This is a genomic window from Bradyrhizobium sp. (genome assembly GCF_035570375.1).
Classification (GTDB): domain Bacteria; phylum Pseudomonadota; class Alphaproteobacteria; order Rhizobiales; family Xanthobacteraceae; genus Bradyrhizobium.
The window spans coordinates 1-57,671 of record NZ_DATMLW010000034.1; the positions used below are offsets into that span (position 1 = coordinate 1).

General features: G+C 61.7%; 51 protein-coding genes (1 of these 51 running past the window's edge). 27 read left to right on the forward strand and 24 right to left on the reverse strand.

All coding sequences use genetic code 11. The features are described 5' to 3' along the window. Positions 1 to 1,714: 1,714 nt before the first annotated feature. Together mtnA and VNX23_RS03965 are read right to left on the reverse strand one after the other, a co-directional pair. Positions 1,715 to 2,815 carry an S-methyl-5-thioribose-1-phosphate isomerase gene (gene mtnA, locus VNX23_RS03960; RefSeq protein ID WP_325627876.1) on the reverse strand — a complete coding sequence of 367 codons (1,101 nt, stop codon included), beginning with the start codon at positions 2,813 to 2,815 and terminating at the stop codon, positions 1,715 to 1,717. Beyond that, entirely contained in the window at positions 2,812 to 3,687 is an 876-nt protein-coding gene (locus tag VNX23_RS03965; protein WP_325627877.1) for an S-methyl-5'-thioadenosine phosphorylase, read from the reverse strand. Before VNX23_RS03965 ends, mtnA begins: the two co-directional genes overlap by 4 nt. A gap of 161 nt (positions 3,688 to 3,848) precedes the next feature. Between VNX23_RS03965 and VNX23_RS03970 the strand changes: the two genes are divergently transcribed. From VNX23_RS03970 to VNX23_RS03980, 3 genes are all read left to right on the forward strand, one after another. Next, on the forward strand, positions 3,849 to 4,502 hold the full coding sequence (locus tag VNX23_RS03970; protein WP_325627878.1) for a class II aldolase/adducin family protein: 654 nt from the start codon (positions 3,849 to 3,851) through the stop codon (positions 4,500 to 4,502). A gap of 196 nt (positions 4,503 to 4,698) precedes the next feature. Continuing rightward, positions 4,699 to 5,505, forward strand: a complete 807-nt coding sequence (locus tag VNX23_RS03975) for an outer membrane protein (RefSeq protein WP_325627879.1) — start codon at positions 4,699 to 4,701, stop codon at positions 5,503 to 5,505. A 195-nt stretch (positions 5,506 to 5,700) separates the two neighbouring features. Next, positions 5,701 to 6,669 (forward strand): hypothetical protein, encoded by a 969-nt coding sequence (locus VNX23_RS03980; RefSeq protein WP_325627880.1) that lies wholly within the window; start codon positions 5,701 to 5,703, stop codon positions 6,667 to 6,669. A gap of 29 nt (positions 6,670 to 6,698) precedes the next feature. Here VNX23_RS03980 and VNX23_RS03985 read toward each other — a convergent pair whose 3' ends face one another. The 4 genes from VNX23_RS03985 to VNX23_RS04000 all read right to left on the reverse strand — a co-directional run bounded on the left by VNX23_RS03985 (position 6,699) and on the right by VNX23_RS04000 (position 11,576). Next, entirely contained in the window at positions 6,699 to 7,496 is a 798-nt protein-coding gene (locus VNX23_RS03985) for an enoyl-CoA hydratase/isomerase family protein (RefSeq protein WP_325627881.1), read from the reverse strand. A gap of 105 nt (positions 7,497 to 7,601) precedes the next feature. Beyond that, a complete protein-coding gene (locus VNX23_RS03990) occupies positions 7,602 to 8,801 on the reverse strand; it encodes a pyridoxal-phosphate-dependent aminotransferase family protein (RefSeq protein ID WP_325627882.1) in 1,200 nt (399 codons plus the stop codon). Positions 8,802 to 9,009: 208 nt separating this feature from the next. Then, positions 9,010 to 10,293 carry an MFS transporter gene (locus VNX23_RS03995; RefSeq protein ID WP_325627883.1) on the reverse strand — a complete coding sequence of 428 codons (1,284 nt, stop codon included), beginning with the start codon at positions 10,291 to 10,293 and terminating at the stop codon, positions 9,010 to 9,012. A gap of 77 nt (positions 10,294 to 10,370) precedes the next feature. Then, positions 10,371 to 11,576: an alanine--glyoxylate aminotransferase family protein gene (locus tag VNX23_RS04000; RefSeq protein WP_325627884.1), complete on the reverse strand. Its 1,206-nt coding sequence runs from the start codon at positions 11,574 to 11,576 to the stop codon at positions 10,371 to 10,373. A 289-nt stretch (positions 11,577 to 11,865) separates the two neighbouring features. Here VNX23_RS04000 and VNX23_RS04005 point away from each other — a divergent pair, with 289 nt between their 5' ends. The 4 genes from VNX23_RS04005 to VNX23_RS04020 all read left to right on the forward strand — a co-directional run bounded on the left by VNX23_RS04005 (position 11,866) and on the right by VNX23_RS04020 (position 16,669). Continuing rightward, complete coding sequence (locus VNX23_RS04005) at positions 11,866 to 12,594, forward strand: GntR family transcriptional regulator (RefSeq protein ID WP_325627951.1); 729 nt, start codon at positions 11,866 to 11,868, stop codon at positions 12,592 to 12,594. Between the two features lie 127 nt (positions 12,595 to 12,721). Then, the gene (locus VNX23_RS04010) at positions 12,722 to 15,673 is read left to right on the forward strand and encodes an FAD-binding and (Fe-S)-binding domain-containing protein (protein WP_414642943.1); all 2,952 of its coding nucleotides are present in this window, start codon (positions 12,722 to 12,724) and stop codon (positions 15,671 to 15,673) included. A gap of 17 nt (positions 15,674 to 15,690) precedes the next feature. Beyond that, entirely contained in the window at positions 15,691 to 16,119 is a 429-nt protein-coding gene (locus tag VNX23_RS04015; protein WP_325627885.1) for a heme-binding protein, read from the forward strand. Positions 16,120 to 16,150: 31 nt separating this feature from the next. After that, on the forward strand, positions 16,151 to 16,669 hold the full coding sequence (locus VNX23_RS04020; RefSeq protein ID WP_325627886.1) for a hypothetical protein: 519 nt from the start codon (positions 16,151 to 16,153) through the stop codon (positions 16,667 to 16,669). Positions 16,670 to 16,724: 55 nt separating this feature from the next. Here VNX23_RS04020 and VNX23_RS04025 read toward each other — a convergent pair whose 3' ends face one another. From VNX23_RS04025 to VNX23_RS04055, 7 genes are all read right to left on the reverse strand, one after another. Beyond that, entirely contained in the window at positions 16,725 to 18,461 is a 1,737-nt protein-coding gene (locus tag VNX23_RS04025; protein ID WP_325627887.1) for a sensor histidine kinase, read from the reverse strand. A 141-nt stretch (positions 18,462 to 18,602) separates the two neighbouring features. Further along, positions 18,603 to 18,962 carry a hypothetical protein gene (locus VNX23_RS04030; protein ID WP_325627888.1) on the reverse strand — a complete coding sequence of 120 codons (360 nt, stop codon included), beginning with the start codon at positions 18,960 to 18,962 and terminating at the stop codon, positions 18,603 to 18,605. Between the two features lie 141 nt (positions 18,963 to 19,103). Next, a complete protein-coding gene (locus VNX23_RS04035) occupies positions 19,104 to 19,886 on the reverse strand; it encodes an enoyl-CoA hydratase/isomerase family protein (protein ID WP_325627889.1) in 783 nt (260 codons plus the stop codon). A gap of 74 nt (positions 19,887 to 19,960) precedes the next feature. Further along, complete coding sequence (locus tag VNX23_RS04040) at positions 19,961 to 22,072, reverse strand: molybdopterin oxidoreductase family protein (RefSeq protein WP_325627890.1); 2,112 nt, start codon at positions 22,070 to 22,072, stop codon at positions 19,961 to 19,963. Between the two features lie 72 nt (positions 22,073 to 22,144). Then, the gene (locus tag VNX23_RS04045; RefSeq protein ID WP_325627891.1) at positions 22,145 to 22,897 is read right to left on the reverse strand and encodes a 3-oxoacyl-ACP reductase family protein; all 753 of its coding nucleotides are present in this window, start codon (positions 22,895 to 22,897) and stop codon (positions 22,145 to 22,147) included. Positions 22,898 to 22,982: 85 nt separating this feature from the next. Further along, positions 22,983 to 24,356 (reverse strand): MmgE/PrpD family protein, encoded by a 1,374-nt coding sequence (locus VNX23_RS04050; protein ID WP_325627892.1) that lies wholly within the window; start codon positions 24,354 to 24,356, stop codon positions 22,983 to 22,985. A gap of 41 nt (positions 24,357 to 24,397) precedes the next feature. Beyond that, positions 24,398 to 25,465, reverse strand: coding sequence for an ABC transporter substrate-binding protein (locus VNX23_RS04055; RefSeq protein WP_325627893.1), 1,068 nt, complete (start codon positions 25,463 to 25,465; stop codon positions 24,398 to 24,400). A 180-nt stretch (positions 25,466 to 25,645) separates the two neighbouring features. Between VNX23_RS04055 and VNX23_RS04060 the strand changes: the two genes are divergently transcribed. The 10 genes from VNX23_RS04060 (at position 25,646) to VNX23_RS04105 (ending at position 34,329) form a co-directional block, all read left to right on the forward strand. Next, positions 25,646 to 26,656, forward strand: coding sequence for a tripartite tricarboxylate transporter substrate binding protein (locus VNX23_RS04060; RefSeq protein WP_325627894.1), 1,011 nt, complete (start codon positions 25,646 to 25,648; stop codon positions 26,654 to 26,656). 15 nt (positions 26,657 to 26,671) lie between these two features. Beyond that, positions 26,672 to 27,142: a (2Fe-2S)-binding protein gene (locus VNX23_RS04065; RefSeq protein WP_325627895.1), complete on the forward strand. Its 471-nt coding sequence runs from the start codon at positions 26,672 to 26,674 to the stop codon at positions 27,140 to 27,142. Next, positions 27,139 to 29,274: a xanthine dehydrogenase family protein molybdopterin-binding subunit gene (locus tag VNX23_RS04070; RefSeq protein ID WP_325627896.1), complete on the forward strand. Its 2,136-nt coding sequence runs from the start codon at positions 27,139 to 27,141 to the stop codon at positions 29,272 to 29,274. The genes VNX23_RS04065 and VNX23_RS04070 overlap by 4 nt, the downstream gene beginning before the upstream one ends. Next, on the forward strand, positions 29,271 to 29,978 hold the full coding sequence (locus tag VNX23_RS04075; protein WP_325627897.1) for a molybdate ABC transporter substrate-binding protein: 708 nt from the start codon (positions 29,271 to 29,273) through the stop codon (positions 29,976 to 29,978). Before VNX23_RS04070 ends, VNX23_RS04075 begins: the two co-directional genes overlap by 4 nt. Positions 29,979 to 30,006: 28 nt before the next feature. Continuing rightward, a complete protein-coding gene (locus VNX23_RS04080) occupies positions 30,007 to 31,011 on the forward strand; it encodes a TRAP transporter substrate-binding protein (RefSeq protein ID WP_325627898.1) in 1,005 nt (334 codons plus the stop codon). A gap of 176 nt (positions 31,012 to 31,187) precedes the next feature. After that, positions 31,188 to 31,715, forward strand: a complete 528-nt coding sequence (locus VNX23_RS04085) for a TRAP transporter small permease (RefSeq protein WP_325627899.1) — start codon at positions 31,188 to 31,190, stop codon at positions 31,713 to 31,715. 18 nt (positions 31,716 to 31,733) lie between these two features. Next, positions 31,734 to 33,023: a TRAP transporter large permease gene (locus tag VNX23_RS04090; RefSeq protein WP_325627900.1), complete on the forward strand. Its 1,290-nt coding sequence runs from the start codon at positions 31,734 to 31,736 to the stop codon at positions 33,021 to 33,023. Positions 33,024 to 33,265: 242 nt separating this feature from the next. Beyond that, complete coding sequence (locus tag VNX23_RS04095) at positions 33,266 to 33,625, forward strand: hypothetical protein (RefSeq protein ID WP_325627901.1); 360 nt, start codon at positions 33,266 to 33,268, stop codon at positions 33,623 to 33,625. Between the two features lie 237 nt (positions 33,626 to 33,862). Further along, positions 33,863 to 34,123, forward strand: a complete 261-nt coding sequence (locus VNX23_RS04100; RefSeq protein WP_325627902.1) for a hypothetical protein — start codon at positions 33,863 to 33,865, stop codon at positions 34,121 to 34,123. Further along, positions 34,120 to 34,329: a hypothetical protein gene (locus VNX23_RS04105; protein ID WP_325627903.1), complete on the forward strand. Its 210-nt coding sequence runs from the start codon at positions 34,120 to 34,122 to the stop codon at positions 34,327 to 34,329. The genes VNX23_RS04100 and VNX23_RS04105 overlap by 4 nt, the downstream gene beginning before the upstream one ends. Positions 34,330 to 34,351: 22 nt before the next feature. Here VNX23_RS04105 and VNX23_RS04110 read toward each other — a convergent pair whose 3' ends face one another. After that, positions 34,352 to 35,866: an NAD(P)/FAD-dependent oxidoreductase gene (locus VNX23_RS04110; RefSeq protein ID WP_325627904.1), complete on the reverse strand. Its 1,515-nt coding sequence runs from the start codon at positions 35,864 to 35,866 to the stop codon at positions 34,352 to 34,354. 255 nt (positions 35,867 to 36,121) lie between these two features. After that, positions 36,122 to 36,853, reverse strand: a complete 732-nt coding sequence (locus VNX23_RS04115) for a class I SAM-dependent methyltransferase (protein WP_325627905.1) — start codon at positions 36,851 to 36,853, stop codon at positions 36,122 to 36,124. 195 nt (positions 36,854 to 37,048) lie between these two features. Here VNX23_RS04115 and VNX23_RS04120 point away from each other — a divergent pair, with 195 nt between their 5' ends. Further along, a complete protein-coding gene (locus VNX23_RS04120) occupies positions 37,049 to 38,365 on the forward strand; it encodes a hypothetical protein (protein WP_325627906.1) in 1,317 nt (438 codons plus the stop codon). Between the two features lie 60 nt (positions 38,366 to 38,425). Here the strand turns inward: VNX23_RS04120 and VNX23_RS04125 are convergent, their stop codons facing one another. Both VNX23_RS04125 and VNX23_RS04130 read right to left on the reverse strand, forming a co-directional pair. Continuing rightward, positions 38,426 to 38,689 carry a hypothetical protein gene (locus tag VNX23_RS04125; RefSeq protein ID WP_325627907.1) on the reverse strand — a complete coding sequence of 88 codons (264 nt, stop codon included), beginning with the start codon at positions 38,687 to 38,689 and terminating at the stop codon, positions 38,426 to 38,428. A gap of 285 nt (positions 38,690 to 38,974) precedes the next feature. Then, positions 38,975 to 39,112: a hypothetical protein gene (locus VNX23_RS04130; protein ID WP_325627908.1), complete on the reverse strand. Its 138-nt coding sequence runs from the start codon at positions 39,110 to 39,112 to the stop codon at positions 38,975 to 38,977. A gap of 136 nt (positions 39,113 to 39,248) precedes the next feature. Here VNX23_RS04130 and VNX23_RS04135 point away from each other — a divergent pair, with 136 nt between their 5' ends. The 7 genes from VNX23_RS04135 to VNX23_RS04165 all read left to right on the forward strand — a co-directional run bounded on the left by VNX23_RS04135 (position 39,249) and on the right by VNX23_RS04165 (position 47,688). Beyond that, complete coding sequence (locus tag VNX23_RS04135) at positions 39,249 to 40,502, forward strand: lactonase family protein (protein ID WP_325627909.1); 1,254 nt, start codon at positions 39,249 to 39,251, stop codon at positions 40,500 to 40,502. Positions 40,503 to 40,562: 60 nt separating this feature from the next. Continuing rightward, positions 40,563 to 41,561, forward strand: a complete 999-nt coding sequence (locus VNX23_RS04140; protein ID WP_325627910.1) for an alpha/beta hydrolase — start codon at positions 40,563 to 40,565, stop codon at positions 41,559 to 41,561. Between the two features lie 130 nt (positions 41,562 to 41,691). Further along, a complete protein-coding gene (locus VNX23_RS04145; protein WP_325627911.1) occupies positions 41,692 to 42,468 on the forward strand; it encodes a cyclase family protein in 777 nt (258 codons plus the stop codon). A gap of 499 nt (positions 42,469 to 42,967) precedes the next feature. After that, complete coding sequence (locus VNX23_RS04150; protein WP_325627952.1) at positions 42,968 to 44,146, forward strand: ABC transporter substrate-binding protein; 1,179 nt, start codon at positions 42,968 to 42,970, stop codon at positions 44,144 to 44,146. Between the two features lie 94 nt (positions 44,147 to 44,240). Further along, entirely contained in the window at positions 44,241 to 45,116 is an 876-nt protein-coding gene (locus VNX23_RS04155) for a branched-chain amino acid ABC transporter permease (protein ID WP_325627912.1), read from the forward strand. Between the two features lie 3 nt (positions 45,117 to 45,119). Further along, a complete protein-coding gene (locus VNX23_RS04160) occupies positions 45,120 to 46,043 on the forward strand; it encodes a branched-chain amino acid ABC transporter permease (RefSeq protein WP_325627913.1) in 924 nt (307 codons plus the stop codon). Positions 46,044 to 46,206: 163 nt separating this feature from the next. Then, positions 46,207 to 47,688 carry an ATP-binding cassette domain-containing protein gene (locus tag VNX23_RS04165; RefSeq protein ID WP_325627953.1) on the forward strand — a complete coding sequence of 494 codons (1,482 nt, stop codon included), beginning with the start codon at positions 46,207 to 46,209 and terminating at the stop codon, positions 47,686 to 47,688. 24 nt (positions 47,689 to 47,712) lie between these two features. Here the strand turns inward: VNX23_RS04165 and VNX23_RS04170 are convergent, their stop codons facing one another. After that, positions 47,713 to 47,964: a hypothetical protein gene (locus VNX23_RS04170; RefSeq protein WP_325627914.1), complete on the reverse strand. Its 252-nt coding sequence runs from the start codon at positions 47,962 to 47,964 to the stop codon at positions 47,713 to 47,715. A gap of 96 nt (positions 47,965 to 48,060) precedes the next feature. Continuing rightward, positions 48,061 to 48,789, reverse strand: coding sequence for a Crp/Fnr family transcriptional regulator (locus VNX23_RS04175; protein WP_325627915.1), 729 nt, complete (start codon positions 48,787 to 48,789; stop codon positions 48,061 to 48,063). Between the two features lie 642 nt (positions 48,790 to 49,431). On the opposite strand from VNX23_RS04175, the gene VNX23_RS04180 reads away from it, so the two are divergent. Further along, positions 49,432 to 49,749, forward strand: a complete 318-nt coding sequence (locus tag VNX23_RS04180; protein WP_325627916.1) for a cytochrome c — start codon at positions 49,432 to 49,434, stop codon at positions 49,747 to 49,749. 9 nt (positions 49,750 to 49,758) lie between these two features. Here the strand turns inward: VNX23_RS04180 and VNX23_RS04185 are convergent, their stop codons facing one another. From VNX23_RS04185 to VNX23_RS04205, 5 genes are all read right to left on the reverse strand, one after another. Then, positions 49,759 to 50,862: an ABC-type transport auxiliary lipoprotein family protein gene (locus tag VNX23_RS04185; protein ID WP_325627917.1), complete on the reverse strand. Its 1,104-nt coding sequence runs from the start codon at positions 50,860 to 50,862 to the stop codon at positions 49,759 to 49,761. A gap of 5 nt (positions 50,863 to 50,867) precedes the next feature. Then, on the reverse strand, positions 50,868 to 51,647 hold the full coding sequence (locus VNX23_RS04190) for an ABC transporter ATP-binding protein (protein ID WP_325627918.1): 780 nt from the start codon (positions 51,645 to 51,647) through the stop codon (positions 50,868 to 50,870). Between the two features lie 3 nt (positions 51,648 to 51,650). After that, positions 51,651 to 52,787 (reverse strand): ABC transporter permease, encoded by a 1,137-nt coding sequence (locus VNX23_RS04195; protein ID WP_325627919.1) that lies wholly within the window; start codon positions 52,785 to 52,787, stop codon positions 51,651 to 51,653. 133 nt (positions 52,788 to 52,920) lie between these two features. Then, entirely contained in the window at positions 52,921 to 55,614 is a 2,694-nt protein-coding gene (locus VNX23_RS04200; RefSeq protein WP_325627920.1) for a bifunctional acetate--CoA ligase family protein/GNAT family N-acetyltransferase, read from the reverse strand. Between the two features lie 78 nt (positions 55,615 to 55,692). Then, positions 55,693 to 56,535, reverse strand: coding sequence for a universal stress protein (locus VNX23_RS04205; RefSeq protein ID WP_325627921.1), 843 nt, complete (start codon positions 56,533 to 56,535; stop codon positions 55,693 to 55,695). 275 nt (positions 56,536 to 56,810) lie between these two features. Between VNX23_RS04205 and VNX23_RS04210 the strand changes: the two genes are divergently transcribed. Continuing rightward, a protein-coding gene (locus VNX23_RS04210; RefSeq protein ID WP_325627922.1) for a zinc-dependent alcohol dehydrogenase family protein crosses the window boundary here: on the forward strand, positions 56,811 to 57,671 show its 5' portion. Its footprint extends 123 nt past the window's final position; the window shows 861 of its 984 coding nt (coding positions 1-861); the start codon lies at positions 56,811 to 56,813; the stop codon falls past the right edge of the window.

The window sequence follows — 57,671 nt, forward strand, 5'->3', positions numbered from 1 at the left end:
GCCATAGAAAAACAGGCTCGCGACCACCAGAAGATAGGCCTGAAACGGCCGGACCGGCGGCAGGTAATAGGTTGCGAAAACAACCGCAACAAACAAGCCGAACTGCCACGAAGTGAAGGTCATGCCATCCCCTGATCGCGATGGCGGACGGTAATATCCCCCGCCAGCCCGCACCCATTCGTTGGCCGTGTTTATTCGTCCCTGTAATTCGAACCCCGAAGCATTTTGGGTTGTTGATGCATAGAGAGGGCAACAATGCGGCCAATTGAGAACTTGCGCCGCTGCAACACACTTGAATTCTCCGGCTTCGATCAGTCGTGGTGGAGAGCAGCTCGGGTCGGCGATCGCCTACGTCTGTGGTCCCTCGCTAAAACAGGCGCCTCTGCCAAAAGAATCGGAAGTTTCCATTTCCGGCCAATTTGTTGACAAAGTTTCAGGCCCAATTTCGCGAATCCCATTGCAAAGCCAAGGGGCATTACATGTGGCTTGATCTGGCGGTTGCGTCGGGGCTGAGCCTTCCAGCGTTGATTTACGGCTCGCTTCTTTTTGTGCATTACATGCAATAGCGCGGGACTGAAGCCCCGCGCATCGCCCGCGCGACCGAAAGAACCTATCCTGCTGTGCCCCATTCTGGGGCGGCACTCTGCAAGAAAGTGCCGCTTCAAAGGGCAATCAACGCGCGTGTGGTGCAGTCGTACTCAACCTAAGAAATCGCGAAATCGAGCAAGTTCGATGATTTGCTGCGCGGGCAAAACGGCGCTTGGGAGAGATTGCCGAGGTGTGGTTTGTATCTCGTACATTTGATGCTGATGCGGGTTTCCTGGTAACCGCCACGAACTAGCGGAACGAGTCCGCCACCGTCACCATCACGCTCCAGTTGGGCAGCAGCTGTAAGTTTGCTGTAAGGACCGGCTTATAGATTTAGACTCGCATTCGTCCCCCCTCCTCCGGCCCCGCCAAACGGGACCGATTTCGTTCGGGGCAGACGAGCTTCAACCCGTCGGGCTTTGATCGTTGCTCGGGTGGATTGGTCGCGAGTGATAGATCGTCCTCAAACAATCACCTTCGCCGAAATGTGTTCCGCTGGAGTGCTCGGGGCGTTTATGACCGTGTTGCTGAGCGCATGTGCGCCGCCATCTACTTACACGCCGCCATCCCCACCGATGCAGGCTGCTGTTATCGCAGGGGTCAAAAAAGCTGCATCGGAAGCAAAGCTGGGTCCTCCGTTGGAGATGTCCGATGTGCGCCCAACTGATCACGGTCCCGGGCGCTATTTCGTCTGCGTCAGAGAGGCCAGTTCGACTTCGGAGCAGCACACTGTCTATTCAGTTTTCTACGACAATGACGAATACAAGGGTGCTCGAGTGTCGGTGATTGTGGATGCCTGCGAGGTTCAAGCATTTGCACCGATTTATACAGAGCCATCACCTTCCCCCTCTCCGAAGTCGACGCGAATTGGCAGAAATAAGTGAAATCAGGAAGCAGGGAACCGTGAGCGCCCTCCAAGCCCATGATTCCGGGCGCTACCTGCCAACAAATGGTTGGGCCATCAGAACCCCGGCCCAACCCGATGCGGTTTGATCATCGTGATGCCAGGACCGAGTCCGATTTCAATCTTGGCCCCCGAAAAGTTTGAGTTGCAGTGCATGGAAAACAACTGTCCTTGCAAAAGGAGGTCAGCCAAATTGCCTGGAAGTCTCGCCGCCCTGCCGTTTCAGTCTCCCGCCCGCTCCGGAAACGCAGAAGCCAGCGCTTCGCGGTCACTCTGCAGCACGCCGCGTTCGGTGATCAGCCCGCTCACGAGTCGCGCCGGCGTCACGTCGAAGCCGTAATTGGCGACCGGCGACCCCTCGGGCACGATCCGCACCGTCTCGATCCGCCCGTCCGCGGTGCGCCCGGTCATGGTGGCGACCTCCTCGGGGCTGCGCTGTTCGATCGGGATTTGCCGCAGACCATCATTGACGGAAAAATCGATCGTGGGTGACGGCAGCGCGACATAGAACGGCACGCCGTTGTCGCGCGCGGCGAGCGCCTTCAGATAGGTGCCGATCTTGTTGCAGACGTCGCCATTGGCCGTCACCCGGTCGGTGCCGACGATGACGAGATCGACCATGCCGTGCTGCATTAGATGGCCGCCGGTGTTGTCCGGGATCACCGTGTGCGGAACGCCGTGGTGCGCCAGTTCCCAGGCGGTCAGCGAAGCGCCCTGGTTGCGCGGCCGCGTCTCGTCGACCCAGACGTGGACTCCCACGCCTTGATCGTGCGCCGTATAGATCGGCGCCGTCGCCGTTCCCCAATCGACCGTTGCAAGCCAGCCCGCGTTGCAGTGGGTCAGCACGTTGACGCGCTCGCCCGGCTTCTTCCTGGCTGCGATCGTTGCGATCAGCTCGACCCCGTGCTGGCCGATGCCCTGGTTGATCGCGATGTCTTCCTCGGCGATTTCGCGGGCACGGACGTAAGCGGCCGCCGCACGCGCCGACGGCGGAAGCGTGGAAAGAGCCTTGCGCATCTCATCACACGCCCATTTCAGATTGATCGCCGTCGGCCGTGTCGCGCTCAGTGCATCGCAGGCGCGTGCCAGCGCCGCATCCGAAGCATCGGACCGCATCGCCAACGCCACACCGTAAGCGGCCGTGGCGCCTATCAGCGGCGCGCCCCGCACCAGCATCGAGCTGATGGCATCCGCCGCCTCGTCGCAACTGGTCATTCTTGCGATGACGAATTCGTGCGGCAGTCGTCGCTGGTCGATCGCACCGATCGACCAGCCATCCGGCTCGACCCATATCGTTCGGAAATGTCGACCGTCGACTTTCATGTGCGCAACACCCGTCCCGCCACCGCATCCAGCTTCTTCAGAAGGTCGCGATCCCGCGCGTCCGGCGCGGTGATCAGCGCTGTGTCAAGCGCGCGGTCAGACCCGATCGGGCACGGCTCGTGCTGCCTCGGAAAACCGCTGGCGAGACGCGCCACCAGACGGCGCGCCTTTTCGCCGTTCGCGTTGAGCACGTGAATGATGTCCTGCACCGTGACTGCGTCGTGATGGGGATGCCAGCAGTCGAAATCGGTCACCATCGCGACGCTCGCGTAGCAAATTTCGGCCTCGCGGGCGAGCTTGGCTTCCGGCATGTTGGTCATGCCGATCACCGAATAGCCCAGCGTCTTGTAGATCGTGCTCTCGGCGAGCGTGGAAAATTGCGGACCTTCCATGCAGAGATAGGTGCCGCCGCGGGAAAACGGGATTGCTTCGGCTTCTGCGGCTGCGGCGAGATGCACGTGCAATCGCGGCGAGACCGGATGGGCCATCGACACATGGGCGACGCAGCCCTTGCCGAAGAAGGAGCTCTCACGCCTGTAGGTGCAATCGACAAACTGATCGACCAGCACGAATGTGCCGGGCGGCAGCTCTTCCCTGAAGGAGCCGCAGGCCGAGAGTGAAATCAGATCGGTGACGCCGGCACGCTTGAGCACGTCGATATTGGCACGGTAGTTGATGTCGGAAGGTGACAGGCGGTGGCCACTGTCGTGCCGCGACAGGAACACGACCGGCAAGCCGGCGATAGTGCCCCGGCGCAAGGGCGCGGAGGGCTCGCCCCAGGGGCTGGCGATCACCTCCTCGCGGGCATGTTCAAGCCCGGGCAGATCGTAGATGCCCGATCCTCCGATAATGCCAAGCACGGCAGCTGTCATGAGCTTTTCCCGTCCGATTTCAATGCGAGGGCCGCTGCGCAACTCTCCAGGCCGGCCAATTGTCCCGACTATATTGCGGGGCCATAATCCACCTCTATTCGTCGAGTGCAAGGCCTTCTAATTTGAATCCTCACCAGCCTCATCTTGTTTAGGAAAAGCTGATGTCCACCACGAGCGACCGGGCGAAGCGGCAATCCATCATCGAGGCCTGCCGGCAGATGAACCAGCTCGGCATCAATCAGGGCACTTCGGGAAATATCAGCCTGCGCCACGCGGACGGCATGCTGATCACGCCGACCAGTACGCCTTATGAGACGATGAAGCCCGGTCAGATCGTATTCATGAAGCTGGAGGATGGCCCGCCACACGCCAAACAACGGCCGTCGAGCGAATGGCGCTTCCACCGCGATATCCTGAAAGCACGCGCGGAGGTGAACGCGGTAGTTCACGCACACCCGCCCTATGCGACGATACTGGCGATCATGGGCCTTGCGATTCCGCCGATCCACTACATGATCGCCTGCGCCGGCGGCGATACCATTCGCTGCGCGCCCTATGCGACCTTCGGAACGGAGGAACTGTCGCAACAGGCCGTCACTGCGCTGAAGGGAAGGTCGGCGTGCCTGCTGGCCCATCACGGCATGATCGCGGTCGGGCCGTCGCTGTCGAAAGCCATGTGGCTTGCGGTCGAGGTCGAAACGCTCGCGCGGCAATATTACGGCTGCCTCCAGATCGGGAAACCTCCGCTTCTGTCGAAGGAAGAGATCGAGAAGGTTCGCCTGCGCATGGCCGGCTACGGTCCTCCCGACGAGTGACCGGACGAACGCAAGCCCTGCCGGATCGCGTGGTGCGAACACTCTATCTTTTGCGTGAAGGCGTCACCGACGAATTTAATAAAATTTTCACTACAACTCGAGGCTGGGTATGCCAATGCCGCTCGCATGACGGACGGTAAACCCCTTGCGGCTAATCTTCCGGTCGATTTCCAAAAATCCAGCCGGAGAACTCTCGATGAAGCGCACATTGATTGGCATTGCCGCGATTACCAGCCTGCTCGCCACCGGCGCGCTCGCGGCCGATCTGCCGATGGGGCCCTATACCAGGGCGCCGGTCTTCGCCGAGCCCCTGTTCAACTGGACCGGCTTCTATGTCGGCGGCAACGTTGGCTATAGCTTCGGAAGGTCGAGCGACACTTCGACGCTGACTGGCAGCACAGGCGCGGCCTTGTTTGGCAGCGCAGGCACATCGAACCTGACTGGCGTCATTGGCGGCGCCCAGATCGGCTATAACTGGCAGATCCGGAATTTCGTGGTCGGGATCGAGGCCGATATCCAGGGCAGCAACGAGAAGGGCCAGCGCATTTTCACCTGCTCGTCCTGCGAGCCCCCGCCACCCGTTGCGCTGCTCACTCCGGCAGCCCTGGAGCAAAAGGTCGACTGGTTCGGAACCGTGCGCGGTCGCGCAGGCGTTGCCGTAAGCCCGATGTTCCTGCTCTACGCCACCGGCGGTCTCGCTTACGGCGAAGTCGATACCAAGGAGACGATCGGCACCCCGCCGGTGCTGTTCTCGGCCGCGACCACCACCAATGTCGGTTGGACGGCCGGCGCCGGCATCGAAGGCGCGATCGGCGGCGGCTGGACGGCCAGGCTCGAATATCTCTATGTCGATCTCGGCAAGGTGAACGGATCGTTCGTGACGACTATTCCTGCGCTTGGCGGCGGCGTCATTGTCAGCAACTACAATTCGCACATCACCGACAACATCGTGCGGCTCGGCATCAACTACAAATTCAATGGCCCGGTCGTGGCGAGATACTGAGGTTTAACTCGCTTCGGAAAAACGGAAAGCCCGGCCTCGCGCCGGGCTTTTTGTTTCCGAAGTCGTGAGAGGCCCGACACAGGAACTTCCGACAGGAAAGCAGTTTATGCACGCTGCACGTGTGCTATACATGGGTTGCGCGGGCGACATGTGTCTTCAGCGCCTGCGGCGAGAACGATCTGGGAGTGCGTGGGGTTGATCCGCAAAGTTTTCTTCGCCGCCACACTTGTTCTGACGTCCGCGCTTGTCTTGACGTCTTGCCCTGACGTGGCTCTCGCCGGCTCACCAGCGAGTGCCGGGCAAGGCGCAGGGCCAGCCGAAAGCGCCGCTCCCAAGAGTGAGGCCGCGGAAGCCTGGGACGCAGTCAAGAACACAACAAATCCGGCGCTGCTCGAAGCGTTCATCCAGCGCTATGGCACCACCTTTTTTGCCGAACTCGCAATGGCGCGGCTCAACGAACTCAAGGCGGCTGCCGCCAAGGCGCGCCCGTCGGCGCCTTCATTGCCACCGATGCCGAAGGACGGCGTCCGCGAACGCGTCGCGCTTTACGAAGAAGATCCCACAGATGCAAAGGGACGGCGATTTGATGGTTCGGTGATCTGGCGCACCGAAAAGATCAAAACCAATGGTAAGCCCGACGAACTCGCCGCACGCGCCGATGTCGAGATTCCGTCGCGTGGGTTGCGAATGACGATGTCGCTCAAACGCAATCTCGATCCATCTTTGCCGGCAAGCCACGTCGTCGAGCTGACGATCGCGGTGTCTGGCGACTTCGACGGCGGCGGGGTCGCCAACGTGCCGGGGATCCTGATGAAAGCGAACGAGCAGGCGCGAGGTTCGCCCTTGGCAGCACTTTCCGTCAAGGTCACCGACGGTTCTTTTCTCGTTGGGCTGTCATCTCAGCCCTCCGACCGCCAGCGTAACGTGCACATGCTGCTGGAGCGCCCGTGGTTCGATATACCGATCAACTATGTGAGCCAGCGGCGCGCCATCCTTGCCATCGAGAAGGGCGGAACTGGCGATCAGGTTTTCAAAATGGTCTTCACGGCGTGGGGCCAATATCCGGATTCAACGCAGCCCGAGACCGCTGCGTCGGAGGAATCGAAGCGTACTATGCCGGAGGAATGGAAGCGTACAATGACGCGCGGATCCAAAGCGCCGTAGCGTTCAGATCCATCTCCGGATGCAGCAAGTTACTTCCCCTTGAAATTCGGCGTGCGCTTGTTGAGGAAGGCGTCCATCCCCTCGCGGAAATCTTCGCTCATATAGGCCTTGAGGATCAGATCCTCGCCCTCGTCGCGGGAGAGCGTGCGGCGAATGCGGCGCACCGCCTCCTTCGTCACCTCGAGCGTGATCGGCGCGTGGCCGGCGACGAGCTTCGCGGTCTCGTCCGCACGGCGCTGCAGCGTCTCGACGTCGCTCACGACCTCATTGAGCAGCCCAAGCGCGAGCGCCTCGGGCGCTTCCACCAGCCGCGCCTTGAAGATCAGGTCCTTGGTGCGCGCCGGCCCGATCAGGGACACCAGGCGGCTGATGTTGGACATCGACAGGCAGTTGCCGAGCGTGCGCGCGATCGGAAAGCCGATCCGTGTCGAGGCGGTGCCGATCCGGATGTCGCAACAGGCGGCAATTCCCGCCCCGCCGCCGGTGCAGGCGCCGGCGATGGCGGCAATGGTCGGCACGCGCACCTGTTCCAGCGTGCCGAGCACGCGATCGATCCGCGCTTCGTAGTCAAGCGAGTCCTGCGCGGTCTTGAAGGCGCGGAATTGCGAGATGTCGGTGCCGGAGGCGAATGCCTTGTCGCCCGCGCCGGTGAGGATCATCGCCTTGATCGAGCGGTCGGCGTTGATGTTCTCGCAGATCGAGGCCATCTGCTCGTACATCGCAAAGGTCAGCGCATTGCGCGCCTGCGGGCGGTTGAAGGTCAGGTGCGCGATGCCGCCTTCGACGGCGTAGATGAGGTCTTCATTCGTTTGCACGGGGGCGTTCATCTCTCGCGCTCTTTCTTTATCTCGCGGGTTCAGTGTTGACGACCTTTGCAACGAGGCACGACCTTGGCGCGCCGGCGATGGCAACGCCGCTCGCTACGTCAGCATTCAGGCCACCGCGGCCTTCGGCATCGCCATCGCGTTGCGTCCCTTGAGGACCTCCATGGCGCTCATCACGCCGCCGCCGCGATGCGGAATTTTGCCGAGATCGAGCCCCATCTCCACCCCCGACAATGTTCCCATCAGCATGAGGTCGTTGAAGTGCCCGATATGGCCGATCCGGAACGCCCGGCCCTTCAGCTTGCCAAGGCCCGTTCCGAGCGACATGTCGAAGTTTTCCAGAACCACCTTGCGGAAGGCGTCGGCGTCGTGGCCGTCCGGCACCATGACCGCGGTGAGCGACGGCGAGTAGGCGTTCGGGTCGAGGCAGACGAGGTCGAGCCCCCAGGTCTTGGCCGCCGCGCGCGTCGCCGCGCCATGGCGCCTGTGGCGGGCAAAGACGTTCTCCAGCCCCTCCTCCTCCAGCATCGCGATGGCCTCGCGCAGCGCGAACAGAAGGTTGACGGCCGGCGTATAGGGGAAGGTGCCGAGCTTGTTGAATTCGAGCATGTCGTGCCAGTCCCAATACGAACGAAGCGACGAATTCGCCCTGGAGATGGCAAGCGCCCTGTCCGAGAGCGCGTTGAAGCTCAGGCCCGGCGGCAACATCATGCCCTTCTGCGATCCGCCGACGGCCACGTCGATGCCCCAGGCGTCGTGCTCGTACTCCATCGAGGCGAGGCCAGAGATGGTGTCGACCATCAGCAGCGCCGGGTGATTGGTGCGATTGAGCGCTTTGCGGACTTCCAGCGGATGGGTGACGCAGCCGGTCGAGGTCTCGTTGTGGATGACCATGACCGCCTTGATCTTGTGCGAGCGGTCGGCGGCGAGCCTGGACTCGATTTCAGCGACATCGGCGCCGCGGCGCCAGTCGGTCGGCATGAATTCGACATCGAGCTTGAATTTTTCCGCAATGCCTCGCCAGAGCACCGCGAACTGCCCGGTCTCGGCCAAAAGCACCTTGTCGCCGGGTGACAGCGTGTTGACGAGCGCCGCTTCCCAGGCGCCGGTCCCGGAGGACGGGAAGATGATCACCGGGTGCTTGGTGCGGAAAATGCGCTGCAGCCCGGTCATGACCGCATAGCCGAGCTCGGCGAATTCCGGCCCGCGATGATCGAGCGCCGGCATATCCATGGCGCGCAACACCCGGTCGGGGATGTTGGTCGGGCCGGGAATCTGTAGAAAATGCCTTCCGGTATGCAGCGTCATCGTCGTCCTTCCCGGCAGTGGGTTCCGCAAAGCGGTCGAATATCACCAATCGGGCGGCTTGTCCTGCGCCCAAGCCCCGTCGTCAATGGATAAGAGATGGTCCCCCACCCCAACCCTCCCCCCGCAAGCGGGGAGGGTATCGCGCGCAGGCGACGGGAGGGGGAAGGTTGTCGCTGGCTTCTTTTGACCGAATGTACCCAAAACCCCGTTATTCCGCGGCGACCGCCTGGCTGCCAGGCAACATCGGCTCGCCGGCCTCGAACGGGATCTCGGGGTGCATCAGGAAGGCGCAGAAGCCCCCGAGCACGAGCAGACCCATCGACATCAGGAACGGCAAATACCAGTTTCCGGTCACGTCGATCACGTAACCGGCAACCAGCGGCGAGACGATCGCTGCGAACGCGGAGCCCGTGTTCATCAGGCCTGAGGCCGTCCCCGAAAATTTCGGCGCAATGTCCATCGGCACCGACCACATCGGGCCGATCGTGATTTCAATGAAAAAGAAGCCGGAGGAAAGGCATAGCGCCACGACCGTGATGTCGTGGATGAAAATGATCGGAATAAGCGAGGCGAGCGCGCCGGCAAAACCGGTGACCGTGACGCTGAGCCGGGCAAGGCGGACGTTGCCGGTTCGCTTGAGAATGCCGTCAGAGAGGATTCCGCCGAGACTGTCGCCGACCACGCCGGCAAAGAATACGCCGGAGGCAAACAACGCCGAGTTCTTGATGTCGAGACTGAAATTGTTCTTGAAGAACAGCGGCAGCCAGTTCAGGTAAAGCCACAGGCTCCAGCCGTAACAGAAATAGGTCAGCGTCACCGGCCACATCCGGGCCAACAGCGGTCCCCACGGCACTTTGGGCCGCGCGCCGGGTGCGCGTGGCGGCAGCGACGCCAATTCTTCTGATGTGATCGAGGGATGGTCCTTGGGCTCGTTGCGAAAATACAGGACCCAGACCACGCCCCAGAGCAAGCTCACCAATCCAAGCACGATGAACGAGCCGCGCCAGGTCAGCCAGGCCATCAGCACCGCGATCAAGGGTGGCGTCACGGCGTTGCCAAGGCGAGCAAATGCGTGCGTGAGGCCTTGGGCAAAGCCTCTGCGGCCGGCAGGCGTCCAATATTGCATGGCGCGCGTCGCTGTCGGAAAGGTCGCTCCCTCGCCAAAGCCGAGCGCCACGCGCGCGATGAAGAGCGTCACCAGGCCCGTCACGAAGCCGGTCATGATGGTCGCCGACGCCCAGATCAGGCCGCACCAGAACAATGTCCTGCGCGGCCCGAAACGATCGCCGACCCAGCCGCCGATCACCTGGAACAGGAGATACGGATAGGCAAAGGCCGAGAACACGAGCCCAAGCTGGGTGTTTGAGAGATGGAGCTCCTTCTGGATTTCGCTCGCGGCGGTGCCGATATTCACCCGGTCGACATAGGTGATGAAATACATCACGCAGAGCAGGCCCAGCACGACGTGCGTGGCTTTGAACTGAAGCCGCATCTTGTTCATTCCTCCCAGGCAACCCTACTCAGATAGTTTGTCGACGCCGATCCGTCAGGACAAATGGCGCCGATCCGCTACGGCTTGACCATCTTCAGATGCGCCGAGTTCGATTGGCTAGGCTCTTCCAGCGTCTTCATCGCTGCATCGACCCCGCCGGCGCGGTGCGGAACGCCGGCCGCCGCCAGTCCCATCTCCACGCCCGACAGGGCGCCGAGCAAGGTGAGCTCGTTGCATTCGCCGAGATGACCGATGCGGAAAACTTTCCCGGCGAGCTTCGAGAGTCCCGAGCCGAGCGACATGTTGTAGTTATCCAGCACGGTTTTGCGGAACTTGTCGGCGTCATGGCCGGGCGGCATCACCACCGCGGTGAGCACCGGCGAATATTCGGCAGGCTCCAGGCACAGCACCTCCAGGCCCCATTGGGTGACCGCGGCGCGCGTTGCGGCGGCCAGACGCTTGTGGCGGGCGAACACGTTGTCTAACCCCTCCTCCAGCATCATCGCGATCGCCTCGCGCAGCCCGTAAAGCAGGTTTGTCGCCGGCGTGTACGGAAAAAAGCCGTTCGCATTCGGCTTGAGCATTTCTTCCCAATCCCAATAGGAGCGCGGCATTTTGTTGGTTTTTGCGGCTGCGCGCGCCTTTTCGGAAACCGCGTTGAAGCCAAGCCCCGGCGGCAGCATGAATCCCTTTTGCGAGCAGCTCACCGTCACGTCCACCTTCCACTCGTCGTGCCGATAATCGACCGAGCCGAGCGAGGAAATCGTATCGACCAGGAGCAGCGCGGGATGGCCGACCCTGTCCATCGCGGCGCGGATCTCGCCGATGCGGCTGGTGACCCCGGTCGACGTCTCGTTGTGCACGACCATCACCGCCTTGATGGCGTGGGCCTTGTCGGCCGCGAGCTTGGCCTCGATCGCGGCGGGGTCGGCGCCGTGGCGCCAGTCACCGGGCATGAAATCGACGTCGATGCCCCAGCGGCCGGCCATTTGCCGCCACAACGTGGCGAAATGCCCGGTCTCGACCATCAGCACCTTGTCCCCGGGCGATAGCGTATTGACGATCGCCGCTTCCCACGCGCCGGTGCCGGAGGACGGAAAAACGATCACGGGACCCTTGGTCTTGAACACCTTCTGGCAGCCCTCGAAAACCGCCTTGCCGAGTTCTGCGAACTCGGCGCTGCGGTGGTCGATGACCGGCATGTCCATGGCGCGAAGCACGCGGTCGGGCACCGGGCTCGGCCCCGGTATGTTCAGGAAATGGCGTCCCTGGTGCTTGGTCACGGATTCCTCCTCTGTCGGCGAAGGGTAGTGTTCCAGTTCTGACATTCGTACGGGTTGCTGCGCGCGCTTTTACGAATGTCAGAACCAAAGGAACACTACGAAGCTTATTGATTCTGGTGTGGTTTTTGGATTTGACATTCGCCATGTCAGAACTCGCGGCGAGACTTAAGCGAATGCCAAATCCACAGCAGCAATATTGCATTCATTTTTTCCCGCTTCAACCCATAAATTGTGTGCAATTTTTGTCGACGGCCCCGCTGCCAGCGCGTATGTTCCGGTCATGAAGCCGATGATTCCAAACGACACCACCTCACAGGCGCTCGCGAACGCCGCCGATGGCGCGCGAGAAGAGCAGTCGCTCCACGGCGAGATCCTGAGCAGGCTGCGCGACTACATCGTCGAAGGCAATATTCCCGACGGCGGCCGGGTTCCGGAACGGCAGCTTTGCGAAATGCTCGGGATATCGCGCACGCCGCTGCGCGAGGCGTTGAAGGTGTTGGCGTCCGAAGGCCTGGTGGAGCTGTTGCCCAACCGCGGCGCGCGCGTGCGGCGCTTGAGCGAGAAGGATCTCGGCGAACTGTTCGACGTGATGGGCGGGCTGGAAGGTCTTGCCGGCCGGCTTGCCTGCGAGAACATCACCGATGAGGAGATCGCCGAAATCGAGCGGCTGCACTATGAAATGTACGGCTTCTACCTGCACCGCGACATGCACGGCTACTTCCACGTCAACCAGCTCATCCACCAGAAAATCGTCGAGGCCTCGCGCAACACGACGCTGAAGGCGACCTACGCCAACCTCGCCGGCCGGATTCGCCGGGTGCGCTACTCCGCCAATTTCGCCCGCAAGCGCGAGCGCTGGGGAGAGGCGATGCGCGAACACGAGACCATCCTGGATGCGCTGCGCCGCCGCGCCGGCGACGAACTCAGCGACATCCTGTTCCGCCACCTGCGCAACAAGCGCACCGCGGCGGTGGAATTTCTCAACGCCGGCGGCGTGGCGGCTTCCGAACCGGCTTGATATCGTCCCGGCTCTGAATCGGATTTTACCTCATCCTAATTTTGCATTCAAATCGGAAAACGAGCTCGGCAGATTTGTATTTTAGCCAAATACAGGAACGACCGCATCCAGCGGTAGTGGAATTGGAATGACCGATACGGGCTCGACAAAACTGAAGGAGCGGCTGTCGCGCGAGATCACCGGCGAGGTCTTCCTCGATGCGTTCGACCGCGGCCGCTATGCAACCGACGCCTCGTTTTACCAGATCATGCCGGAAGCCGTCGTGGTGCCGCGCTCTATCCCCGAGGCGCTGCGCGCGCTCGCCATCGCCCGCGATACCGGCTGCAAGGTCACGCCGCGCGGCGGCGGCACCTCGCAATGCGGCCAGACCATCAATGACGGCATCGTCATCGACTTCTCGAAACACCTCAACCGCATCATCTCGCTCGATCCGGAGAAGCGGACCTGCCTCGTCGAACCCGGCATCGTGCTGGATGATCTCAACCGTCAACTCAAGCGGCACGGCTTGTGGTTTCCGGTCGACGTCTCCACCGCCTCGCGCGCCACCATCGGCGGCATGGCCGGCAACAATTCCTGCGGCGGGCGGTCGCTTCGTTACGGCACCATGCGCGACAACACCCTTTCGATGGACGCGGCTTTGGCCGACGGCACGAAGCTGCATTTCGGCGAGGTGTGGCGCGACCTTGAGGGCGTGGAGCCACCATCAGCCTCGGCACTGTTCCGCAACATGCTTGATCTCGGCGAGCGGGAGGCCGCCGAGATCGCCGAGCAGTTTCCGAAGGTGCAGCGCCGGGTCGGCGGCTACAATCTCGATGCGCTCGTTCCCCGCAACGCGCCGAACAACATGGCGCATCTTCTGGTCGGCTCCGAAGGCACGCTCGCCTTCACCACGCAGGTCGAACTGAAGCTGTGGCCGGTGATCCGCAACCGCGTGCTCGGTGTCTGCCACTTCGGCAGCTTCTACGAGGCGATGGATGCCGCCCAGCATCTGGTCAAGCTTAAGCCCATCGCGGTGGAACTGGTCGATCGCACCATGATCGCGCTGGGGCGCGACATCCCGATGTTCCGGCCGGTGATCGAGGCGACCGTGCGTGGTGATCCCGATGCGCTTCTGATCGTCGAATTCGCCGAGGAAGATCAGGTCGACAATCTACGAAAGCTCAAGCAGCTTTCGGAACTGATGGGCGATCTCGGCTTTGGCTGGAACAACCCGGTGCGCAAATGGGGTGGCGTGGTCGATGTCGTCGAAGCGGCGACGCAGACGGCGATTGCCGATTTCCGCACCTCCGGCCTCAACGTCATGATGTCGATGAAGCAGGAGGGCAAGCCGGTCTCCTTCGTCGAGGATTGCGCGGTGCCCTTGCCGCATCTTGCCGACTACACCGCACGGCTCAACGCCATCTTCGCCAAACATGGCACCCGCGGCACCATGTACGCGCATGCTTCCGAGGGCTGCCTGCATGTGCGCCCGGTGCTGAACCTGAAGCTCGACAAGGACGTCAAGGCGATGCGCGCGATCGCCGAGGAAGCCTTCGCGATGGTGCGGGAGTACAAGGGCTCGCATTCGGGCGAGCACGGCGACGGCATCGTTCGTTCGGAATTCCACCAGACCATGTTCGGCTCGCGCATCATCGAGGATTTTCGCCAGGTGAAGCGGCGCTTCGATCCCGATTCCGTGCTCAACCCCGGCAAGATCGTCGATGCCCCGCGCATGGATAACCGCTCGCTGTTCCGCTATCCGCCGGACTACGCCGTCGGCGAGATGAAGACGGCGCTCGACTGGTCCGCCTATCCCGGCGCGGGCGGCGGCTTTCAGGGTGCAGTCGAGATGTGCAACAACAACGGCGCCTGCCGCAAGCTCGAAGGCGGCGTGATGTGCCCGTCCTATCGCACGACCCGCAACGAAAAGGACGTCACGCGCGGCCGCGCCAATACGCTGCGGCTCGCGATCTCCGGCCAGTTGGGGCCGGGCGCACTTTCATCCGACGAAATGATGGACACGATGAAGCTCTGCGTGTCCTGCAAGGCCTGCCGCCATGAATGCCCGACCGGCGTCGACATGGCCAAGATGAAAATCGAGGTGCTTGCGGCGCGGCGCGCAAGGTTCGGACTTTCGCTGCGCGACGCCCTCGTCGGCTACTTGCCGCGCTATGCGCCGCTGTTTTCGCGCCTCGCTCCGCTTGCCAATTTGCGCAATCGGAGCAGGTTGCTCAAAACCCTGCTCGAGCGCGTGGCGGGCATCAGCGCGCAGCGCCTGTTGCCCGAATGGCGGCGCGATGTCTTTGCACCGGAGAGCGAGGTATTCGGCCCGACTGACGGGCGCGAGGTCGTGCTGTTCGCCGACACCTTCAACCGGACTTTCGAGCGCGAGAACCTGGATGCCGCGCTGCGCGTACTCGTCGCGGGCGGATACCGCGTCCACATTCCGAGGCCGGCCTTCCGCGGCAAGCCATTGTGCTGCGGCCGCACCTTCCTCTCGGCAGGCCTCGTCGATCATGCCCGCGCCGAGCTTGACCGGCTGGTCGCGGCTTTCGCGCCGTTCGCCGCGCGCGGCGTTCCCATTGTCGGGCTCGAGCCGAGCTGCCTGTTGACGCTTCGCGACGAGTTGCTCTCGCTGCGTTCCGACGAGACGACGAAAAACGTCAGTGCGCACGCGCTGATGTTCGAGGAGTTTTTGGTCCGCGAGGCATCCGCCGGCCGCCTGCAATTGTCGCTTGGCCCGATCGCGCCCAAGGCGGTCGTGCACGGCCACTGCCATCAGAAATCGTTTGGCGCGTTCAAGGTGGTCGAGCAGGCGCTTCGCTTGATTCCGGATCTGAAGGTCGAAGCCATCGAATCCAGCTGCTGCGGCATGGCCGGCGCGTTCGGTTATGGCGCCGACACCTATGAAGCGTCGATGGAGATGGCCGAATTATCGCTGCTGCCTGCGGTGCGGCGCGCAGAGGCCGAAACCCTGGTGATCGCCGACGGCACGTCGTGCCGGCACCAGATCAGGGACGGCACCGATCGCCCTGCCCTTCATGTCGCGCGTGTGCTCGCAATGAGCCTCGACAGTTCGCCTCAAATCCGCACAACCTGACGCAAAGGAACCTGCCCATGGCTAGCCTCACCCTCGACATCGCCCGCAAGATTCTCGATGCAGCCCTTGCCAAGGCGGTCGAGAAAAAATTCAAACCGCTCGTCATCACCATTCTCGACGCGCGCGGCGCGGTCAAAGTCACCGCCGCGCAGGACGGCACCAGCCTGATGCGGGCCGAAATCGCTCACGGCAAGGCTTGGGGTGCGCTCGCGATGGGCATGGGTTCGCGTGCGCTGTTCCAGCGGGCGCAGGAGCAGGCCTATTTCATCGACGCGGTGAACACGATCGCGCAGGGACGACTTATACCGGTGCCGGGCGGCGTTCTGATCCAGGACGGCGGCACTTTGCTGGGCGCGATCGGCGTTTCCGGCGACACCTCGGACAATGACGAGATCTGCGCCATCGCCGGCATCGAGGCGGCGGGGTTGAAGGCGAATCCGGGATAGGCGTCAGGCCGCTCTCAAGGCTGCAACCAATATGGCCAGACCACGCTTTTCCCCCTGGCTAAAACGCATCGTCGTAGGATGTGTCGCGATCGTTGGCGCCGGATTAGTTTCGTCGTTCGTCAGCGATTCCAAAGTTCGTTTCCTGCTGGCGAGCGTTGTCATTTCGCTCCTCGAAAACGACAAACCTCCACCGATGTTCGAAGCCGATCTAAAGGGCAGGTGGAATAAGTGGGACGAAGCCAGCCGAAAACTCAGTGATCATGTGCAGGAACAGTTCCCCGCGGGCACGCCCGAAGCGGAGTTGAAATCCAGGTTGGAGAAACAGGGATTCAAACCTTTAGCCTCACCCCGCCGCGATTGTGTGCCGGCCGGACAGGCGATGCCCGCGGGACAAACCTACACGCCCTGCCCGACGTCTGATCCAAGCAAAATCCTTGTCTATCGCTGGGGTGGTGTGGTCTGCACTGAGACGGTCGCGGTTCGCTGGACAACTGATAGCGTCAATGCCGTCACCCAGGTGAGCGCCCGATATGATGCGGCTTGTCTGTGAGGCAACGCGGGCGAATTGCGACCCTCACGCGACCCAGAAGTGAACGGAGACAATCCTACCCCGGCGCCACCAGCGGAAGCGTCAGGCTGATGGTCGTGCCGCGTCCCGGCGCCGAGACGATCGCAATCCTGCCGCCGAGCTGCTGCGTCACCAGATTGTAGACAATGTAGAGGCCCAGACCGGTGCTGCCCTGCGAACGTCTGGTCGTGAAGAACGGATCGAACACGTGGCGCTGGACTCCCTCCGGAATGCCGCTGCCGTCATCCGAAAAGGTGACCTCGACCTGGTCGGTGCCCAGGCGCTGGGCCTTGATCGTCATGTGTCCGCCGGGCGCATTGGCGAAGCCGTGGGTGACGGCGTTGAAAATGAGGTTGGTCAGCACCTGCCCGTAGGGACCGGGGAAGCTGTCCATCACGATATCAGGCGGCACTGCCATCGCGAGCGAAGATTGCGATTTGGTCAAGCGCGAGCGCACGCTTGCTACCACCTGCTCGGTCGCGAGTTTGAGGTCGAAGAGGCGCCGGTCATCGGTGGAGCGGTCGACTGCCACCTGTTTGAACGATTGGATCAGTCCTCCGGCGCGCTGCAGGTTCGCCACCAATTGTTCTGCTGCACCCTGGCATCCGTCGGCGAACTCGGAAAGCTGGGCGCGCCGCAGCCGGTCCGAGGCAATCTGTTCCTTGAAGTGCGCGCTGCGCTGCGCCAGCGTCGATGCGACCGTCAGGCTGGTGCCGATCGGGCTCGATATTTCGTGCGCGACGCCCGCAACCAGGCCGCCGAGCGCGGCGAGCCGTTCGGTCTCGATGAGAAAACGTTGGGTTTCGCTGGCGTGCAAAGCGGCCTCGGCCACCCTCCGCTTGTCGCGGATTTCGGCAAACAGGGCCGCAAGCAGCGATGCGCCGATCGTCACCATCAGGATGCTGACCTGGGCCGCGAGCACGCGCTCCTCATTGGAGAGGCTGCCGAAATAACCGATGCCGAAGGTCGTCGTCCAAACGATCGAAAGGCTTACGATGAACGCGGCTGCGGCTGCGAAAACCGGACGGCAACGCGCAGCGACCCACAACAGCGGCGCGAACAGCACGGCCACGGGTCCCACGGTTGCCAAAAGCTCGGAGCGCAGGAAAATCGCAAATCCGCTCACAAGCGCCAGTGCAGCGACCGCCAAACCGCCTTCGACCAGTTCGCTCCAGGGCGGACGATCGCGCGAGGCCGATGCAAGCTCGATCAACAGCGGCGCAACGGCGAGGATTCCGAGGCCATCGGAGGCGAACCAGTGCTCCCAGGTCGTCAGGATCGGCGCGGTCGAATTGTGAAACAGGATAAACCCAACGGTCCCGAAGACCCCTGAAACAGCGGTGGCGATGACGGCCGCCCCTGCCAATCCAATGACATTATGCGGCCGGTTCAGCCTGAAATCCGGGCCAAAGTTGCGCTCAATCAGCCAGGCCGCGAGCACGGCCTCGCCGGCATTGCACAACCCGAAAAGGACCGCGCTCCAGACAGTGCGGTCGCCAAAGAGATTAGCCGCGATCGTCGCAGCCACAGTGCCGAAAACGACCGGCCAACGCGCGCGGGGACCCAACGCAATCAGGGCGCCGGCGGAAACACCCGCCGCAGGCCAGAAAACCGCAACACCTTCGGGCTTGGTCAGGAGCTCGAGACTGAGCCGGGCGGCGACGAAATAGGTGATGCCGATCGCAACCGCGAGCCCAATCGAGCCGCCCCACCGGGTCAGGTCTATGCCGGTGGCCAGCCCATGCCGAACCTGTATTCCCAGATTCTGGTGCATGCCGTGCCCCTCCGCCAGCACCCTTTAATACCACAAAACCTCCGCAAATGACGGTATTTCCGTGATCGGGGGCCAAGCGATCAATGCGATCAGAGCCACCACCCTGGTCAAACCATGACATGCCGCGCGGGCTTCAACTCGTCACTCGGTTTCGAAATCGGCCAAGGCGGCGAAAACGCGCAGATGCTGGTGCATCGGCCCGGAACGACGGGACCATTTGAATCGCACCTTGATTTGCCCGTTGTGCCAATCTGTCGCAGTTGATCGCGCCCCCAAATCACCGGCAGAATCCTGCGCGTTCCGCACCCTCTGTTGGCGACGATGCTTCGCATCGCGCCGATGACGGTGACAAAAAGCCCGGTCGCCGGGAAGAGCGTGGAATAAGTTGTTAAAGCCATCGCGCAGGGAATGCCGGCGTGCTTCGGCGTCCCTGTGGTGACTTTGCTCGTGTGCTTTTTTGTTTTTGCACGCGAGGCCATGGGTGCGGCGTGCATCCGGCATTCCCTGCGCCCTCTGATTTCAGAGGGACAGTGTCTGGCAAGACTCGGACGCTTTTTGTGCCGCGAGAATGCAGGCGTGCATCCAAGATTTGGCTGTTTGAAAACTAAATCGAAAAATTGCCACGTCGCGGCAGCTCAAGAGCTACTTCCCCGGCCACGAGGGCTTTCGCTTCTCGGCGAACGCTTTCAGTCCTTCTTTGGCGTCTTCGGTCATGGCCAGCAACGCGATCTGGCTTTCGGTGTAGGCGATGCTTTCGTCAAAGGACATCGAGGCGATCGCGCGCATCGCATATTTGCCGCGCCGGATCGCGGTCGGTGACTTGTCGGTGATGCGGCCGATCAGCCATTCGAGTTTGGCGTCGAGCTCGGCCTGCGGAACAACGTAGTTGAGCAGCCCCGCCGCTTGCGCGATTTTGGCGTCGAACGGCTCGCCAGTGAGCGCCCATTCGTTGACGATGCGGCGCGGCGCCATCGCCTGCAACAGGCTCATCACCTGCATCGGAAATACGCCGACCTTTACCTCCGGCAATCCGAACATCACATGGTCGGCCGCGATCGCCATATCGGTCATGCACAACAGACCCATGCCGCCGGCCATGCAGACGCCGTTGACGCGCGCGATCGCGGGCTTGGTCGCGTTCTGCGACAGCCGCAACAGATCGGCGTAATCGACATTGGGCCTGGAAAAATCCGCCGCGAACGCGCCGCCGGTGTTCTGCAGGTCGGCACCGGCGCAAAACGCCTTCTCGCCGGCCCCGGTCAGCACGACCATACGCACATCCTTGTCGTCATGCGCGGTTCTGTAACCCCTGGCGATGCCGGCGATGACGTCGCCGTTGATGGCGTTGCGCTTCTCCGGCCGGTTGATGATGATCCAGAGCGCCGGGCCGCGCTTCTCAAGGATGACACTGCTGGTCTCGGTCATGGCTATACCCGCCTGTTCTTGTCAGAACGGACAATAGAGATGACCAGCGAAAGTGGGAAGGGTGGCGAAAGACGTCAGGGCGCCGGAATCGAAGCTTGCGTCGCCTTCCTCGCCCAGACCTTGTTGTCATGGAAAGCCGCGCCGCCGTATGGCGGCACAGCTTCCGCGCCGGTGAGCATGTTGATGCCGCGCCCGCCGACATGGGCCTTGTTCGGGTGCACCGATTCCGCGATCAGCACGCCGCGTCGCACGCCGTCGAACAGCTTTGCGGTCAGTGTGGTTTCGCCGCGCGTGTTGCCGAGCGTGACGGCGTCGCCATCGGCGACGCCGAGCGCGGCGGCATCGTCGGGATGGATCATCACACTCGGCGCACCTTCGCGCGCTTGCGACGAAGGCGTCTCGTTGAAGCTGGTGTTGAGATAGCTGCGCGAGGGGCTGGTGGCGAGCCGGAACGGATGAGCTTCATCGGCTTCCTCGATCGCCGCAAAATGATCGGGCAGCGAAGGCATCTGATCCCACGGTCCCATCAGGCCGGCATTGCCGAGGGGAACATGGGCCCAGTCGGCCTTGAAATGAAACTTGCCGTCGGCGTGGGCAAAACCGTCCAGATAATGCGAGGTGCGGAAATCCGGCTGGATGTCGCGCCAGAGATCCGCCTCCAGCGCCTCGATGCTGCCATGCCCGCTCTTTCGAAGCGTGGCGTCGATCAACTCGCGCGCCGACATCTCGAAGCCGGGATGACTGATGTTCAGGCGGCGGGCGAGCGCCCGCAACAGCTCGTGGTTGGAGCGGCATTCGCCGGGCGGCTCGATCAGCTTGGGGCCGACCGAAATGTGCTGGTGACCGCCGCCGTAATAAAGATCGTCGTGTTCCATGAACATCGTGGCGGGAAGAACGAGATCGGCCATCTGCGCCGTTTCGGTCATGAACTGTTCGTGCACCGCGACGAACACGTCCGGCCTGGCAAAACCCTGCCGCACCAGCGCCTGCTCCGGCGCGACCGTCATCGGGTTGGTGTTCTGGATCAGCATGGCCTTGACCGGCGGCCCGTTCCTCAACGCGGCCGCATCACCAGTGAGGATGCGCCCGATCTTCGACTGGTCGAGCACGCGGGTCGAACGGTCGATCGCGTCATGGCCTTCGATGATGGATTCGTCGAATTTCCAGATCGCGTAATTGTTGAAGAAGGCGCCGCCGCCTTCGTACTGCCAAGCACCGGTCACGGCCGGGATGCACAGCGCCGCGTGCATCTGCGCCGCGCCGTTGCGGCTGCGGGTGAAGCCGTAGCCGAGGCGGAAGAACGCGCGCCTGGTTTGACCGACGGTACGGGCAAAGGCTTCGATCTCCTCGACCGGCACGCCGCAAATCGCCGAGGCCCATTCGGGTGTGCGGGTTCGAAGATGAGCTTCGAGCTCGGCGGGGCAATCGGTGTAGCGCGCAAGGTACTCGCGATCGGCAAAACCTTCGCGGAACAGCACATGCATCACGGCGCAGGCAAACGCCCCGTCGGTGCCCGGCCGCAGGATGATCTTGATGTCGGCCTGCTTGACCGTGTCGTTGTTGTAGACGTCGACGGCAGCGATTTTGGCGCCACGCTCCTTCCGCGCGCGCATCGCATGGGTCATCACATTGACCTGGGTATTCACGGGGTTGGTGCCCCAGATCACGACCAGGTCGGAGACGCCCATCTCGCGCGGATCGACGCCTGCGACCTTGCCGGTTCCGGCGGCAAAGCCGACCCGCGCGATGGTGGAGCAAATCGTCGAATAGAAGCGCGAATACTTCTTCACATGCGCAAGACGGTTGAGGCCATCGCGCATCACCAGCCCCATGGTGCCGGCATAATAATAGGGCCAGATCGACTGGGCGCCGAACTCGCGCTCGGCCGCATTGAACCGGTGCGCGATCTCGTCCAGCGCATCGTCCCAGGAAATCCGCGCGAACTTGCCCGAGCCCTTCTCTCCGACACGGAACATCGGAAAGGCGAGCCGATCCGGATGATGAATGCGCTCGGCGTAGCGGGCGACCTTGGCGCAGATCACGCCTGCCGTGTAGGTCTGCTGCTTCGAACCGCGCAAGCGGCCGATGCTGGTATTGTCAATCACCTCGACATCGAGCGCGCACGCCGACGGGCAGTCGTGCGGACAGGTGGAGTGACGGATGTCGATCCGGACGTTCTGGTTCATGGCCCAATGGTTAGCACCAAACGCGCGGAGAGCCAGCCCAATTATCCGACATGCTTGTGCTTAAGCCATGCGCTACCCGCCGAGATAGGCCCCGCCACTACTGTGGATCGCCTGCCCGTTGATGTAACGGGCGGCCGGTCCACACAGGAACCGCACCGCGGCGGCCACATCGTCGGGCCGGCCGCGTTCACCCGATATGGTGTGGTGCAGCAGATGGTGGGCAGGTTCCGGCTGACCTTTCGGGCGGGGCGTACCGATCAGGCCGGGCACCACGCAATTGACGGTGATGCCGTCGGCGGCAAGGTCATGGGCGAGTGCCCGGGTGAATCCGACGATGCCGGCCTTTGCCGTCACCACATGCGCGCGGTCTCTCGCGCCAGTATGGGCGCTCAGGCCGCCGATATTGACGATGGTGCCCGCGCCGCTCTTCTTCAAGTACGGAAGAGCGGCCTTCACGCAATGGAAGGCCCCGTCGAGCGTGACATTCATGATCTCGCGCCATTCGGCGTAGCTCATCTCCGAAAACGGCTTTTCCCGCCGCAGCGCCGCGTTGTTGATCAGGATGTCGATCCGGCCAAACTGTTCGACCGCGGCTTCCACCATCGCCTCCACATCGGCCGCGTTGGCGACGTCGCCCATATGCACCAGCGCCTTGCCGCCCCTTGCCTCGATCTCGCGCGCGACGGCTTCGGCCTCGGCGCGATTGCTTCGTGCATTCACCACGATCGATGCGCCCGCGTCCGCAAGCGCCAGCGCAATCGCGCGTCCGATATTGCGGCCCGCGCCGGTGACGATGGCAACCTTGCCGTCGAGTTCGTTGGTCATCTGCTTTCCCTTCCATGTCATGGCCGGGCATAGCCGTTCGAGAACGGCGTCGCTATCGCTCCCCTATGCCCGGCCATGACGACAACTAAGTTCGCAACCCGCTCAAATCGATCCTGCCCTGATATAGTCCGGCCAGCAATTTCAAGGCCGCTTCGCTTTGCGCCTTGCTCCAGCCGCCGTGCTGCGCGTTGAGCATGAATTTGTCGGTGACGTCCTGGCGCGTCAGCGGCTCACTTGCGCCGCCGCGCAAGTAAGGCTGCCGCTCCTCGGCCACGCTGCCGTCCTTCAGCGTCGCTTTGACGTGGCCGGTATAGTTGTTTGGATAAGGATTGTCCGGATCGATCACGAACTTCGCCTTGACGGCCAGCGCAAGCACGTCTGCGTCGCGGATCGCTTTCTCCGTAAAGGCGCCGAGCCCGACGCCGCCATGCACGAAGCCGGTGGCGAGCAGATAGGGCACCGCGAATTTGGCGGCATAGCCGTTCTTCGGCCGCTGCTTGTCGGCAAGCGGCTCCCACAGGCGATGCACCGTGCCCTCCGCCACCTCGCAAAGGATGGCCTCGACGTCGTCGGGCATGATGCCCCGCGCGGCCAGCCGCCGCGCACAATCGATGTACGGCTGAGCCATGGTTCCACACGGATAAGGCTTGAACGCGAGCGTATCGGTGACCCAGCGGGTGCCGAAATCGCCCGTCAGCGCGTCATAATCGCCATCGGCGGTGTGGGCGAAGCCGTGAAACAACCCATGCACACCTTCGAACACCGTGCGCGGACCGACAAAGCCCTGCCGCGCCAGCAAGGCCGCACGAATGCCGGACTGCGCCGCCCAGCCCGCATGCAAGCGCTTGGTCCAGGCGCCCTCGGCGAGATATTCGATGATGCCGCCTGCCATGCTGCCGGCAATCCCGAGCGCATCGACAATCTGTTTGGCGTTCAGGCCAAGCGCGGCCCCGACGCCTGCGGCCGCGCCCATCGCACCGAAGATCGCGGTCGGGTGGAATCCTGCCTTGTGGACGGCCTTCGGCACCACGAGGCTCAGCCGGCACAGTACCTCGGCGCCGACGGCAATTCCCGTCAGCGCCATGCGGCCGTCCGGTTTGTGCCGCTCGCAAGCCGCGAGAACCGCCGGCACGACCACGGCGCCGGCATGGACGGGACCACCCTCAAAAGTATCGTCGAAATCCTCGCCGTGAGCGGCGGTGCCGTTGACGAACGCCGCACCCGAAGCCGTAAGCCGACGTCGATGGCCGATCGCCGTGCAGGGGCCGTCATCGTCGCAAGCCAAAAGCGCGCTTTGCGTGTAATCCTCGTTGCGAGCGGTGACGCAGAGACCGACGACATCGATCAGCAAATCCTCGCATTTGCGCGTGGTTGCCTGCGGCAGAACGCCCGGCTCCAGCGTTGCAATTTTCTGCGCCAGGGTTTCGGCGACGGAAGCCTTCGGAAGTTCGGAGGTCATGAGGGCTCGAGGTTTAAAAAAAAGCGTTTGAACAGCACGGATCAGACGTGGAAAATGCGGGTATAGCGGGACTTGATGGCGCTGCTTTGCTGCTCGACGGCGGCAGGATCATCCTTCATGGTCTTGATGGCCTTGAGCGGTATGCGGCCGGCCCTCTCCTCGGTTTGCGGATGCACCGAGCGCAAGCCCCCGAAATCGATGATGAGCTGCTGGGCCTCGCGGCTGAAGCAGAACGACTGGAACAGCTTTGCTGCATTTGGATTCGGCGATCCTTTGAAAATTCCATTGGGGCCGACGATCATCGGCGATCCTTCCGCAGCGTAGACCGGCGCCACGGGGCGTCCCGCCTCCTTGAACTGCAGGATGTTGTATTCGTTGCCGTCCGCCATCACCGAGCGCTCGCCAAGCTCGAGTTTCTTCGGCGGATCGGCCGATGATTGCACCTGCATCACGTTCTGCCTGGCGAGTTGCTCGAACCAGCTCCAGCCGAGTTCGCGCTGCAGCTGGTAGGTCGCGGTCATGATGGTGCCGCTGTAGCCGGGATGGCCCTTGACGATCTTGCCTTTCCATTTGGGATCGAGCAGATCGGCGAAACTCTTTGGCGCATCCTCCGCCTTCACGAGGCTGGTGTTGTAGGCGATGATGCTCAGCCAGACGCGCCAGTTTGCGAACAGGCCGTCGGGATCACGGTGTTCGACCGGATAGAATTTGGCGACGTCCTCGGGCACGTAAGGGGCGAGAAGCTGATCGCGCTTCCAGACGATGAAATGCGCGGCATCGGAGGAATTCACCACGTCGACGGCGTGGATGTTGCTCGAATATTCCTGACCGATGCGCTGGAACACGCGCTCGGCGCCGGTGCGCTCGACGCGCACGGCAATCCCCGGATATTTCGCCTCGAATGCCTTGGCCAGTTTCTCGGCCACCGGCAGATCGGTCGAGGTGTAATGGATGATTTGCCCTTCCTTTTTGGCCGCCTCGATCAGGGCGGGCGTGACCGGCTCGGGTGGCGGTGCGTCCGCAAGCACGCGGGTGGAAAGTGCGGCGCCCGCCAACAGACCGCCCGTTGCCTTAAGCGCGTCCCGACGCGAGATTTTCTTGTTTTTCATTAAACCACTCTGCCGGCCCTCTCTTGGGCCGCCTATTGTTTTAACCCGCAACTTCCAACCCGCAGCAAGGCGTCAAGGCCATGTCGACAGGTCGTTCGCCTTGCCGCTACAGTCGGACTTGACAGTTAGACCGGAACTCAGGATTTGACCAGCCGGTCACGGAAGAACGAGGCCTTGAGAATGAGACGCCCGACAACCAGCCGGGGTTGCGGCCGCCGTGCCGCCTCAAGATCGACGCTGACACTTTTGGCCGTACTTTTTGCAAGCCAGGCTTTTTTCGGCACCTGTCTGGCGCAGGATTATCCGACGCGGACGATCCGGATCATCGTTCCCTTCGGCGCAGGCGGTCCTGCTGACGTCGCGGCTCGCCTGCTCGGCAACGCGCTGCAGGAAAGTCTCAAGCAAGCTTTCGTGATCGAGAATCGTCCCGGCGCCGGCGCGGTGATCGGCACGCAGGAGGCGGCCAAGTCGGCACCCGACGGCTACACGCTGTTGATGATGTCGAATACCCAGACCGCCAATGAATCGCTGGTGCCGCAGCGAAAATATCAATTGATGCGCGACCTGGTGCCGATCGCGCCGATCAATGTCTCCGACCTCGTGATCGTGGTTCATCCGTCGGTGCCGGCGAGGACATTGGCGGAATTCGTCGCGCTCGCCAAATCGCAGCCGGGAAAACTGAATTATGCGTCCTCCGGCCAGGGCACGCCCTATCACATGGCCGGCGAGCTCTTCAAAACCATGGCCGGGATCGATCTCGTGCACGTGCCCTATCGCAACAGCGGCGAGGCGCGCAATGGCGTGATCGGCGGACAGGTGCAGATGATGATCGACGCGGTGACGACCATGGCGCCCAACGTCAATCAGGGCCAGGTGCGGGCGCTCGCCACCACTGGCAAGACGCGCTCGAGCGTGCTGCCTGAGGTGCCGACCGTCGAAGAAGCAGGCCTTCCCGGTTATGAAGCCGCGATCTGGCTCGGATTGATGGCGCCGACCGGCACGCCGAAGCCCGTCATCGAAAAACTCAACGGTGCCATCAACGACGCAGTCAAGCGGCCGGAAATCGTCAAGCTCTGGGCCGATCAGGGCGCACTCCCGATGTCGATGACACCAGAGGAATTCGACAAATTCCTGCGCAGCGATATTGTGAAATGGGCTGACGTCGTCAAGCTATTCCCCGACAAGCCGTAAAGGTTCGAGATATTGATGCCGAGTATTCGATTCCGCCTCAATGGCGTCGAGACCGACGTCGACGCTGATCCCGACACCTCCCTGCTCGCGACCCTGCGCGGACCGCTCGGATTGACGGGCGCGCATTTCGGCTGCGGCGCCGGGGAATGCGGCGCCTGCAACGTGATGGTAGGCGATCACGCGGTGAGTGCTTGCGACACGCCCCTATGGTCGGTCGCCAACAAGGACGTCACCACGATCGAAGGGTTGGGAGATCCACAACGGCCGCATCCCTTGCAGCGCGCCTTCATCGCCGAGCAGGCGCTGCAATGCGGCTATTGCGTGTCCGGAATCCTGATCAGCGCCGCGGCGCTGCTAAAGCGAAATCCGGATCCTTCGAATTCGGAAATCAGGGCTGCGCTCGACCGCAATTTGTGCCGCTGTGGGTCGCATAACCGCATGGTGCGCGCCGTGCTGCGAGCCGCAGCGGAGATGCGCAACCCATGACCGAAAACGCCCCCTCCACGCCAAAATTGCCGGTGAGTCTGGCGGCAAATCCAAAACTGTCTTCGTGGGTCCGCTTCTCCTCCGACGGCCATGTCGCGGTCTCTCCGGGAAAGGTCGAGATCGGTCAAGGCATCGTCACTGCACTTGCCCAGTTAGCCGCCGACGAACTCGATGTCGACATCGCCCGCGTGCAGATGGTCCGCGCGTCCACGGGGCGAAGTCCCAATGAAGGCGTCACCTCGGGCAGTCTTTCCGTGCAGCAATCGGGCCGCGCGATCCGGCAAGCCTGCGCCGACATCCGGCAGATTTTCCTGACTGCCGCCGCCGAGCGCCTCGGCGTCGGGCCCGAGGTACTCGACGTCCATGACGGCACCATTTCCGGTCCGGGCAATGTCAGCACCAGCTACTGGGAGCTCGCGGCAGAAGTCTCGCTCGACCGCGATGCAACCGCAAGCGCGCAGCCGAAGCCATCCGCGCGCCGAACGATCGCCGGACGCTCCGTGCAGCGGCTCGATATTCCCGACAAGGTTTTCGCAAAACCCCGTTTCATCCACGATTCGACATGGCCAGGCATGCTGCATGGCCGCGTGCTGCGGTCCGAGCTTTCGCACGCTTCTCTCATCGAATTAAAGGAGGACGGCGCACGCAGCCTGCCGGGCCTCGTCGCGATCGTGCGCGACGGCAATTTTGCGGGCCTTGTCAGCGAGACCGAAGCCGGCGCCGAGCTCGCGCTCGCCGCCCTGCGCAAGGGCGCCAAGTGGAGCTTGCGCGATACGCTGCCCGAGGAGACCGGGCACGCCGAATGGCAGAAGGCGCAGCCGGCCGAACTTTCCGTCATCGCCAGAAAAAAAGCGTCAACACAGCCAGCGAAAGCGCGAACGGTCATGCGTCAATATACGCGGCCCTACATCGCGCATGGCTCGATCGCGCCCTCCTGTGCGATTGCGCAATGGAGCGGCGACAGTGTGCGGGTCTGGACCCATAGCCAGGGCGTCTACTTCCTGCGCGCCGATCTCGCTTTGGTTCTCAGGATTCCGCTTGAGAACATCACGGTCGAACATATGGAGGGCGCCGGCTGTTATGGACACAACGGTGCCGACGATGTCGCGCTGGATGCGGTCCTGCTGGCGAAAGCCGTCGGTGGCCGGCCGGTTCGCCTGCAATGGTCGCGCGCCGACGAGATGTCGCATGCGCCGTTCGGTGCCGCCATGACCATCGAGGTCGAAGCCGATCTCGATGCCGATGGCGAGATCGTCGACTGGCGGCACAGCGTCTGGAGCAACGGCCATACCGCGCGGCCGGGACGAGCGAGCCAGCCGGCGCTTCTCGCGGCCAGCGAGCTCGCCGAGCCGTTTCCGCGATACATCGCCACCAATCCGCAACAGACGAGCGGCGGCGGCGCGGACCGCAATTCGATTCCGCTCTACGATTTCCCGTCGTGGCAAATTGAATGCCATCGCCTGACGACCATGCCGATCCGCACTTCCGCGCTGCGCACGCTGGGCGCACAAGCCAACGTGTTCGCGATCGAGTCCTTTCTCGACGAAATTGCCACCGAGCGCGGCGAGGACCCCCTCGCCTTCCGCCTGCGTCACTTGTCGGATCCGCGGGCGCAGGACGTGATCCGCGCGGTTGCGAGGCGCGCCGGCTGGAAAGGCGAAAGACGCGACGGCATTGGTCACGGCATCGGCTTCGCGCGCTACAAGAATACGGGCGCCTATTGCGCCGCCATCGCCGAGGTCGAGGGCGCCGAGGATATTTCGGTCAGGCGGCTGACGATCGCGGTCGATGTCGGCGAAGCCATCAATCCGGATGGCGTGATCAACCAGATCGAGGGCGGCGCGATCCAGGCCACGAGCTGGGTGCTGAAGGAGCGCGTGCGCTTCGATCGCGAACGCATCACCAGCAACTCATGGAGCGAATATCCGATTCTGCGCTTCAGCGAAGTGCCCGAAGTGGACGTCGAAGTCATTTCGCGGCCCGAGATCGAACCGGTCGGCGCCGGCGAAGCCGCGCATGGGCCGGTGACCGCGGCGATTGCGAACGCCGTGTTCGATGCGCTGGGCTTGCGCATTCGCAACCTGCCGATCACGCGCGAACGCCTGATCGCGGCGATGGAACTTGCATCATGACGAGTTTGAGTATCTTGAGCGGCGGCGCGGCGCAGGGGCTGGTGGCAAGCCTCACGCCGAAGTTCAAGGAGCAGACCGGGTTCGATATCGCGGGTGAATTCGGCGCGGTCGGCGCCATGGCCGACAAGTTGCGCGGCGGAACGTCGGCCGACATCGTCGTCCTCACGGCGGCCTTGATCGCCGATCTGGCGCGGGAGAAACTTGTTGCGACCAGCTCGATTTCGGACATCGGCCGCGTCGAAACGGCGCTTGCCGTTCGCGATGCCGACCCGCTCGTTTCGGCGCCGGACGCCCCAAGCCTGCGTGCGGCGTTGCTTGCCGCGGACGCGATCTTCGTTCCCGACACCAAGGTGTCGACGGCGGGCATCCATGTCGCGAAAATCCTGCGCCAGCTTGGAATTGCCGAGGAGGTTGCACCGCGGCTGGAGGTGTATCCCAATGGCGCGACCGCCATGCGGCATCTCGCCGAAAGCAAGGCAAAGCAGCCGATCGGCTGCACGCAAACGACCGAGATCATCGCTACCTCAGGCGTAAGGCTTTCCGCCTCGCTGCCGCAGGGATGCGATCTTTCGAGCGTCTATACGGCTGCAGTTACCACGACCGCCGCGCACGCGCGGGAAGCGCAAATTCTGACCGATTTATTGACAAGCCAGGAACAAAGTGAATTGCGGACACGAGCGGGCTTTCTTGACGCAAGAAACTAGCTACAATCATAAAAAAGGGAGGATTTCGATGCGACGTCGCGATTTCATCAAGATCAGCGCCGGCATTGGCGCTGCGAACCTCGCAGGTCTCGCACCATTCTCGTCCGCGCGCGCGCAGGCCAAGATGGTCTTCAAGGCGTCCGACGTCCAGCCTGCGGGTTATCCGACCGTGGCGGCGACGGAAAATCTGGGCAAGAAGCTTAGCGAGGCGACCGGCGGGCGGCTCTCGGTGCAGATGTATCCGTCGATGCAGCTCGGCGGCGAGAAGGAAACCATCGAACAGACGCAGATCGGGGCGATCCAGCTGCTGCGAGTCAGCGCCGGAACGATGGGACCGATCGTCGACGACATCAACGTCGTCAACATGCCCTTCCTGTTCAAGAACATCACGCATTCCGAAAAGATGATGGATGGCCCGATCGGCCAGGAACTACTCGACAAGATCACGGCAAGCCCGAGCGCCAACCTCGTCGCACTGTGCTGGATGAATTCGGGTGCGCGCAGCCTCTATAATTCCAAGCGGCCGATCAAATCGATCGAGGACGTCAAGGGCCTGAAATTCCGCGTCATTGGCAATCCGATCTTCATTGACATGATGAATTCGCTCGGCGGCAACGGGGTCGCGATGGGCTACGACCAGGTGTTCAGCGCGCTGCAGACCGGCGTGATCGACGGCGCCGAGAACAACCCGCCAAGCTACGTCTTCTCCAACCACTACACGGCGGCCAAGTATTATTCCCTGACCGAGCACCTCGTCATTCCCGAAGTGCTGCTGTTTTCCAAGCGGGCGTGGACCAACCTCTCCGCCGACGACCAGAACCTGTTGAAGAAATTTGCCCGCGAAGCGCAGTTCGAGGAACGCGTACTGTGGAACCAGTATGAGCAGCAGGCGATGGAGAAGGCGAAAGCCGCCGGCTGCCAGATCGTCGAAATTGCCGACAAGACGCCGTTTCAGAATGCGGTCAAGCCGGTGTGGGACAAGTACGGTCCGAAATACCAGGACATGATCAAGCGCATCCAGGCCATTGCATGATTGATGCGCGGTGTGCCGTCATCAAGCGAGGCAATCCGGCGTTTCGTCATTCCGGGATGCGCCGCAAGGCGCAGACCCGGAATCCATACTCACGATGGTGGTTATGGATTCCGGGTTCGTCGCCGCGCTCCGCCCCGGAATGACGTGAAGCCCAGTTGAATTCGGGGAACCAGGTAATGGCAGCAGCATTCCGCCGCGCAATGGACGCCCTCTATCTTCTGTGCATCGTCGTTGGCTGCATCGCGCTGGTCTTGATTTCGGCGGTCATTCCCTGGGCTGTTTTCACTCGCTACGTGCTCAACAGCGCGGCGTCCTGGCCCGAGCCGCTCGCGGTTCTCCTGACCATCGTCCTCACCTTTATCGGCGCAGCCGCGGCCTACCGGCTCAACCTGCACATGAACGTCGCCTACTTCGCCAATCAATTGCCGGCCAGATTCAGGAAACTGCTCGATCTCCTGGTTCAGTTCCTGATGGCGCTGATCGCCCTCTTCATGATCGTGTGGGGGGAGCGGCTGGTCGAGGTGACCTGGTACAACACGATCGCCGATTTTCCCTTCCTGTCGGTCGGCGTCACCTATCTGCCGATTCCCATTGGCGGCGTTTGCCTTTTGCTCTTCATCATCGAGCGGGTTCTCCTCGGACTGCCGGCTGACCCCATCCCGCAGCACGGCGAGGCAAGCCGCGAAGCCGCGCCGTTCGACTGACCCGGGAGACGTCGCAACATGGATATCTTCGTTCTCCTCGCAACCATGCTGACCTGTTTCGTCATCGGCATGCCGATCGCCTATTCGCTGGCGCTGGCTGCGATCGCGGGCGCCTGGTCGATCGGCATTCCGCTGGAAGCGGTGATGCTGAAGATCTCCGACGGCGTCAGCAAGGTGGCGATGCTCACGATCCCCTTCTTCGTGCTTGCCGGCGCGATCATGGCCGAAGGCGGGATGGCGCGGCGGCTGGTGGCGTTCGCGGACGTGCTGGTCGGATTCACCCGTGTGCGCGGCGGCCTCTCGATCGTCAACGTGCTCGCCACGACGTTCCTCAGCGGCATCTCGGGCTCGGCCGTGGCCGACACTTCCGCGATCGGTTCGGTGATGATCCCGCAAATGGAGAAAACCGGATATCCGCGCGTGTTCGCCACCAACCTGACCATCACCTCGTCGGTTCAGGCGCTGCTGGTGCCGCCGAGCCACAATGCGGTTCTGTATTCACTCGCGACCGGCGGCACCATTTCCATCAGCGCGCTGTTCATGGCAGGCGTGTTTCCGGGGCTGCTGCTCGGCTTTTCGCTGATCATTCTCTGTCTCGTCGTCGCCTACCGCGAGAAGCACCCGCACGGCCAGAGGGTGCCGGCGAAGGACGCGCTCCGCATCACGATCGACGCCGCCTGGGGGCTGGTAACGCTCGTCATCATTCTCGGCGGCATTCTCGGCGGCATCTTTACCGCGATCGAAGCCGGCGCCGTCGCCTGCATCTGGGCGTTCTTCGTCACGATGTTCATCTATCGCGATTATCGTTGGCGCGACCTGCCCGTGCTCCTGCACCGGACCCTGCGGACCGTCGCCATGGTGCTGACGCTGATCGCTTGTGCATCCAGCGTCGGTTATGTGATGGCCCTGACGCAGATGCCTGCGAAAATGACGGCGTTCTTCCTGTCGATCTCGAGCAACAAGTACGTCATCCTGTTTCTCATCAACATATTGCTGCTCGTGCTCGGCACCCTGGTCGACATGGCGCCGTCGATCCTGATCGCAACGCCGATCCTCCTTCCGGTGATGCAGAATTTCGGCGTCGATCCCGTTCACTTCGGGATGATCATGCTGCTCAACCTCGGCATCGGCCTGTGCCACCCGCCGGTCGGTTCGATCCTTTTCGTCGGATGCGCGGTCGGCAAGGTGACGATCGAACAGGTGATGCGAAAGATCTGGCCGTTTTACGCCGTGATGTTTCTGGTGCTGATGTTCGTCACCTATCTGCCGGAGGTATCACTATGGCTGCCGCGAAACGTGCTGAGGTGACCGCCAACAGGTTCGGCGAATAAGAAAGCCCCGGTGTGAAGCCGGGGCTTTGAGTTTGCCGGGAGAAAACGCCGAATAAGTACTTCGCATTCACAGGACCTGGCAACACACCAAGCGGCGTTGCCAGTCTGTCTATAGAGCTTCATCGGAAGCGAATGCGTGGCATTTCTGGCACATGTGGAGATATTAAGGAAAGCGCGTTGAGGATTGGCAACACCTCTCATCCGCCAAGGGATGAGACTTTGATCTGGATCAATGACGTCCGGTATCCATTCCCGGTTACTGACCTTTCGAGTGGTAATTTTGTCCGCCCTTGCGCCGCGCCGTTGGGTCGCCAATCTTTGCTCCAGGGCATGATCCTTGAGTTCGCCATGGGCACGGATGCCCACATCTGGTACGTCGCGTTTCGCAGGCCTGACGACGCTCGCGTCGTCTATGTCCGAAATTCGAAGACGTTTCGAACGGAGATAGAAGCCAAGCAATTTGCGCGAGAACGCCTGGAGGAAGGCTGCGACGTCAGCGCCGGCACGATCAACCCCCACCGGCCGAGACGGACCATCGGTCCGGAACAAATCATGAGTTGGTTAGAAGATGAAAACTGAAATTCGGCGAGCCGATCCCACACCGCAGGTGTCGCGCCATGATGCAAATTGCAATATTGCGGTCGAGACGAAACCTCGCTTTCGCAAGCAAGCCTATATCGAAGCGTGATCATGGCGCGGTCAACGTGGTTTAGGCTTTGCTGACGTGATCGCTCAATTGCAGATGCCCCTGCGATCCGGACCTTAAAATTTTAAGTGTATGACAGGCCTCGTTGGAGCAACGGCGGGGGCCGAAAAATGACAATCGAAATCATTGCGATTCCGGGACTGGTTTTCCTCGCGGCTTCAATGGTCGCGAACCTCTTCGAACTTCAAGATGACGTTCTCTATGGTCCTTATATCGAGGGTCGCAAGCGTTCTTGGGCTGATATCCGGGACGCGCTTGCAGAGATGCTCTTGCCGATGGGCTTGCGGCAAGGCGCCGGGCGTTTCGCCCTGAAACTCGGAACGCTCGGCTTTTTTGCCTCCGCAAACATTGGCCAGGCGAGAAGGCCATGAACGTCGATCAGCATCAACCCGAAGGACGGCCTGGCTTGAAGGTCGTGTGCGAGGAATGCGGAAACCTGTCGATCAAGCCGATCGATCCGGCGTGCGCACCCGACGACCTCGCCAAGATCTACTGCCGCCGCTGCAATGCGGTTCGCGGAACCGTTGCGGATCTGCGTGAACTGGCGCGGCGAAGCACCGGCGCTTTCGATTTCTAGCGTCCCGGTTCCGACGTCAGCTCTATGCTGCCTGGGTGCTCGCCTTGACCGGCACCAGACGTTCGCTCGCCAGCGCCGCCTGCGCGCTCGACGCCCCCGCTTCGTGATATTCTGCGTCTTCGTTGACTTGCCATATGTCGTAGATGCGTTCTCCGGCAAGAATGTTCCGCGCCGCCAGCATGGCCGTCATCATGGCGTGATCCTGATTGTTGTATTTGTGCATTCCGTTTCGACCGATCAGATGCAGAGTAGGATAGCTCGACTCGAGATCGCGACGGATCGTCGCCATATGGTCGCGGTAAGCGTCGTCGTATACCGGATAGGCCTTGGGCTGGCGCACCACGCAGCCGCCGATCACATCGGCGGCCGAGACCAGACCGACTTTTGCGACTTCACGCGTGGCGAGCGCGATAAGCTCATCGTCGGACATCGTCCAAAGGCCATCGCCTTCAAAGCAGAAATATTCGAGGCCGAGGCAGGTCGATCCGGGTGGCGCCATCTCGGGCGACCATGAGCCAAAATTCTGCACGCGGCCGACCTTCACACTGGGATCATGGATATAAATCCAGTTGTCGGCGAACAATTCCGGCTTGTTGACCATCAACGCGACGGTGAGGAAATCGCGGTAACGCAGTTCTCGCGCGTGCAAAAGCGAGATCGGTTTCGGCGAGAATTTTTGCACCAGCTCGCGCACCGGCGCAGAACTCACGACGTGCCGAGCCGTGTAGGTCTCGCGGCTTCCGGTACCGGTAGCGACCTCGATCTGCCAGAGGCTCCTGGCGTGATCATAGGCAAGCTCGACCAGCTCGCGATCCATCAGGATCCGGCCGCCGCGCTCGGTAACGCGGGCAGCCGCCGCCTCCCACATCATGCCGGGGCCCCGGCGCGGATATTGAAAGGTCTCGATCAACGTCTTTACGACGCCGTCGGCTCCCGCATCGGCCGCTGGCTTGCGCCCAAACGAGCGCTTCAACGCATTCATGACCGCGACGCTAAGGTCCAGTCCCTTGATGCGTTGTGTTGCCCAATCGGCGGATATTTCGTCGCACGACATTCCCCAGACCTTTTCGGTGTAGGTCTTGAAGAAAATCTGAAACAGGCGTTCGCCGAACTGATTGCGCACCCAGTCGTGGAAGCTGCGAGGCGACGCGATCGGGAATGCCTTGGCAAAGCCATAGGAGAGCATGCAAAGGGTACTGGTGAATATCCCGAGATTGCGCAGCGCCTGGAACGCGTTCAGCGGGTAGGAATAGAATTTTCCGCCGTAATAGATGCGCGACAGCCGCCGCCGCGTGATGAAGTCGTCAGGCAGGATCTCGTGCCAGAGATCGACGACTTCCTTCGATTTCGAGAAAAATCGGTGGCCGCCGATATCGAAAAGGAAATCTCCATACCGCACGGTCCGGCTGATGCCACCAACATAGACCGGGTCCTTCTCAATCACGATGACCGACCGCATCTCCTTGGTCAGGCAGTAGGCCGCGGTGAGTCCGGCGGGCCCGGCGCCGATCACGAAAATATCTGCATCAGCGGTCATGCGCGGTGTTCCCTCAATTTTCGGGTTCGCATTTGCGCAGAGCTTCGTTAACGTCGGGCTTATCGTTGTTCGCAGAAACCTCCCTTTCGAAGCGTTAACGAAACGTCAACGCGTCACCGCGGATTTCATCGCACATGACGACGCTGCGAAGCGTTTCATGACTTCGGTTGTTGCGATCTGTTTGCCGGATTTTCGGATTTCAGGTCAGGCTCGCCTGACGTCGTTTTGGGCGGCTGTGGCTTCGAGCAAAATGCGTCAGTCGCGGCTTTTTTCCACGAGGACGGCCACCTCTTTTGTCCCGTAAGACAAGTAGGTCAGGCGCCAGCGTCGTTTTTCCGAGATTTCCTTCATCGCCTTGAATCCAGCGGTCCTCCAATGCGGAAATCCGAAATAATCGTCAAAATGAACGACGAGACCATGTTCAACGTAATCAGAACACAATTCCAGCACGTCGACCGTCGCAGCGTAGGTGTCACAGTCAACGTGAACCAACAGGGGGACGCCGATGGCGGAATTTTCCGCTTTCCAGCGAGAGCCTGCCTCCGCGAACCACCCCTTCACCAGCCTGACGTTGCTCCGGACCCTCGGCAGCTTGCCTGCAAGATCAAACGCTTTTTCGGGAGCCATGCCGCTCCACTGCTCCTGCAAACCCTCAAAACTGTCAAACCCGACAAAATCCAGCCGAGGAAACCTCTTGGCCTGGTAGTTGATCATCCCACCCTTGTATACCCCGAACTCCAGAACGAGCTTGCGGGTAGGAAATCTTCGCTGCGCCTCCCCGATTGAAAGCGCGAGACCCTCAAATCGATCCAGAAACGAATAGGCCTCACCCATGTTTTCCTTTGCGTAGTTAAAGGAATCCACGACGGCCTCACGGCGCATGAGCATTGGAACGGATTCGGATAGGGTTCTTTCCGCGACATAGCGGGCAAACGAGGCGATCACGTTCGAAAACCAGACCTCGGCTCGAGTGCCTATGCGAGTCATATTGGATTAACCCTTCAGCATTGTCCGTGAACAGAAATCGTACCCGATTCCCGAGGTGATTGGGGACAGAACGCGCTTCCGCCGCCTGCTCAGCGCCAAGGTAGCACACGCGCCATTTGTGCTCCCGTATGCCTGCCTGGGCTGCGCGATGATTTGCATAGGACTTGCTTAACAGGTGGTGTGCAAACTGGCACAATGTCTGTGCTGTCTGACCTCAATGCGCCCTCGCACGATCAAGAAGATGCGGCGGCGGCCAACACTCAATGGCGCGCGTGCGCGATCATCCTTGTTCTTTTCGTTGTCGCCGCCACCCTTGGCGCCATCCGCAAGGACATCACCCAGGGCTTTGATGAAGTCGCGCACGCTTCCTACATTGCGCATCTACAGCGCTCCGGCGAGAAGTGGCCCGCGTTTGAGGAGATGCGGATGCTCGATCCGTCGAGCTTTGACTTCACCCGCGAGACCAACTATCTCAATCATCCCTCGCCGTACTATTTGCTGCTTGCCCGCCTCGGTCCCTCCCTGGAAGGCCATCCCGAGGCGATCCTGATCCATCGGCTGCTCAACGTGGTGCTGGGAGCGATCGGGCTTGCGGCTCTTTTGGCAGTTGGGCTCGTCGCAAAGCTGCCGCGGCTTGCGCTCTATGCCTACGTTGTTCCTCTGGCTGGCATTCCTGTGTTGGTGCCGATTGCGGGTGCCATCAACAACGACAACGCTGCGTTGGCCGGCGGAGCCATTGCGACGCTGGCTGCGTTTCAGCACCTCTCGACCGGGAGCCGAGCGTGGCTGCTGGCTGCACTCGGCGGCGTCATCGTCGCGTCATGGGCCAAGTTCACCGGGCTACTTTTGGCTGGCGGTTTGGTCGGAGGCGTGTTGCTGTGGCTGTCGTGGTGCCGCCGCTTGCAGTTTCGCTGGGTCGTCCTGATCGCGATCGCCGCCCTTTTGGCCATCGCGCCCTATGTCGCGTTGTTCGCGGAGTATGGCAGTCCGATTCCGATGACAACTGGCGCGATCGCGATGATCAAGACAGGTGCGCAGGCGGTCGGCTGGGACAGCGCCGCGCGATTGACGCCCGCCTCCTATGCGGCACATTTCGTGTCGGAATTTGTCCTTGAATGGATGCCGACTTTGAAGCCGCGCGACCCGCTGAACTACGCGGTGCTGGCGATCCCGATCATGGCGTCGCTTGCTGCCTTTGCGGGAATTTTGGCGGCGGCTTTGCGCATCGCACGCGGAAATAAAGATCCGCTCGAAATCGTAATCGTGGCCGGCGCACTTGCCTTTGCCGGAACATTCATTGTCCACGGCATCTTCAGCTATCGGCTGCACGTCGAGTTCGGCTGGCTGACGACCGCTTACCCCCGCTATTACTTGCCGCTGGGGGCCCTCATTCCGCTGGCGGGACTGTCATTGCTGGGTGCCATCAAGCAGCCGCTCGCCCGCGGAATGCTGCTCGCCTTCCTGATTACCGGCCCTTTGGTGTTCCGCCTGGCGGGCGCGCCGCTGGGATAGGGATTCCTCCCGAGCTTTTGCTGTGGCGAGAGGCCGACGAACGCCGATCGCGTTCGAAGTTTAGAGTATCGGCCGGCTAAAGAACCGAAAATTGAGGTTTGCGAGGCTGTCGCCGATCTCTTCCGGCGGCCGCGGCCGGTAGCGCAGCCGTTCGGACATCAGTTGCAAGCTGGCGCGCAACTCGACCTCGCTTTGCCGGATCCGGTTTCGGATCTCGCGGCGGTCGAACGTGGTGAGCGCCGGGCTTGCAAGCTCGCGCCAGGCTTCGCGCTGCGCGGCTTTCAGCGTGTCGATTTCGATGATCAAAGCGTCAGGCTCAGTCATTTTTTCCGCCCCCATCTCGAGCTGAAGCCGCTTCGGTATTTAGTTAGGAATGGTTAACGAAACCCTACCGGCCTGGCCTGCCCGTCCCGGGGTTCATCTTTCTTCAAAGCGCGATGCGTTGTGATGGCGGATATCGTCAACATCCCCATCGATTGAGGCGCCACGCGAAGGCTTGCCGCCGCTTCTCATGCAAGCCTGCCTGCTGCTGGCAGTCTTCAGCACGGCGTTGCTCCCGGCCTTGTATTTCGATCACGCTTGGCTGATCGATGCCCGCGGCCACTTCATTCACTCCGACTTCGCCACGTCCGGGCCGCGGGCAAGCTCGCACTCGACGAACAACCCGCGTTTCCATTCTTCGAAATTCGGACTTGCCAGCATGCCGCGCTGATCGCGCGTCTTGTGATCGAGCCGTCGGGCAAGCAAGGACCATCAGCGGTCCCAATAGCCGCAGCGAGCTTTTGCATCGAAAACGATGGCGGATGTCAAAATCGGTCGATTTTGACCGGCTTTCCATCTTTTGCTATGGCTGTCTCACCCCAACCACAGCGAGAAGGCGGCCATGATCAATCGTCGCGCGTTCTCCACCCTCCTTGCCGGCGCCATCGCGGCTCCCAAGGCTTCACTTGCGCAAAATCCCATGTCGAAAAGCGTGTTCTATTCCGCCGTCGGGCCTGACCTGACGCTCTATGGCGTCGACGCCGACAATGCCGCGCTCGTCAAGCAAAGCACGGTGTCGGCGCCGACCAATATCCAATATGCCTGGCCGCATCCCTCGATGCGCTATCTTTATGTCGTCTCCAGCAACGGTGGCCCCGGCGGGACAGGCGGCACCGGTGACACGCACGTCGCCAACGCCTTCGCCATCGATCCCGCTTCGGGTGCGCTGAAAGCGCACGGCGACGCCGTGAAATTGCCTTCGCGTCCGATTCACACCAGCGTCGACATGTCGGGCCAGTACCTGCTGATCGCCCACAACAATCCTTCCGGCGTAAGCGTGCATCGGATCAAGGCGGATGGTTCGCTCGGCGAGCGCGTCAATCAGCCGGATAAACTCGACACCGGAATTTTTGCCCATCAGATTCTTGCCGCGCCCGACAACCGGCAGGTTATCCTGGTGACGCGCGGCAACAATGCGCCCTCAGACAATCCGGTCGATCCCGGCTCGATCAAGGTCTTCGGCTTCAAGGACGGCGTGCTGACGAATGCTGCAGCGATCCAGCCCGGCGACGGCATGCAGTTCGGCCCGCGCCACCTCGACTTCCACCCGACGCAGCCGTGGGTTTACGTCTCGATCGAGAGTCAGAACAAGCTTTGCGTCTACAGGCGCGACGCCGCAAGCGGGCTTTCCCGCGAACCGCTTTTCATCAAAAACACGCTGAGCGATCCCGCATCGAAGCTGCGGCAAGCCGCCGGACCCATCCACGTCAGTCCCGACGGGCGCTTCGTCTATCTCACCAACCGCGCCTTCTGGACGACGGAGTTCGAGGGCAAGCAGGTATTTTCGGGCGGCGAGAACTCGGTCGCGGTGTTTGCAATCGATCAGACCACCGGCGAGCCGACGCTGATCCAGAATGCGGATGCGCACGCCAATTACCTGCGCACGTTCGCAATCGATCCACAGAGGCGGATTCTCGTCGCCGCATCGGTGTGGCCGATGCTCGTGCGCGAAGGAAAGGACATCACCACGCTTCCCGCGGCCATCGTCGTCTACCGCATCGGTGACGACGGAAAACTCACCTTCGTGCGCAAATACGACATCGACGCCAGCGCGCAGAAGCAACAGTTCTGGGCCGGCATGGTGAGGCTGTCGTAGCCCGCTGTCCGGTCGCCCCTTGCCGGCGCATCAAGGGTAACAATCAGAACTTGAGGAAGCATGCCCGATAGCAAGCAAAGCCATGGTGGCCTGATCTCGCGCCGATCCCTGCTCGGCACGGCGGCCGCCGTGGCCGCAACGCCCGCTTCGGCCGAGGATTGTCGGATCGGGCCGTCCCCTCACGAAAAGGGACCGAAGGTCTGGATGGAGATGGACCAGGTCGAACTCGATGCGGCCTATGATCAATCCACCTACGCGCCGATGATCGACCAGATCCTGAAACGCTATGCCTCTGCGAGCGAGACGACGCGCTCGCGGCTTGGCGCGCCGAAGCGGCTGGCCTACGGGCCGACGCCGATCGAGGGCCTCGACCTCTATCCGGCAAAATCGTCGAACGCTCCGATCTTCGTATTTATCCATGGCGGCCGATGGCTTCGGGGCAGTGCCAGGAATTACGGCTTTCCGGCCGACCTTTTCGTCAACGCCGGCGTGAACTACATCGCGCTCGACTTCATCCAGGTGGAGGCTGCGAAAGGCGATATCAGGCCGATGGCCGAGCAGGTGCGCCGCGGAATCGCCTGGGTTTACAAAAATGCCGCCAGTTTTTCCGGCGACACCAAACGCTTCTACATCGGCGGCCACTCGTCCGGCGGCCACCTCTGCGGTGTCGCGCTCGTGACCGACTGGCAAAAGGATTTCGCGTTGCCACCCGACATGATCACGGGCGGCCTCTTGATGAGCGGCATCTACGATTTGAAACCGGTACGGCTCTCGGCGCGCAGCGCCTACATCAGGTTCGACGACGATATGGAGCAATCCTTGAGTTCGATACGGCACATCGACATGCTGCGTGCGCCGATCACCGTCACCTGTGGCACCTACGAGACGCCCGAGTTCCAGCGCCAGAGCCGCGACTTCGCTGCGGCCCTGAAGGACGCCGGCAAGCCCGTCGAACTGATCGAAGCACCGGATTTCAACCATTTCGAGATGTGCGAAAGCCTCGGCAATCCCTACGGCCCGAACGGTCTGGCCGCACTCAAACTGATGAAACTCGCCTGACGCGCGTCTTTCGGGCCTTTATCCGCGCGACGGACCGAATTCGCGGTACTCCGCAGGTTCCGCGGGGAAACCGGGGCGAATAGTCAGAATTGTCTACTCAAAGATAAAGTGAAAACGAGAGGGAAGCGCCATGGCGCGAAGACTGATCGACATTTCCGTGCCGCTGCAAAATGACGTGCCGGCCGACCCGCCCGGCATCAATCCGCACATTCAGTATTTCGATCACCAGCAGAGCCTGCCGCGCATGCTCGGCTTCTTCAAAGGCCTCAAGGCCGAAGACCTGCCGGATGGACAGGCATGGGCGATGGAGACTGTGCAACTGTCAACCCACAACGGCACCCATCTCGACGCGCCCTACCACTACCACCCGACCATGAATCGCGGCGAGCGCGCATGGACCATCGACGAGGTGCCGCTGGAGTGGTGCCTGCAGCCGGCGGTCAAGCTCGACTTCCGCCACTTTCCTGACGGCTATGTCGTCACCGCCAACGACGTCGAGACCGAGCTCAAGCGCATTGGCCACACGCTTTCGCCGCTGGAAATCGTCGTGGTCAATACCAGCGCCGGCGCTAAATACGGCCGACCCGATTTCGTCAATTCCGGCTGCGGCATGGGCTATGAGGCGACGATGTACCTGCTCGAGCGCGGCGTGCGGCTGACCGGCATCGACGGCTGGAGTTGGGACGCGCCCTTCGTTTACACCGCGAAGAAATTCGCGGAAACCGGCGATGCGAGCCTGATCTGGGAAGGCCACAAGGCCGGACGGCATATCGGCTATTGCCACATCGAGAAGCTGCACAATCTGGAACTCCTGCCGTCGACCGGCTTCACCGTGTCATGCTTCCCGGTCAAGATCGAGCGCGCCTCGGCGGGCTGGACGCGGGCGGTTGCGATCATCGAGGAATGAGACGCAACATCCCCCAAGCGACCGGCTCTAGACCTTCGTATGAGACTGGCGTTCTGCAACGCGCCGGACGTGCGTGCGTTGTTAGATATCGGGAGCGAAGCGAAATCCTTCGTCCTTGCATTTTTCCGAGCCCTTTTGATCGGATGAAGGCGGGACGGCAATTTGACCCCCGCGTAATCCTTTGAATGGACACGGAAAAATTCCACGTTTCCAATCGGTTCCGCGGACTTCTTTCAGGATCTCGTTCGCCTCTTAACGTTGCAATGAATATGAGGCCGTTGGCCGATTTTCGGCCTTCACAAGTGAATGCCAAGATCGTACTCACCTGCCCGGTTTCGTCGTAGCGAAGAAGTCCTCGGGGGTTGCGCTTGCTGAGGACGCGGGCAGAGCTACAATAACTAATTCAGTGGAGAGAAACGTCATGAAGAAAGCATTCCGACCGCCATTTTTCCGGTCATTGCCGGGGCTTCTCGGAGCGACAGCCCTGGGCCTGTTTGCGATGTCCGCCCAGGCCATGGCCGCTGACCCGATCAAGATCGGCGTCATCGCCGAAGCCCAGGCGATCGCCGGCGCGTCGATCCCCCAGGCCGCACAGATGGCCGCCGACGAAATCAACGCCAAGGGCGGGGTCGATGGCCGCAAGATCGAGATCATCACCTACGACAACCATTCCTCTTCGGCGGATTCGGTTCGCGCGTTCCAGCGCGCGGTCAATGAGGACAAGGTCAACATCGTCATCGCGAGCTACATCAGCGAAGTGGTGCTCGCGCTCGAACCCTGGGCTTCGCGTCTGAAGACGCCTTTCATCACGCCCGGCGCCGCGTCGAACGAGATCAGCAAGAGCGTCCACAATGATTATGAGAGGAACAAATACACGTTCCACGGCTACCTGACCTCTGCGGCGCTTGCGCAATCGGTCTGCGACGCCGCCAAGGAGCTATTGGTCGACCAGAAGCACATGAAGTCTGCGGTTATCATGAGCGAGGACGCCGCCTGGACCAAGCCGCTCGACGTCGGTTACGAGGAGTGCTTGCCCAAGATCGGCCTGAAGGTGCTCGATCACATTCGCTTCTCGCCCGACACCACCGACTTCACGCCGATCTTCAACAAGATCGAGGCCGCAAAACCCGACGTGATGATCACCGGCATCTCGCATGTCGGCGTGCAGCCGACGGTGCAATGGAAGAACCAGCAGGTTCCGATCCCGATGTTCGGCATCTCGTCGCAGGCGACCAACTCCACCTTCGGCAAGGACACCAACGAGGCTTCCGAAGGCGTGCTCTATCAGGGTGTCTCCGGACCGAACGTTCCGGTGACGGAAAAGAGCGTGCCGTTCACCCAGGCCTTCAAGGCAAAATTCGGCAACTATCCCTCCTATTGCGGCTACACCGCTTATGACGAAGTCTATTACATTGCCGATGCCGTGAAGCGCGCGGGCTCGACGGAAGCCGACAAGCTGGTCGACGCGCTGGAAAAGACCGACTGGGTCGGCACCATCGGCCGCGTCCAGTTCTACGGCAAGGACGATCAGTTCACCCATTCGCTCAAATACGGCAAAGGCCTTATCACCGGCTTGATGCTGCAGTGGCAGAATGGCGTGCAGGTCGCGGTCTGGCCGCCGGAAATCGCCAAGGCCACGTTGAAGTTTCCAAGCTTCATCAAGGTCACATCGAACTGATACCGCATGATGTGCTCCCGGGAGATTGCCCGGGAGCATTTTCATGATTGCATATTTCATCAACAAGGCAGCGGTGCTGCCGCGGCCGATATAAATGCTTGCGCTCCAGATCCTGATCGACGGTTTCGCTGTCAGCGCGCTGTATGCGCTCGGAGCAACCGGGTTTACCCTCATATTCGGCGTTTCCGGCGTGCTCAATCTGTCGCATGGCGCCATCATGGTGCTGGCGGCGGTGGCCGCATGGGCCGCAGCCAGCGTGTTTCACGCCGGCACCTATGCCGGCGCGCTGATCGGGGTGGCGGTAGCGCTGGTAGCAGCCTTTGCCACCTACTTCGCGGTGGTGCAGCCGATTCAGAAATCGACACGAATCCCAAACGAGGAGAAGGAAATCTTCGTTCTCACCGGCACGTTGCTGTGGGGGATCATGATTCAGGAGTTGATCGCGTATTTCTTCACCAACAACGCCAAGACGGTTCTGCCGATCGTCGAGGGCGTGGTCGACATCCTCGGCGTCAGGACGCCGCGAAACGAAATCTTTACGGCGATCGTCTGCTGGCTCGTGATCGCGATGCTATGGCTGCTCGTGAACCGCACCCGTACCGGCAAGGCCGTGCTTGCGGCCTCGATGAATCCGCGCGGCGTCACCCTGCTCGGGCTTGAGCTTCGCAACATCTATATCGTGGTCTGGGCGATTTACGGCATCCTTGCCGGCATCGCCGGCGTGCTGCTCGGCATGTTCCTCGGCGTGAGTTCCTACAGCGTCGGACCGCTGACTGCGAGCGCGTTTTCGATCGTGGTGCTCGGCGGGCTGGGCAGCGTGTCCGGCTCATTGATCGCAGCCTTTGTGGTCGGTTATCTCGAAACGATTACCGCCTATCTGATCTCGCCGGCCTACCGCACAATTCCAGCGCTCCTGCTCCTGGTCGCCGTGATGTATGTGCGGCCGCAAGGCCTGCTCGGGAGGCGTTGAAACATGCTCGACTTCTTCAAATCGCGGCTGTTCTTCGTTTCACTCGCGGTCGTCATCATCGCCGCGACACTGCCGCTTTACGTCTCCGGCTACGTGCTCGGCCTTTTGACGGTCGCCTATTATTTCGGCGTGTTCGCGATGGCATGGGACCTGTTGTTCGGATTTGCAGGCGAAGTGAATTTCGGCCCGACCTTCCTGATCGGGGTCGGCGCCTATACAGCCGGCATTCTCAACAACCAGTATGGCTGGTCGGTCTATCTGTGTATCCTGCTGGGCGCGCTCGCCTCCGTGATCGCCGGCTTCGTCCTGGCGCTTCCGGCTTTGCGGGTCCGCGGTCCCTATTTCGGGTTGACCACGCTGGTTGCGGTATTGATGCTGCAGAATTTCGTCGTGGTGTTCGCCGATCTCACCGGCGGTGAGATCGGACTGACCATTCCCGACGTGATTTCAATCGACGCCGGCGTCAACTACTGGATCGCGCTCGGCTTCATGACCATCAGCGCCATCATCCTTTACGGCTTGTCGCAGTCGCCGATCGGGCTGGTGCTGCAAGCAAGCGGTCAGGACCCGGTGCAGGCGGGCGCGCTCGGCTTCAACATCGTCAAGCACAAGCTCGCGGCCTTTGTCGTCAGCGCCTTCTTCTCAGGCCTCTCCGGTGCGCTTTTGGTGTTCTATTTCGGCACCGCCTCGGTCGGCACCGTCGTCGATGTCGCCGTCGGCGTGAACGTGATCGTCGCCGCCGTGCTCGGCGGACGCCGCACGGTGCTGGGCGCAGCACTCGGTGCCATCTTCCTGATCGTCGCCGGCGAATTCCTAAGACCGACCGGCGAGCTTGCAACCTTCATCGTCTCTGCAGTCGCCCTGCTCGTCGTGTTGTTCTTCCCCGGCGGCTTCCTCGGAGCGGCCCTGTCACGGGAGGCGCGTTAGTGCGGCGAATTTGAAGTTCCTATCAATGCCCGCTACAACCTCATTACAGGAACTCAAGTTCAAAGCAGCACTTGGCTTATATTTGCTAGAGCTCCTTTGATTCCGAAGTTCGCATCAGAGGCCGCCGCGAAAGCTTGCGAACTTCGGAATCGGAGCTCTAGTGATGGATACGGCCACCAACAACCCGCCGGTTCTCGAAGTCCGCGGACTCACCAAACGGTTTGGCGGCCTTACCGCGGTCAAGAACCTCAATCTCGATCTGTGTGGCGGCGAGATTTTCGGCCTGATCGGCCCGAACGGTTCAGGCAAGTCGACGGCGATGAAGGCGATCATGGGAATCGAGCGCCCGAGCGCCGGCGAAGTGATCTTTCGCGGCGAGAACGTTGCCGGCCTTCCTGCGCACAAGATCGCGCGCAAGGGCTTTGGCATGGTGTTCCAGCATTCGCGGCCGCTGAACCGGCAGACCGTGCTCGAGAACATCATGGTCGCGCTGCTGCCTGACAGCCTCTTGATGTTCTTTGCCGACAAGACGCTGACCGAGCGCGCCGAATGGATCGCCAATCGCGTTGGCCTCGGCGCGGTGATGAACCGGCGGCCGCCGACCCTGCCCTTCGCCGACTTGCGCCGGCTCGAGCTCGCCAAGGCCATCGCCAGGGACCCCAAGGTGGTGCTGGTGGACGAACCGTTCGCCGGGCTGACGCTCGCCGAAGTCGGCACCTTTTCCGAGCTCATCCGCAGTTTTCGCGACGAGGGTCGAGCAGTGCTTCTCGTTGATCACAACGTCAAGAGCGTGGCGGCGCTGGTCGATCGGGTGCTGGCGATGTATCTCGGCGAGGAAATCGTCACTGGCCGTGCCGACGAGGTGATGCGCAACGAGACCGTGCGGCGGGTTTATCTTGGAGGCGCGATCGAGACGTCGGCCCGCCCCGAGACCAGCTTCAAGGACAGGGTCCCGTTTCTGCAGGTCGAGAATGTCAGCGTGTTCTACGGCAAGGCCCAGGCGCTGGAAAACGTGTCGATTCACGTCCATCAGGGAGAATTCGTCTCGGTGGTGGGACTCAACGGCGCCGGCAAGACCACGCTGTTCAACGCGATCTCCGGCTTTTTGCCCTACAGCGGCGAAATCCTGCGCGACGGCGAAAAGCTGCGCGGCACCAGTCCCGCGCGCATCGCCCGCACCGGCATCGTGCAGTGCCCGGAATCGCGCGAACTGTTCGGCGAAATGAGCGTGCGCGAGAATCTCGACCTCGGCGGTCAGCACTTGAGCGATGAAGACAGGGAGAAGCAGCTTGCGTGGTTGTTCGAGCTGTTCCCGATCCTGAAGGAGCGCCAGAGCCAGATGGCGCAGACGCTCTCCGGCGGCGAGCAACAGATGCTGGCGATCGGCCGCGCGCTGATGATGCAGCCAAAAATCCTGATCCTGGACGAACCGACGCTCGGGCTCGCGCCGGTCATCCTCGAACAATTGTCGAAGGCGCTCGAACGGCTGCGGCAGACCACGCAGATTACCGTGCTGCTCGGCGAGCAGAACGTAACATTCGCGCTCCCGCACGCCGACCGCGTCTATGTGCTGGAGCACGCCCGGATCGTGTGGGAAGGCGATCCGGGCCGCTTCGCAGTCGAAGCCGGCGCCGGTTATCTCTGAAGGCCGAGGCCTTTGCCGGGCGGCCTACTTGGCGCTGACGGTGCGCGTTTGTGTTGCGGGTTTTTGGCTCTGCGTCGGCGTATCGGCCGAAGTCGGACTTTTGCCGGCGAGCTCCGCCTGCACGCTCTCCGCTATCCAGTTGGAATTGATGGGCTGAATGACAGAAAGAACGATCATCGCAATCGCGAGCAGGAACGGCAAGACCACAAATCCGAAGCCCCACTTGTCGAAGAACCCGTCTTCCTTTTTACGCGACCTGTCGAACCGGGAATGCATGGATGCCTCCACAAGGCGGATGTATCTCATGCCTGTCTAGCTCAAGGACGCCCGACCCCATGTGAACTGCTTCACATCGGCGACCGCAAATGCGCATTAACTTTCTTCGGTTCCACTTCCCGCAAGTTCCTGGAGCGAAGCGACGTCCAGCACGACGATGGCGCCGTGTTCAAGCCGAACCCAATTGCGCGCAGCCCAGGCGCGCAGTTGCTTGTTGATGCTCTCGCGCGTCATGCCGACCATCTCGCTGAGCTCCTGCTGGGTGACCGCAATCGTGCGATCTCCTTGCGCGGGCTTGTGCCGTTCGGTCAGGCGAATGAGCGCGCTGGCGACCCTCCCCGGCAGATCCTGAAGAATGACCTGTTCGACCTGGTCGCTGGTCCAGCGCAGCCTTGCACAAAGCAGTTCGATGAACTTCATTGCCAGCGGCGGCTGGCTCCGCACGAATGGCAGAAATTCGCGGCGGTCGATGATGAAAATCTCGCAATTGGTGTTTGCGGTGGCATCTGCCGTGCGGGCCTGGCCGTCGAGTACGGCGACCTCGCCGAAAATCTCGCCGGGCCCGATCAGGTTCAGAATCGCGCTGCGGCCATCAGGCGAGGAGATTGATATCTTCACGGTGCCGCTGATCACCGCAACGAGGCTGTTGCCGGGATCGCCCTTGGAAAAAATGGTGGCGCCGCGCTTGAGGGTGGCATGCTTGGCATAGCGGCAAAGCTGATCGAATGCTGCGGAATCAAGATCGCGAAAAATCGGATGCTTGCGCAGCACCGCCAATTTGCTGCTCGGGAAATGCCGAGCTTCACCAATTCTGTTCTCAGCCACGCCAATAAATTCTCCGCCGACACGATACAGCTGCCGACGCACCAGCGTAACATCATATTGGACAGAGCATATGAAGATCGATGGCAACCGTGCCTGTCCTCCCGGAGCGGAAAAAGACCTTGTGAAAACAAGGATTTGGAGCGGCTTCCGAATGCTTCCGCGGAGCGGTGCGACCGGAATAGACCCTTAAGCGGAAGTGCTGCCAGCCTTAACAGGGAGTTAAAATTTATTCTTCGCGCTGGCGCCTGCTTCGGTCTATGGCCGAAAAACGACGCTGCTCGCCGCATTGCGGCGACGACCAGCGGCGTGGCAAGCAACGTTACGCTATGTCAGCGTCTTTTAAGACGTTCCGGCCGTGTCTGATAGCCCAGGCAATCCCACCCGCAAACACAACAAATATGACGAGCACGACCGTGCCCATCACCGCGGCATCGAACGGCATCGGAAAATCCCCCTTAAGGCATGAGCGATCATTCTTCAGCCATCGTAATCATCGTTCCCGAATGGGCAGTCCAGATAGTTCGATATCCAAGCTGTTTTCCCGCATTCCGGTTGACGCAGATCAAATAACTTGTGGCTTTGGCCAAATATCAAGGAAACCGTTCACAACGTCTCGTTTCAATCTCAAGCAGTGGATTTGCGATGCTCGATTTTATTCTGCGCCAGGCGCTCGTTGCGCTAATCGCCACGACGAGCGCCTCGGCCGCGTCGCCTGCCGAACAGCGCGGCAAACTCTATGCGCAGTCACATTGCGCGCGATGCCATGCCATCGATCGCACCGGCGAAAGCCCGCTTCAAATCGCGCCGCCGTTTCGGACGCTGCATCTGCGATATCCCATCGAGTCGCTGGGCGAGGCACTCGCCGAGGGGATCTATACCGGACACGCCGAGATGCCGGCCTTCGAGCTCACCCCCGATCAGATCCACGATCTGCTTTCGTACTTGAAAACGCTCGAGTGAGAGTAGTTCCTAGAGTGTCTGGACGGTCCAGGTGACGAAATCCTTCGCCAAGCGGTCGAACGCTTCGTTGAAGGCCGAAACCGCTGCCTGGGGCTCGAGCTTGTCGAACTTCTCGCTCTGCTCGAACAAACGCGATGCGATGACCTTGCCGTTCTTGTCGAGAATCCTCGCCGACAGGGCGATCCGGGCCGCTGGCTGCGAATCAGTTTCAATCTGAAAACGCCTGACGTCGATCAAGAGCTGGAAATCCGCCTGGCCGACATCCGCCGCGCGCAACGGCGCGTGAGCGATGTCGTAGTTCTCGAAACTCTCGATCAATCTCGCCTGAAGCAGTTTCGGAATGCTGTCGGCCCAGACAAACTCCGCAAAATCGGGATATCCCCTGACCGGCGAGAACAGCATCCGCTGCGTCTCGAGCATCGCCACCGCGCTTGGTTCGGGAAGCGCCAATTGGCCCTTGATAGCCTTGACGGGCGCCGCAAAGCCTTGGGCCGCCCGCAGGTCATAAGTGAGCTTTTGCTGCGCCGTGCCGCCACCAGTCATCTTTTCGATGCCGGCAACGATGCTGTCGAGCTTGCCGGTGTTTCGGGCGAGTCCTTCGGAGAAAATCTTGAAGTTGGCGATGGTGTCCTTCAGCGGTTCGGAGTTTTCGCCGAGCACGGAATCGACTTTGCGCAACGCGTCCCGTGCGGCCTGCGTCATGCTCAAGCCCGCTCCGGGCTCGGCGATGAGCGTCGGCACCTCGCCGGAATTCGAAAGCTGCGTGCCGCCTTCGAGCGCGATCACGGGCACACCGGTCAGGCCCAGGAATTCGAGACCGACCCTCGTGTCGGGGCGCACCGGCGTGGTTGAAGCTACCGAGATCGTCGCATCGACGCGGCGGGGGTTATCGGGTGCAAGCGCAAGCTCAGTCACCTCCCCGACCCGGATTCCGTTGAACAGCACGCCGGCGCCGACCAAAAGCCCCGGCACGGAGCCATCGAACTGCACGTGATAGCTCGTGCGCGAGCCAAGTCCGCCGGTGTTGTTGAGCCAGTATACGAAGCCGAATACGGCGACGATGGTCGCGAGCACGAAGGCGCCGACAATGACGAAGGGAGCACGGGTTTCCATCTGTTTCAGCTCGCTTTGGGTTGCAGCATCTCCGAGCGCTTGCCGTGGAAATAGGCTCGCACCCATGGATGGGCGGATTGAAGAAGCTCATGCATGGTCCCGATCGCGACGATTTTGCCATCCGCCAGCGCCGCGACGCGATCGCAAACGATATTGAGGCTGGCGAGATCGTGGGTCACCATGAACACCGTCAGTCCAAGCGTTTTTTGCAGGGTTTTGATCAGAGCGTCGAAATCGCCGGCAGCGATCGGGTCCAGTCCCGAGGTTGGCTCGTCGAGGAACACGATCGCCGGATCCAGCGCGAGTGCACGCGCCAACGCCACGCGCTTGGTCATGCCGCCGGACAATTCGGCAGGAAACTTGTCGCCGTCTTCCGGCCTTAAGCCCACCATTTCGAGCTTGGCGGTGGCGATCTCGTCCATCAGTGTCTGCGAAAGCTCAAGATTTTCGCGCAACGGAAACTGGACGTTCTGGCGCACGGTAAGAGACGAAAACAGCGCGCCCTGCTGAAACAGAATGCCCCATTTTTCGGCGGCCCTCCGGGTGCTGCGTTCACCGTCCTGGCCAATCTCCGCGCCCATGACCTCGATCTCTCCGCTTCGAGGCGGAACGAGCCCGATGATGGTGCGCATCAACACGGTCTTGCCGCCGCCGGACGCGCCGACCAGTCCGAGAATCTCACCGCGGCGCACGTCGAGCGACAGGCGATCGATCACGATCTGCCGCCCGAAGCCGACCACCAGATCCTTCACCCGTATCGCGAATTGCGGCACTTCCTCGTGCATTCGTCACATTCCGATCGATGCGAAGAACACGGCAAACAGGCCATCGAGAACGATCACCAGGAATATCGATTTCACCACCGATGTCGTTGTTTGCTTGCCGAGCGACTCGGCGCTTCCCCTCACGCGCAATCCATCGCTGCAGGCAATGATGCCGATTGCGAGTGCCATGAACGGCGCCTTGATGATGCCGACCTTGAAACTCGTAACCGACACCGCATCGTGCAGGCGCGCGATGTAGATCGCAGGCGCCATGTCGCCGTAGAATTGCGCCACCAGTCCGCCGCCATAGAGCGCGGCCATCGAACCGATGAAGCTGAGGATCGGCAGCGCGATAACGAGCGCAATGATGCGCGGCAGGATCAAAACTTCGACGGGATCAAGCCCCATGGTGGAGAGAGCATCAATTTCCTCGCGCATCTTCATCGAACCGAGTTCGGCGGTGTAGGCGCTTCCCGAACGCCCCGCCACCATGATCGCAACGATCAGGACGCCGAGTTCGCGCAAAACCAGGATGCCGACCATGTCGACCACATAGGAATCGGCGCCGAACCTGCGAAAGTGGAAGAACCCCTGCTGTGCGATGATCGCGCCGATCAGGAAAGTGATGAGCACCATGATCGGGATCGCCTGGAAGCCCACCCTGTAGAGTTGATATACCAGCGACGTCATCCGCAGCGATCGCGGCCGACGCAGCACGCCGCCAAGGGCAAGAAAAAGCGAGCCGAGCATTCCCAGGAACGCGCTGACGTCTTCCCTCGCGCCCAGCGTGGCGCGGCCAATGTCGTTCAGTTTCACCACAACCGGATTTGAGGCAGGCGGCGGCGCCGGGTTGCGGCGGTTGACCTGATGGATTTCCTCGATCAGACCGGCGAAATTGTCGGCAACACCGACGATGCTGGCCGCGTGGCCGGAGACGCTTGCGCGCCGCGATATCTTCTCGAGCAGCCATGCCCCGAGCGTATCGAGTTCGCGCAAGCCCGCCATGTCGAGCTTCAGCGCCTTCGCCTGCTCGATCTTCTCGCTGACCGAATTGGACAGAACCTCAAGGGCGGCCGCATTGGCCGCCGTCCAAGCTCCGCTTGGCCGCAATTCAAGCCCGTCGTCCGATGCAGTGGCCGTTAGCAGTGGGGGAGAACTCACGATTTGTATTTCCTCTGGATGCCCTAGGACATATCTATGCGTCGGCGGCGGCGTGCGGATTGACCTGCCTCAAAGCCCGGGAGCGGCCCGGCGCGGTCTACGCAAATCGATTGCGACACGACCCGCTGCTTCCTCACAATTTGAGGCTTACCTCGCAAAGGCTGTGATCGACCGCATCGGTCCTGATCTCGAAACCGAGGTTCCGGCACATCTCCAGCATGACCGTATTTTCCTGAAGCACTTCGCCGGAGATCATTTTGAGGCCTTCGGAGCGCGCGTATTCGATGATCAGTTGCATCAACGCCCAGCCGAGCCCCCTGCCCTTGAGGTCGGAGCGGAGCAGGATCGCGTATTCGCCATTCTCGTAGATCGAGTCCGAATGAATACGCACCACGCCGACCATTTCCTTGCCGGGTTCGTCGAAGGCGACGAAGGCCATGGCGCGGGCGTAATCGAGCTGGGTCAGCCGCGCAATGAATTCGTGGGAAAATTGCTTCATCGGGACAAAGAAGCGGAGCCGCAGGTCCTCGAGCGTGACGTGGCGCAGGAATTCATGAATCAGTGGTTCGTCCTCGGGCCTGATCGGGCGCACGAGGACGCGCCGGCCGTCCTTGACCTCGATACGCCGCTGCCATTGCGACGGATAGGGCCGGACGGCGAAATTGGCAGGCCCTGAACCGGCGAACTTCCGTTCCACCTTTCCGACCGCGACCCGTGCATCGACCGCCATCACGCCATTCTCGTCGGCGAGCAGCGGATTGATGTCCAGCTCGCGAATTTCAGGAATGTCAGCGGCCATCTGCGCGATCTTGACCAGTACCATCTCCACCTCATCCTGCTTGACCGCAGGCACGTTCCGATAGCCGCGCAGCAGCCGCGAAACGCGGGTTCGCGCAACGAGGCTCCGCGCCAGCTGCAGATCGAGCGGCGGCAGCGTCAGGGCCTTGTCGTTGATGATCTCGACCGCGGTACCGCCTCTGCCGAACACGACGACGGTGCCGAAGGTCGGGTCGTCGGCAAGACCAAGGATTAATTCGCGCGCCTTGGGCCGTACCACCATCGCCTGCACGATGACCCCGGCAACTCGCGCCTCAGGGCGAAGCGCGTTGGCCCGCGCGATGATCTCGGAGGCGGATGCGCGCACCGCGTCCGCTGTCGTGAGGTTGAGTACCACGCCGCCGACATCGGACTTGTGAACGATATCGCGTGACATGATCTTGAGCACCACGGTCGCGCCTTGGGCGAACAGACGCGAGGCGTGAGCGACGGCTTGCCCTGCATCGGCGGCCGCATAGGTCGGCACCATAGCAATGCCATAGGCCTCGAGCAGCCGGCCGATCTCGACCGGCTCGAGCCAATGTCGGCCATCTGCAAGCGCCGCGGCAATGATGGCTCGTGCCGCCTCGATAGCCGGCACAAAATCAGTTGGCATGGCAGGCGGTACCTGCGTCAGCAGCGTCAGCACCTCGCGATGACGAACCAGATGCATGAAGCCGCGGATCGCATCGTCTTCTGTTGGGTAATTGGGGATAAGGGCGCCGCTCAGCTTGTCGGCGATTTTTTCCTCCGCGCCGATCCACGCCGCGAGCACGGGCTTGGCCGCGTTGCGGCGGCGCTCGCGATGTTTCCCGACCACATCGATCACGGTGGTTGCGATGTCGTTGGTGCTCGCGATCGCGGTTTGAACGTTCATGACCAGAATGGCATCGTTATCTGGATCGTCGAGCAAAACTTCCAGCGCCGCCGCGTAGCGCGCCGGATCCGCATCACCGACGATATCGACCGGATTCGACCCCGACCATGTCGGCGGCAGGACTGCGTCGAGCTTCGCGCGGGCCGGGGGTGTCATCGGTGCGGGAGTTCCACCCAGTTCGGAAAGCCGATCGATGGCGAGCACACCGATGCCGCCGCCATTGGTCAGGATGGCAAGCCGCTTTCCCGAAGGTGAGCCGACGCGCCCAAGCGTCTCGGCGCAGTCGAACAATTCGCGAAGGTCGAGAACCCGCAAGATGCCGGCGCGGCGAAAGGCGGCTTCGTAGACTGCGTCCGAGCCGGCGAGCGCGCCGGTGTGCGTTGCCGCCGCCTTGGCACCCTGCGCCAGGCGGCCGGACTTGACGACGACGACCGGCTTGACCCTGGCCGCGGCGCGCGCCGCCGACATGAATTTGCGGGCATTCTTGATCGCCTCGACATAGAGCAGGATAGCGCGGGTTGCGCCGTCAAGCGCGAAGTAATCGAGGAGATCGGCGATATCGACATCAAGCTGGTCTCCGATGGAAATGATGCCGGAGAAACCCACCGCGCGCTGCGCGGCCCAATCGACCATGCCTGTGGCAATCGCGCCGGACTGCGAGATCAGCGCCAGATTTCCCGCAGCCGGCGTATGCGCCGCGAAACTGGCGTTGAGATCGGCGTTTGGCATCATGATGCCGAGACAATTCGGCCCGATCAGCCTCATGCCGTATTTGCGCGCCGCCGCCTCGGTAGCCTCCGCGAGCGAACCCGTGCCGCGGCCGAGCGCGGCCGCGATGATGACGGCTCCGGCCGAGCCGAGTTTTCCGGCCTCCTCGATCAGGCCGGGGACCACCGCGGCCGGGGCAGTGATCACCACGAGTTCCGGAACGAACGGCAATTTGCCCAGGGCGGGGACCGTGGCGATGCCATCGACCTCGGCATAGCGCGTATTCACAAGGCCGAATTGGCCTTTGAATTTGCCACCCAGAATGTTGCGCAAGACGGAGCGGCCGACGGAACCCTGGCGCGGACTTGCCCCGACCAGTGCAAGCGAACGCGGCGCAAGCAGATTCTTCAGGCGATAAGTCGACATCGGTGTTTCGGGACCCAGCGGATTTCAAAGGATGTTCATGCGATCAGCGCGCTCTTAAGGATTTTTCGAAATCGCGCGTTAATGCGACATCATCACCCAGCAGGGCGGCCGCCCGATGACGGTTTTGGTAGCACCGCCCCAGATGGTTTCGTTCAACCGCGAATGGCGATAGGCTCCCATGACCAGGAGGTCGATCGCATTCTTCTTCACATAGGCCTCGAACACCTTTCCGACCGAGCTGCCGTCGATCTTGATCGCCTCGAAGGTCGCGTTGACTTCATGTTCCGCGAGATGGCGCGCAAGCGCAGCACCTGATTCGATCTCGGCCTTTGTCTTGGCGTCGGTTGCCGTGATGATGCGCACGTCGGCGGCGTCCTCAAGCAATGGCAGCGCATCGGCAACGGCGCGCGCAGCGGGCGCGGTGTGATCCCAGGCGATCGCCACCCGGTCGAAAACGACCGGCAACTCGCTGGCAATTTCTACCGGACACATCAGGATCGGCCGACCCGATTCAAAGATGAGCCGCTCGACAAGCTTCTCGGATCGGCTGTCATGCGATTTGACCGCCATCATCGACAAATCCACCAGCCGCGCGGACGCAGCAATATTCGCAAGGACCTCGGCCGGCGCGAGCCGGCTGATTCGCTGTTCGTTGCGAACGGAAAAGCGGCTCGCCGCAGCCTCGAATGCCTTCAACAACCCACGCGCATCCGGCACGCTGCGCTCCGCCGCGACAGCTTGCGCATTCTCGATGTCGGGCGAGATCACGACCTCTGGTCGACGGGGAATCTCCTCCTCCACGGCAAGTGCGACGACACGCGCACTGAAATCTCCGGCAACCGCCACGCACTTCTCGATGGCGGCAATCGCCGCCGCGTTGGGCTCGCCGACCAGTGGCAAGAAAATATCCTTGATCGCCATAGGCGTTCTCCTTCGCCATTAAGGTAGGGTATTGCCGGAAGGCGGTATTGATCTCGGTCAAAAGGACGCGCGTGCCAGTTTGCCCGGCAGGACTTCACAAGACTGTCTTCATGATTGATTCTTGATGGAGCAGTATTCCGGCCGAGAAGGCACGGCTTTCCCATTGCCGATCACTTTCCTGCGGATCTGCCTTGATTGAGGTCAAAAACCCGCTGACGGGCCTGCTATACCTACCCAATGCTTTTTGCCGCCGTCGGCTGCTGGGAGAAGCACGGATGCACGCGATGGTTTTGCCAGCGCCGGGCGCAGCCCTGCAATTGCAGGAGCGCGCCGATCCTCTTCCTGGTGGCGGAGAGATCCGCGTGCGCGTGAGCGCTTGCGGCGTTTGCCGGACTGACCTTCACGTCGTCGATGGCGAGTTGCCGCATATCAGGTACCCCGTGATCCCCGGCCACGAAATTGTCGGCCGCGTCGAGGTGCTCGGGCGGAACGTCATTACCCACCGTGTCGGCGACCGCGTCGGAGTTCCGTGGCTCGGCCATACCTGCGGCGTCTGCCGCTTCTGCAAGGACGGGATGGAAAATCTTTGCGATCGGCCGCTTTTCACCGGCTATACGCGGGACGGCGGCTTCGCCACGCATGTCGTCGCCGACGCGCGCTATGCCTTTCCGCTTGGCGAGCAGGGCGACGATGTCGCGATCGCACCGCTGCTTTGCGCCGGGCTGATCGGCTGGCGCTCACTGGTGATGACCCAAGACGCGAAGCGACTGGGCATCTACGGCTTCGGGGCGGCCGGACACATCGTCGCGCAAGTCGCACTCTGGCAAGGTCGCGGCGTCTACGCGTTCACCCGACGCGGCGACCGCGCGGCGCAGGATTTTGCGCGGCAGTTGGGAGCAACGTGGGCTGGCGCGTCGGATGAGCTTCCCGATGCATCTCTCGATGCCGCTATCATCTATGCCCCGGCGGGAGAATTGGTGCCGGCGGCGCTGCGCGCAGTGCGCAAGGGCGGCCGGGTGGTCTGCGCGGGTATTCACATGAGCGATATTCCGAGCTTTCCCTACCATCTGCTCTGGCAAGAACGGCAGCTCGTATCGGTTGCCAATCTCACGCGCCAGGACGGCATCGATTTCCTG

Bases quoted from the DNA above. Each gene is read 5' to 3' on its own strand.
- VNX23_RS03995 (WP_325627883.1), bottom strand. From the start codon at position 10,293: ATGCGGCTTCAGTTCAAAGCCACGCACGTCGTGCTGGGCCTGCTCTGC.
- VNX23_RS03965 (WP_325627877.1), bottom strand. From the start codon at position 3,687: ATGACAGCTGCCGTGCTTGGCATTATCGGAGGATCGGGCATCTACGAT.
- VNX23_RS03990 (WP_325627882.1), bottom strand. From the start codon at position 8,801: ATGACGCTGCATACCGGAAGGCATTTTCTACAGATTCCCGGCCCGACC.
- VNX23_RS04110 (WP_325627904.1), bottom strand. From the start codon at position 35,866: ATGACCGCTGATGCAGATATTTTCGTGATCGGCGCCGGGCCCGCCGGA.
- VNX23_RS04020 (WP_325627886.1), top strand. From the start codon at position 16,151: ATGGCCAGACCACGCTTTTCCCCCTGGCTAAAACGCATCGTCGTAGGA.
- VNX23_RS04070 (WP_325627896.1), top strand. From the start codon at position 27,139: ATGACCGAAAACGCCCCCTCCACGCCAAAATTGCCGGTGAGTCTGGCG.
- VNX23_RS04190 (WP_325627918.1), bottom strand. From the start codon at position 51,647: ATGCACGAGGAAGTGCCGCAATTCGCGATACGGGTGAAGGATCTGGTG.
- VNX23_RS03975 (WP_325627879.1), top strand. From the start codon at position 4,699: ATGAAGCGCACATTGATTGGCATTGCCGCGATTACCAGCCTGCTCGCC.
- mtnA (WP_325627876.1), bottom strand. From the start codon at position 2,815: ATGAAAGTCGACGGTCGACATTTCCGAACGATATGGGTCGAGCCGGAT.
- VNX23_RS04135 (WP_325627909.1), top strand. From the start codon at position 39,249: ATGATCAATCGTCGCGCGTTCTCCACCCTCCTTGCCGGCGCCATCGCG.
- VNX23_RS04045 (WP_325627891.1), bottom strand. From the start codon at position 22,897: ATGACCAACGAACTCGACGGCAAGGTTGCCATCGTCACCGGCGCGGGC.
- VNX23_RS04150 (WP_325627952.1), top strand. From the start codon at position 42,968: ATGTCCGCCCAGGCCATGGCCGCTGACCCGATCAAGATCGGCGTCATC.
- VNX23_RS04065 (WP_325627895.1), top strand. From the start codon at position 26,672: ATGCCGAGTATTCGATTCCGCCTCAATGGCGTCGAGACCGACGTCGAC.
- VNX23_RS04115 (WP_325627905.1), bottom strand. From the start codon at position 36,853: ATGACTCGCATAGGCACTCGAGCCGAGGTCTGGTTTTCGAACGTGATC.
- VNX23_RS04055 (WP_325627893.1), bottom strand. From the start codon at position 25,465: ATGAAAAACAAGAAAATCTCGCGTCGGGACGCGCTTAAGGCAACGGGC.
- VNX23_RS04180 (WP_325627916.1), top strand. From the start codon at position 49,432: ATGCTCGATTTTATTCTGCGCCAGGCGCTCGTTGCGCTAATCGCCACG.
- VNX23_RS04025 (WP_325627887.1), bottom strand. From the start codon at position 18,461: ATGCACCAGAATCTGGGAATACAGGTTCGGCATGGGCTGGCCACCGGC.
- VNX23_RS03970 (WP_325627878.1), top strand. From the start codon at position 3,849: ATGTCCACCACGAGCGACCGGGCGAAGCGGCAATCCATCATCGAGGCC.
- VNX23_RS04165 (WP_325627953.1), top strand. From the start codon at position 46,207: ATGGATACGGCCACCAACAACCCGCCGGTTCTCGAAGTCCGCGGACTC.
- VNX23_RS04205 (WP_325627921.1), bottom strand. From the start codon at position 56,535: ATGGCGATCAAGGATATTTTCTTGCCACTGGTCGGCGAGCCCAACGCG.
- VNX23_RS04185 (WP_325627917.1), bottom strand. From the start codon at position 50,862: ATGGAAACCCGTGCTCCCTTCGTCATTGTCGGCGCCTTCGTGCTCGCG.
- VNX23_RS04085 (WP_325627899.1), top strand. From the start codon at position 31,188: ATGGCAGCAGCATTCCGCCGCGCAATGGACGCCCTCTATCTTCTGTGC.
- VNX23_RS04160 (WP_325627913.1), top strand. From the start codon at position 45,120: ATGCTCGACTTCTTCAAATCGCGGCTGTTCTTCGTTTCACTCGCGGTC.
- VNX23_RS04125 (WP_325627907.1), bottom strand. From the start codon at position 38,689: ATGACTGAGCCTGACGCTTTGATCATCGAAATCGACACGCTGAAAGCC.
- VNX23_RS04060 (WP_325627894.1), top strand. From the start codon at position 25,646: ATGAGACGCCCGACAACCAGCCGGGGTTGCGGCCGCCGTGCCGCCTCA.
- VNX23_RS04170 (WP_325627914.1), bottom strand. From the start codon at position 47,964: ATGCATTCCCGGTTCGACAGGTCGCGTAAAAAGGAAGACGGGTTCTTC.
- VNX23_RS03985 (WP_325627881.1), bottom strand. From the start codon at position 7,496: ATGAACGCCCCCGTGCAAACGAATGAAGACCTCATCTACGCCGTCGAA.
- VNX23_RS04005 (WP_325627951.1), top strand. From the start codon at position 11,866: ATGATTCCAAACGACACCACCTCACAGGCGCTCGCGAACGCCGCCGAT.
- VNX23_RS04080 (WP_325627898.1), top strand. From the start codon at position 30,007: ATGCGACGTCGCGATTTCATCAAGATCAGCGCCGGCATTGGCGCTGCG.
- VNX23_RS04035 (WP_325627889.1), bottom strand. From the start codon at position 19,886: ATGACCGAGACCAGCAGTGTCATCCTTGAGAAGCGCGGCCCGGCGCTC.
- VNX23_RS04100 (WP_325627902.1), top strand. From the start codon at position 33,863: ATGACAATCGAAATCATTGCGATTCCGGGACTGGTTTTCCTCGCGGCT.
- VNX23_RS04075 (WP_325627897.1), top strand. From the start codon at position 29,271: ATGACGAGTTTGAGTATCTTGAGCGGCGGCGCGGCGCAGGGGCTGGTG.
- VNX23_RS04120 (WP_325627906.1), top strand. From the start codon at position 37,049: ATGTCTGTGCTGTCTGACCTCAATGCGCCCTCGCACGATCAAGAAGAT.
- VNX23_RS04145 (WP_325627911.1), top strand. From the start codon at position 41,692: ATGGCGCGAAGACTGATCGACATTTCCGTGCCGCTGCAAAATGACGTG.
- VNX23_RS04140 (WP_325627910.1), top strand. From the start codon at position 40,563: ATGCCCGATAGCAAGCAAAGCCATGGTGGCCTGATCTCGCGCCGATCC.
- VNX23_RS04040 (WP_325627890.1), bottom strand. From the start codon at position 22,072: ATGAACCAGAACGTCCGGATCGACATCCGTCACTCCACCTGTCCGCAC.
- VNX23_RS04015 (WP_325627885.1), top strand. From the start codon at position 15,691: ATGGCTAGCCTCACCCTCGACATCGCCCGCAAGATTCTCGATGCAGCC.
- VNX23_RS04200 (WP_325627920.1), bottom strand. From the start codon at position 55,614: ATGTCGACTTATCGCCTGAAGAATCTGCTTGCGCCGCGTTCGCTTGCA.
- VNX23_RS04030 (WP_325627888.1), bottom strand. From the start codon at position 18,962: ATGCCGGATGCACGCCGCACCCATGGCCTCGCGTGCAAAAACAAAAAA.
- VNX23_RS04010 (WP_414642943.1), top strand. From the start codon at position 12,722: ATGACCGATACGGGCTCGACAAAACTGAAGGAGCGGCTGTCGCGCGAG.
- VNX23_RS04090 (WP_325627900.1), top strand. From the start codon at position 31,734: ATGGATATCTTCGTTCTCCTCGCAACCATGCTGACCTGTTTCGTCATC.
- VNX23_RS04050 (WP_325627892.1), bottom strand. From the start codon at position 24,356: ATGACCTCCGAACTTCCGAAGGCTTCCGTCGCCGAAACCCTGGCGCAG.
- VNX23_RS04155 (WP_325627912.1), top strand. From the start codon at position 44,241: ATGCTTGCGCTCCAGATCCTGATCGACGGTTTCGCTGTCAGCGCGCTG.
- VNX23_RS04105 (WP_325627903.1), top strand. From the start codon at position 34,120: ATGAACGTCGATCAGCATCAACCCGAAGGACGGCCTGGCTTGAAGGTC.